Annotated in this window: 56 protein-coding genes and 1 pseudogene (2 of these 57 cut by a window edge); 42 read left to right on the forward strand and 15 right to left on the reverse strand. The window is 67.6% G+C overall.

Annotated features, from left to right (window positions below; genetic code table 11):
- From G3I17_RS00490 to G3I17_RS00530, 9 genes are all read left to right on the forward strand, one after another.
- On the forward strand, positions 1 to 669 hold the end of the coding sequence (locus G3I17_RS00490) for an FtsK/SpoIIIE domain-containing protein (RefSeq protein ID WP_164592778.1). The gene continues 2,097 nt to the left of window position 1, outside the view; only the last 669 of its 2,766 coding nucleotides appear in the window; the start codon falls outside the window, past its left edge; it ends in the stop codon at positions 667 to 669.
- Positions 666 to 1,346 (forward strand): hypothetical protein, encoded by a 681-nt coding sequence (locus G3I17_RS00495; RefSeq protein WP_164592780.1) that lies wholly within the window; start codon positions 666 to 668, stop codon positions 1,344 to 1,346. The genes G3I17_RS00490 and G3I17_RS00495 overlap by 4 nt, the downstream gene beginning before the upstream one ends.
- A gap of 16 nt (positions 1,347 to 1,362) precedes the next feature.
- Positions 1,363 to 1,623: a hypothetical protein gene (locus G3I17_RS00500; RefSeq protein ID WP_164592782.1), complete on the forward strand. Its 261-nt coding sequence runs from the start codon at positions 1,363 to 1,365 to the stop codon at positions 1,621 to 1,623.
- A 5-nt stretch (positions 1,624 to 1,628) separates the two neighbouring features.
- Positions 1,629 to 2,933 carry a hypothetical protein gene (locus G3I17_RS00505; protein ID WP_164592784.1) on the forward strand — a complete coding sequence of 435 codons (1,305 nt, stop codon included), beginning with the start codon at positions 1,629 to 1,631 and terminating at the stop codon, positions 2,931 to 2,933.
- Positions 2,933 to 3,391 carry a hypothetical protein gene (locus G3I17_RS00510; protein ID WP_164592786.1) on the forward strand — a complete coding sequence of 153 codons (459 nt, stop codon included), beginning with the start codon at positions 2,933 to 2,935 and terminating at the stop codon, positions 3,389 to 3,391. The genes G3I17_RS00505 and G3I17_RS00510 overlap by 1 nt, the downstream gene beginning before the upstream one ends.
- A 34-nt stretch (positions 3,392 to 3,425) precedes the next feature.
- On the forward strand, positions 3,426 to 3,914 hold the full coding sequence (locus G3I17_RS00515) for a hypothetical protein (RefSeq protein ID WP_164592788.1): 489 nt from the start codon (positions 3,426 to 3,428) through the stop codon (positions 3,912 to 3,914).
- Between the two features lie 167 nt (positions 3,915 to 4,081).
- Positions 4,082 to 4,378, forward strand: a complete 297-nt coding sequence (locus G3I17_RS00520) for a hypothetical protein (protein WP_164592790.1) — start codon at positions 4,082 to 4,084, stop codon at positions 4,376 to 4,378.
- A 371-nt stretch (positions 4,379 to 4,749) separates the two neighbouring features.
- Positions 4,750 to 4,974 (forward strand): hypothetical protein, encoded by a 225-nt coding sequence (locus tag G3I17_RS00525; RefSeq protein ID WP_164592792.1) that lies wholly within the window; start codon positions 4,750 to 4,752, stop codon positions 4,972 to 4,974.
- A complete protein-coding gene (locus G3I17_RS00530; protein ID WP_164592794.1) occupies positions 4,971 to 5,333 on the forward strand; it encodes a hypothetical protein in 363 nt (120 codons plus the stop codon). Before G3I17_RS00525 ends, G3I17_RS00530 begins: the two co-directional genes overlap by 4 nt.
- Positions 5,334 to 5,385: 52 nt before the next feature.
- On the opposite strand, the gene G3I17_RS00535 is transcribed toward G3I17_RS00530, so the two are convergent.
- On the reverse strand, positions 5,386 to 5,697 hold the full coding sequence (locus G3I17_RS00535) for a hypothetical protein (protein WP_164592796.1): 312 nt from the start codon (positions 5,695 to 5,697) through the stop codon (positions 5,386 to 5,388).
- 174 nt (positions 5,698 to 5,871) lie between these two features.
- Between G3I17_RS00535 and G3I17_RS00540 the strand changes: the two genes are divergently transcribed.
- On the forward strand, positions 5,872 to 6,855 hold the full coding sequence (locus G3I17_RS00540; protein WP_164592798.1) for an NAD-dependent epimerase/dehydratase family protein: 984 nt from the start codon (positions 5,872 to 5,874) through the stop codon (positions 6,853 to 6,855).
- Positions 6,856 to 6,859: 4 nt separating this feature from the next.
- Positions 6,860 to 7,351 carry a metallophosphoesterase gene (locus G3I17_RS00545; RefSeq protein ID WP_164592800.1) on the forward strand — a complete coding sequence of 164 codons (492 nt, stop codon included), beginning with the start codon at positions 6,860 to 6,862 and terminating at the stop codon, positions 7,349 to 7,351.
- Here G3I17_RS00545 and G3I17_RS39600 read toward each other — a convergent pair.
- Entirely contained in the window at positions 7,348 to 7,503 is a 156-nt protein-coding gene (locus G3I17_RS39600; RefSeq protein ID WP_203589565.1) for a hypothetical protein, read from the reverse strand. The genes G3I17_RS00545 and G3I17_RS39600 overlap by 4 nt on opposite strands.
- A 17-nt stretch (positions 7,504 to 7,520) precedes the next feature.
- On the opposite strand from G3I17_RS39600, the gene G3I17_RS00550 reads away from it, so the two are divergent.
- Positions 7,521 to 8,156 carry a hypothetical protein gene (locus tag G3I17_RS00550; protein ID WP_164592802.1) on the forward strand — a complete coding sequence of 212 codons (636 nt, stop codon included), beginning with the start codon at positions 7,521 to 7,523 and terminating at the stop codon, positions 8,154 to 8,156.
- 6 nt (positions 8,157 to 8,162) lie between these two features.
- Here G3I17_RS00550 and G3I17_RS00555 read toward each other — a convergent pair whose 3' ends face one another.
- On the reverse strand, positions 8,163 to 8,825 hold the full coding sequence (locus G3I17_RS00555) for a DUF6308 family protein (RefSeq protein WP_164592804.1): 663 nt from the start codon (positions 8,823 to 8,825) through the stop codon (positions 8,163 to 8,165).
- Positions 8,826 to 9,002: 177 nt separating this feature from the next.
- On the opposite strand from G3I17_RS00555, the gene G3I17_RS00560 reads away from it, so the two are divergent.
- The 3 genes from G3I17_RS00560 (at position 9,003) to G3I17_RS00570 (ending at position 11,670) form a co-directional block, all read left to right on the forward strand.
- On the forward strand, positions 9,003 to 10,235 hold the full coding sequence (locus tag G3I17_RS00560) for an exonuclease domain-containing protein (RefSeq protein WP_164592806.1): 1,233 nt from the start codon (positions 9,003 to 9,005) through the stop codon (positions 10,233 to 10,235).
- Positions 10,236 to 10,263: 28 nt separating this feature from the next.
- Positions 10,264 to 10,782 carry an orotate phosphoribosyltransferase gene (gene pyrE / locus G3I17_RS00565; protein ID WP_164592808.1) on the forward strand — a complete coding sequence of 173 codons (519 nt, stop codon included), beginning with the start codon at positions 10,264 to 10,266 and terminating at the stop codon, positions 10,780 to 10,782.
- A 132-nt stretch (positions 10,783 to 10,914) separates the two neighbouring features.
- Complete coding sequence (locus G3I17_RS00570; protein ID WP_164592810.1) at positions 10,915 to 11,670, forward strand: thaumatin family protein; 756 nt, start codon at positions 10,915 to 10,917, stop codon at positions 11,668 to 11,670.
- A 345-nt stretch (positions 11,671 to 12,015) separates the two neighbouring features.
- On the opposite strand, the gene G3I17_RS00575 is transcribed toward G3I17_RS00570, so the two are convergent.
- Both G3I17_RS00575 and G3I17_RS00580 read right to left on the reverse strand, forming a co-directional pair.
- Entirely contained in the window at positions 12,016 to 12,279 is a 264-nt protein-coding gene (locus tag G3I17_RS00575; protein WP_164592812.1) for a hypothetical protein, read from the reverse strand.
- A 175-nt stretch (positions 12,280 to 12,454) separates the two neighbouring features.
- The gene (locus G3I17_RS00580; RefSeq protein WP_164592814.1) at positions 12,455 to 12,856 is read right to left on the reverse strand and encodes a hypothetical protein; all 402 of its coding nucleotides are present in this window, start codon (positions 12,854 to 12,856) and stop codon (positions 12,455 to 12,457) included.
- Positions 12,857 to 13,083: 227 nt separating this feature from the next.
- On the opposite strand from G3I17_RS00580, the gene G3I17_RS00585 reads away from it, so the two are divergent.
- Positions 13,084 to 13,638, forward strand: coding sequence for a YceI family protein (locus G3I17_RS00585; protein ID WP_164592816.1), 555 nt, complete (start codon positions 13,084 to 13,086; stop codon positions 13,636 to 13,638).
- Between the two features lie 211 nt (positions 13,639 to 13,849).
- Positions 13,850 to 14,353 (forward strand): hypothetical protein, encoded by a 504-nt coding sequence (locus G3I17_RS00590; protein WP_203589566.1) that lies wholly within the window; start codon positions 13,850 to 13,852, stop codon positions 14,351 to 14,353.
- Between the two features lie 455 nt (positions 14,354 to 14,808).
- Here G3I17_RS00590 and G3I17_RS00595 read toward each other — a convergent pair whose 3' ends face one another.
- On the reverse strand, positions 14,809 to 15,378 hold the full coding sequence (locus G3I17_RS00595; RefSeq protein WP_164592818.1) for a hypothetical protein: 570 nt from the start codon (positions 15,376 to 15,378) through the stop codon (positions 14,809 to 14,811).
- A 314-nt stretch (positions 15,379 to 15,692) separates the two neighbouring features.
- Here G3I17_RS00595 and G3I17_RS00600 point away from each other — a divergent pair.
- Together G3I17_RS00600 and G3I17_RS00605 are read left to right on the forward strand one after the other, a co-directional pair.
- Positions 15,693 to 15,866 (forward strand): annotated as a pseudogene (locus tag G3I17_RS00600) (LuxR C-terminal-related transcriptional regulator); the annotation flags it as partial.
- A gap of 53 nt (positions 15,867 to 15,919) precedes the next feature.
- Positions 15,920 to 16,285: an MmcQ/YjbR family DNA-binding protein gene (locus tag G3I17_RS00605; protein ID WP_164592820.1), complete on the forward strand. Its 366-nt coding sequence runs from the start codon at positions 15,920 to 15,922 to the stop codon at positions 16,283 to 16,285.
- Here G3I17_RS00605 and G3I17_RS00610 read toward each other — a convergent pair.
- Positions 16,250 to 17,257, reverse strand: coding sequence for a hypothetical protein (locus G3I17_RS00610; protein WP_164592822.1), 1,008 nt, complete (start codon positions 17,255 to 17,257; stop codon positions 16,250 to 16,252). The two genes, G3I17_RS00605 and G3I17_RS00610, sit on opposite strands and share 36 nt — an antisense overlap.
- Before the next feature lie 216 nt (positions 17,258 to 17,473).
- Between G3I17_RS00610 and G3I17_RS00615 the strand changes: the two genes are divergently transcribed.
- Positions 17,474 to 19,006, forward strand: coding sequence for a fused MFS/spermidine synthase (locus tag G3I17_RS00615; protein ID WP_343238175.1), 1,533 nt, complete (start codon positions 17,474 to 17,476; stop codon positions 19,004 to 19,006).
- A gap of 75 nt (positions 19,007 to 19,081) precedes the next feature.
- A complete protein-coding gene (pgm, locus tag G3I17_RS00620) occupies positions 19,082 to 20,704 on the forward strand; it encodes a phosphoglucomutase (alpha-D-glucose-1,6-bisphosphate-dependent) (RefSeq protein WP_164592824.1) in 1,623 nt (540 codons plus the stop codon).
- A gap of 10 nt (positions 20,705 to 20,714) precedes the next feature.
- Here the strand turns inward: pgm and G3I17_RS00625 are convergent, their stop codons facing one another.
- Complete coding sequence (locus G3I17_RS00625; protein WP_164592826.1) at positions 20,715 to 21,095, reverse strand: DUF3037 domain-containing protein; 381 nt, start codon at positions 21,093 to 21,095, stop codon at positions 20,715 to 20,717.
- Positions 21,092 to 21,829, reverse strand: a complete 738-nt coding sequence (locus G3I17_RS00630) for a HipA family kinase (protein WP_164592828.1) — start codon at positions 21,827 to 21,829, stop codon at positions 21,092 to 21,094. Before G3I17_RS00630 ends, G3I17_RS00625 begins: the two co-directional genes overlap by 4 nt.
- A gap of 79 nt (positions 21,830 to 21,908) precedes the next feature.
- Between G3I17_RS00630 and G3I17_RS00635 the strand changes: the two genes are divergently transcribed.
- Complete coding sequence (locus tag G3I17_RS00635) at positions 21,909 to 22,964, forward strand: glutamate--cysteine ligase (protein WP_203589567.1); 1,056 nt, start codon at positions 21,909 to 21,911, stop codon at positions 22,962 to 22,964.
- Positions 22,965 to 22,967: 3 nt separating this feature from the next.
- Here G3I17_RS00635 and G3I17_RS41945 read toward each other — a convergent pair whose 3' ends face one another.
- The 5 genes from G3I17_RS41945 to G3I17_RS00660 form a co-directional block, all read right to left on the reverse strand.
- On the reverse strand, positions 22,968 to 24,755 hold the full coding sequence (locus tag G3I17_RS41945; protein WP_164592830.1) for a glycerophosphodiester phosphodiesterase family protein: 1,788 nt from the start codon (positions 24,753 to 24,755) through the stop codon (positions 22,968 to 22,970).
- A gap of 137 nt (positions 24,756 to 24,892) precedes the next feature.
- Positions 24,893 to 27,673, reverse strand: coding sequence for an ABC transporter permease (locus G3I17_RS00645; protein WP_164592832.1), 2,781 nt, complete (start codon positions 27,671 to 27,673; stop codon positions 24,893 to 24,895).
- A complete protein-coding gene (locus G3I17_RS00650) occupies positions 27,670 to 28,407 on the reverse strand; it encodes an ABC transporter ATP-binding protein (protein ID WP_164592834.1) in 738 nt (245 codons plus the stop codon). The genes G3I17_RS00645 and G3I17_RS00650 overlap by 4 nt, the downstream gene beginning before the upstream one ends.
- 134 nt (positions 28,408 to 28,541) lie before the next feature.
- Positions 28,542 to 29,630, reverse strand: a complete 1,089-nt coding sequence (locus tag G3I17_RS00655; RefSeq protein ID WP_164592837.1) for a glycoside hydrolase family 5 protein — start codon at positions 29,628 to 29,630, stop codon at positions 28,542 to 28,544.
- A 460-nt stretch (positions 29,631 to 30,090) separates the two neighbouring features.
- Positions 30,091 to 30,696, reverse strand: a complete 606-nt coding sequence (locus G3I17_RS00660) for a hypothetical protein (protein WP_164592839.1) — start codon at positions 30,694 to 30,696, stop codon at positions 30,091 to 30,093.
- A gap of 66 nt (positions 30,697 to 30,762) precedes the next feature.
- Here G3I17_RS00660 and G3I17_RS00665 point away from each other — a divergent pair, with 66 nt between their 5' ends.
- The 3 genes from G3I17_RS00665 (at position 30,763) to G3I17_RS00675 (ending at position 33,306) form a co-directional block, all read left to right on the forward strand.
- Positions 30,763 to 31,155: a hypothetical protein gene (locus G3I17_RS00665; protein ID WP_203589568.1), complete on the forward strand. Its 393-nt coding sequence runs from the start codon at positions 30,763 to 30,765 to the stop codon at positions 31,153 to 31,155.
- 116 nt (positions 31,156 to 31,271) lie between these two features.
- A complete protein-coding gene (locus G3I17_RS00670; RefSeq protein WP_164592841.1) occupies positions 31,272 to 32,258 on the forward strand; it encodes a GNAT family N-acetyltransferase in 987 nt (328 codons plus the stop codon).
- Complete coding sequence (locus G3I17_RS00675; RefSeq protein ID WP_164592843.1) at positions 32,236 to 33,306, forward strand: potassium channel family protein; 1,071 nt, start codon at positions 32,236 to 32,238, stop codon at positions 33,304 to 33,306. The genes G3I17_RS00670 and G3I17_RS00675 overlap by 23 nt, the downstream gene beginning before the upstream one ends.
- Before the next feature lie 18 nt (positions 33,307 to 33,324).
- Here G3I17_RS00675 and G3I17_RS00680 read toward each other — a convergent pair whose 3' ends face one another.
- The gene (locus G3I17_RS00680) at positions 33,325 to 34,464 is read right to left on the reverse strand and encodes an LLM class flavin-dependent oxidoreductase (RefSeq protein ID WP_164592845.1); all 1,140 of its coding nucleotides are present in this window, start codon (positions 34,462 to 34,464) and stop codon (positions 33,325 to 33,327) included.
- A gap of 217 nt (positions 34,465 to 34,681) precedes the next feature.
- Here G3I17_RS00680 and G3I17_RS00685 point away from each other — a divergent pair, with 217 nt between their 5' ends.
- The 17 genes from G3I17_RS00685 to G3I17_RS00765 all read left to right on the forward strand — a co-directional run.
- Positions 34,682 to 35,713 carry a LacI family DNA-binding transcriptional regulator gene (locus G3I17_RS00685; protein WP_164592847.1) on the forward strand — a complete coding sequence of 344 codons (1,032 nt, stop codon included), beginning with the start codon at positions 34,682 to 34,684 and terminating at the stop codon, positions 35,711 to 35,713.
- Entirely contained in the window at positions 35,710 to 36,615 is a 906-nt protein-coding gene (locus G3I17_RS00690; protein ID WP_164592849.1) for a sugar ABC transporter permease, read from the forward strand. Before G3I17_RS00685 ends, G3I17_RS00690 begins: the two co-directional genes overlap by 4 nt.
- On the forward strand, positions 36,612 to 37,445 hold the full coding sequence (locus G3I17_RS00695; protein WP_164592851.1) for a carbohydrate ABC transporter permease: 834 nt from the start codon (positions 36,612 to 36,614) through the stop codon (positions 37,443 to 37,445). Before G3I17_RS00690 ends, G3I17_RS00695 begins: the two co-directional genes overlap by 4 nt.
- Positions 37,446 to 37,506: 61 nt before the next feature.
- On the forward strand, positions 37,507 to 38,790 hold the full coding sequence (locus G3I17_RS00700; RefSeq protein ID WP_164592853.1) for an extracellular solute-binding protein: 1,284 nt from the start codon (positions 37,507 to 37,509) through the stop codon (positions 38,788 to 38,790).
- Complete coding sequence (locus G3I17_RS00705; RefSeq protein ID WP_164592855.1) at positions 38,790 to 39,932, forward strand: ADP-ribosylglycohydrolase family protein; 1,143 nt, start codon at positions 38,790 to 38,792, stop codon at positions 39,930 to 39,932. Before G3I17_RS00700 ends, G3I17_RS00705 begins: the two co-directional genes overlap by 1 nt.
- Positions 39,929 to 41,233 carry an ADP-ribosylglycohydrolase family protein gene (locus G3I17_RS00710; RefSeq protein ID WP_164592857.1) on the forward strand — a complete coding sequence of 435 codons (1,305 nt, stop codon included), beginning with the start codon at positions 39,929 to 39,931 and terminating at the stop codon, positions 41,231 to 41,233. Before G3I17_RS00705 ends, G3I17_RS00710 begins: the two co-directional genes overlap by 4 nt.
- Positions 41,226 to 42,110: a ribokinase gene (locus G3I17_RS00715; protein WP_164592858.1), complete on the forward strand. Its 885-nt coding sequence runs from the start codon at positions 41,226 to 41,228 to the stop codon at positions 42,108 to 42,110. The genes G3I17_RS00710 and G3I17_RS00715 overlap by 8 nt, the downstream gene beginning before the upstream one ends.
- Complete coding sequence (locus G3I17_RS41950; protein WP_164592861.1) at positions 42,107 to 44,098, forward strand: SUMF1/EgtB/PvdO family nonheme iron enzyme; 1,992 nt, start codon at positions 42,107 to 42,109, stop codon at positions 44,096 to 44,098. Before G3I17_RS00715 ends, G3I17_RS41950 begins: the two co-directional genes overlap by 4 nt.
- A 4-nt stretch (positions 44,099 to 44,102) precedes the next feature.
- Positions 44,103 to 45,290, forward strand: coding sequence for a CoA transferase (locus G3I17_RS00725; protein ID WP_164592863.1), 1,188 nt, complete (start codon positions 44,103 to 44,105; stop codon positions 45,288 to 45,290).
- On the forward strand, positions 45,291 to 46,112 hold the full coding sequence (locus G3I17_RS00730) for a CoA ester lyase (protein WP_164592865.1): 822 nt from the start codon (positions 45,291 to 45,293) through the stop codon (positions 46,110 to 46,112). It begins immediately after the preceding gene.
- Between the two features lie 37 nt (positions 46,113 to 46,149).
- Positions 46,150 to 46,998, forward strand: coding sequence for an MBL fold metallo-hydrolase (locus tag G3I17_RS00735; protein ID WP_164592867.1), 849 nt, complete (start codon positions 46,150 to 46,152; stop codon positions 46,996 to 46,998).
- Entirely contained in the window at positions 46,995 to 47,549 is a 555-nt protein-coding gene (locus G3I17_RS00740; protein WP_164592869.1) for a CGNR zinc finger domain-containing protein, read from the forward strand. Before G3I17_RS00735 ends, G3I17_RS00740 begins: the two co-directional genes overlap by 4 nt.
- 10 nt (positions 47,550 to 47,559) lie before the next feature.
- On the forward strand, positions 47,560 to 49,152 hold the full coding sequence (locus G3I17_RS00745; protein ID WP_164592871.1) for an NAD(P)/FAD-dependent oxidoreductase: 1,593 nt from the start codon (positions 47,560 to 47,562) through the stop codon (positions 49,150 to 49,152).
- A 38-nt stretch (positions 49,153 to 49,190) separates the two neighbouring features.
- Entirely contained in the window at positions 49,191 to 50,438 is a 1,248-nt protein-coding gene (locus G3I17_RS00750; RefSeq protein WP_343238193.1) for a DUF6596 domain-containing protein, read from the forward strand.
- Between the two features lie 138 nt (positions 50,439 to 50,576).
- Positions 50,577 to 51,902 carry an acyl-CoA dehydrogenase family protein gene (locus G3I17_RS00755; protein WP_203589571.1) on the forward strand — a complete coding sequence of 442 codons (1,326 nt, stop codon included), beginning with the start codon at positions 50,577 to 50,579 and terminating at the stop codon, positions 51,900 to 51,902.
- Positions 51,902 to 53,122: an acyl-CoA dehydrogenase family protein gene (locus G3I17_RS00760; protein WP_164592875.1), complete on the forward strand. Its 1,221-nt coding sequence runs from the start codon at positions 51,902 to 51,904 to the stop codon at positions 53,120 to 53,122. Before G3I17_RS00755 ends, G3I17_RS00760 begins: the two co-directional genes overlap by 1 nt.
- Positions 53,123 to 53,745: 623 nt before the next feature.
- Positions 53,746 to 56,098: the 5' portion of an AAA family ATPase gene (locus G3I17_RS00765; RefSeq protein ID WP_164592877.1), read on the forward strand. Its footprint extends 221 nt past the window's final position; 2,353 of the gene's 2,574 nt are visible here — the first part of the coding sequence; it begins with the start codon at positions 53,746 to 53,748; its stop codon lies off the right edge, out of view.

The raw sequence follows: 56,098 nt of genomic DNA on the forward strand, positions 1-56,098 counted from the left end.
GAGCCTGGCGCCGGAGTACTGGTGCTGGGCGATGGGCCGGGGGACGCGCTCGGGGTGCTGACCGGGCTCGCGACGTCGGCGGCCGCGGCAGCCGCAGTACCGCCTCGCTTCATCTTCCTGGATGGCACGGATTCGGCGCCTGTGGTTGCTGAGGGCAAGGATTCGCTGATCCAGACGTTGCGGCAGCTCGGCTGCGAGGTCGAGACGGTGGACAAGCACGGCGATGTCGTACCGCGGCTGTTCTCGTTGCGGGACTCGGTGCGCGACGGGCACGTGGGCGGTACGACGTACCTGCTGGGGTTCGGGTTTCACGGCGTACCGAAGATGCAGACGCATGCCGAGGGGTTCTTCGAGAGCCCGGCCAATGCGCTGCAGGACATCGTGCGAGACGGGCCGGCCCAAGGGCTGGTCACGTTCGGGTGGTGGAACCGGCTGCACGTCTGCACCGAGCAACTCGGGTACGGGCGGGCCAATGTGGCGACACACGTCTTCCTACGGCACCCGCAGGACGGCGTACGGGCTGTCGCTGGGCCGTTGGTGCGGTGGGCGTCGGAGCCGCATCGCGCGTTGCTGTGGGACGGGCTGCACCCGGAGGCACAGGTCGTCGTACCGTTTGCGCCGCTGCGCGCGGATGAGGTCGATCGGTACTTGGAGCTGGTGCGCCGATGAAGACAGAGCAGCAGCAGTGGACGGAGTACGCGCGGGCGCTCCGGCAAGTCGCGGGGGCTCGGGCGGACGCGCAGCAGACGCAGGACCGGGTGACAGCTCACCGGTCCAAGGCCGAAGCCACGGCGATGGCCGAGGCGGACGCCATGGCCGAGCGGGGGCGCAAGCTGGAGATCCGGCTCAACACGCTCGCGGAGAAGGCGGCCGGGAGTCTGCAGCGGGCGGGCCTGCCGCTGGAGGGTAAGCGCGCCTCCATCCCGCTGCCGGAGATGCGCGGTATGACTGACATGGAAGCGGCCGCCACGAAGCTCACCAAGCAACTCGCGGAGACCGTTGACAAGCTGGAAGACGTTCGCAAGACGGCCCGGGCGGAGCAGGAGCGTCGCAAGCGCCGTACGATCAGCGCCGTCGAGGTACTGGTCGGCTTCGTCCTGGTCTGGGTAGCGAGGGGATCCCTCCTGGCCGGCCTGGAGGCCGCAGCGATTGCGGCGGTCACCCTGCTGGCTGCGTCGCGCGTACTGGGTCTGCCGCGGCTGCCCGGTGCTCGCTGGTGGGGCTGGGGCGGGGCGGCTCTGGTCGTCGTCCTGATGGCAGCAGGACTGCCGTGGTGGCTGGCGATCCTGGTGCCGGCCGCAGTGGCCGGTACGGCGATCGTGCTGCCGAAGAAGCGCAACCCCTAGGAAGAAGAGGCAGTAAGTGTCCGACGTACAGCGGCTCAAGGAACAGCTGCACCAGGTCTCCGCCGAGGCCAAGCAGGCAGCTGGCGGCTTGGCCGGGTTCAAGCTCCGCTTCATCCAGCACAGCGCCCAGGTGGAGAGTCTGATCGCCGGTACGGCGACCGGGGTGGATCGCGACATCTCCGAGATCCTCGACGCCGCGGGCAAGGCGGTCGAACAGGCAGCCGAGGCACTGGAGATCGCCTCGGCCGGCTGCAAGAGCTACGCCGACCAGATCTGAGATCGATGCCCTCCGACCTGCAGCGGGTGGCGCGCGGACTGGTCGAGTGTCTGAACGAGGTACCTGCTGTGGTGGCGCACCTGCAGCGCACGGCTGAGCGGTGTCGCGAGAACGCGGCGCTGGCGATCGCGGCGTCGCAGGGGCAGGCAACTGTTGCCGCGCAGCAGTTGGATGCGGCTGCGCGCGCGTGTGAGCAGGCCGCGCACTACTTGTCGATGGCGCCGCCCAAGGCGAAGACCTGGGCCGAGCGTCTCGTCGGCGCGCCCCGATCGGGCGATCGGCCGGATGCACAATCGGCGGATCGCAACCGCGCGACCGGCGGCTCGTCGGACATCGCCGAGCGAGACCTGTTCGGCCGGGTCACCCGTACGTCGCTGCCCTTCAAGCCCTTGGAAGATGCCGAGGGCAAGGAGCCACCGCTGATCACGGTCGCCCGCAAAGCCTTCGAGAAGCTCCGCAAACAGCAGGAGAAGGCCGAAGAGGAGCGAGAGCAGCCGGAGGAACTCGAGGTCGAGATCGTCGTCGCGGAGACCGGCGAGATCGAGGTGGTCGACCAGAAACCCCCCGAAGACCGCGACTACGAAATCAAGGTAGAACTCGACACGGCCGCCACCGACCTCCTGAAGTCAATGCAAGAACACGGCCAGCAAACCTGGACGGCCGCCACCATCCTCATCGCCCCCACCCGGGTAACCGCCACCTTCACCTACCCCGACGAGCCCCCACCCACGCCGGCCCCGGTGATCATCGACGTAGAGCTGCCCGAACCATCTGCCCCCGCGGCCGATAGTCAGCCTCCGCCACAACCCGAGGTACCGGAAATCGACGTCGCCCTCGACGACCTTCCGGACTTCGAGCCAGCGTTCCACCGACGCGCACTGGGCGATGACTTCGCTCCGAGCGTCCACGATCCCCACCGCGGTTTCTCGGCAAAAGAGCTGAGAATCGCGGAGCGTCTTGTCGGAGAAGGCTGGAGAATCGATGCGAGGCTTGTCGACAATGGGTCGGATGATCCGAATCCGGACGGGATGACACGCAAGGACCGTTCTGACCGAGGTTCCGTGATCGAGTTCAAGACCTTGGAGACCGCCAGGGTCGAGACGGTCAAACGCAACATACTCAAAGCCGGCAGGCAGGTCCGATCGGTTGACGGTGAAGTGGTTGTCGACGGCCGGAACGTCAAGCTCGGTGAGGCTGACGCCCGGGAGGCGTACCGCGCCGCGGCGAGGCAGCCGGGAGCGACCGTTGCCAGGGTTGTGCACTTGATTCTCGGCGATGGACGGATGATCACGTATGCGAAGGAGAACTGATGGCCACCGATGAGAGCATCTTTCTGCAGCTCGACGATGACCCGGAGCAGGTGGCCGAGTGGTTGGTGGCCGTGTTGCCATTCGAGCGGTTGTCGGGGGGGCAGGACGAGGTTGTACTGCGTGGTGCTGCGGCTACCGTTGATGGGTGGCTGCGAGTGGCGGTCAGCCGGAATATCTATGTCTCGCCGGACGCCGGGCCCGACGAGCTTCAGGCGATCGACGCTTATCCGATCGAGATCGGGATCAGGTACAAGCCGGATGAGGTTCTGCGGCGCGAGGCACGGCTGGCCTTCGACAAACTGGTTGAGGCACGGCCAGAGATACCGATGCTCCTGGTGCACGAGGTGACGATCTTGGATGCGGCTCACCTGCCGGGAACCGGTACGCAGTACTTCGAGGAGTCGGTCACCGTCGATGCTCCGGATCAGGACAAATGGCGGGAGTGGGTGCGTAGCTGAGTAGCCAATCGGCTGCCAGTCCGAAGGAGCAATGATGTCGACTGTCGAGAACGTCTTTCTGCAGACGGATCTGGCGGGTCAGCAGGTACTCGACGATTGGCTGGTGCCCCTGTTCGGGCTTGAGAGCGTCCCGGGCGAGCCGTCTGAGGGTGGGGAGTACTACGCACGAGGCCCCGCGATCGGCGTCGATGGCTGGCTGGGGTTCGTGGTTCGTCCCAACAGCTTTCAGGGAGTCGACCCGGAGCCCGACGACGTCCAGGCCTTCGACGCCTATCCGCCGGAGACAGCCATCCGCTACGGAACCCGAGTGGAGGGCGTGCAGGAGCAGCAGGCGAGGCTCATCTTCGAGAAGTTGGTCGAGACGCGACCAGACGTGCCGATGCTTCTGGCGCACGACTTGGACCTCCTGGTTGGCGCCCATCTACCCGGCGGCGGCACGCAGTACTGGCCAGACCCCCCGACCGTGGATGCGCCAGACCAGGACGACTGGCGCCCCTGGGTCACTGAGACACGCGGTCGATGACGGAGTACCTCGAAGATGGGCTGGAGACGCTGATTCCGGATGGCGGATAGTGACGAGATCTTTCTGGCGGTCGTGTCGACACCTGGAGACCATGGGTTCTGCGACGGGGGAGTAGCGGCGACGATGGGGACGGGTGGCTCGGGTTCTTGGTGCATCGGAATTGGCATGTGCTGGTTGATGCTGAGCCGGGGGAGGCGCAGGCGATTGATCCGTACTCGGTTCAGGTTGACGTCTCGTACGGCGGTGGTGACGATGCGGTGCAGGAGCGGGAGGCTCGACTGGTTTTCGAGCGGCTGGCTGAAGCGGGGCTGGGGATCCCCATGCTGCTGGTTCATGACGTGACTTATCTGGTGGCAGCGCATCTGCCGGATGCCGGCACGCATTACTTCGCGGCCGGTGTCAGCATGGACGAGCCGGATCTGGCCCAGTGGCGAGACTGGGTTTCCGAGGTACGCGGGCTCTGAAGGACAGCTACTTGTGGGCGGTGATCCGGGGTTACGGAGGCCCAGGGGGCGGGTCAGCTTCAACCCCTGGTCGATGTCGGCTGACGAGTACGACGCGCTGGCCGGATTCGCGACCGCGGTGGCGGAGCGAATGCGGCTCTGACCAGGCTCAGCGGCGGTCGCCGACGGGGATACGGAAACTGCTTTGAGGTACTTCCAGAAAAGTTCTGTGGGATCGGCGTCATGAAGGCGTCACCGGGCCGTCACTACGAGTGAACCCATCCCCACAGGGAAGTGGAAGTGATCGAAGTGAACGACAGCTATTCGATGCCGCTGATGGGAACACCGACAGGCGGCCGCCGCACGCCTTCGACCGGACGCCGGGTGCACTGATGCCTGATGATCCGGCAGGAGCTCAACGTCGCCGCGTACGAGTGTGGTTCGGGGACCACGTCGTCGCGGACTACTGGGCGGAGGCCGACGTGGCCGACCGCTATGCAGCCGCCATGTCACGCCGGTTCGCCGGCCTGAAGGTGACCAGCGAACCGATCTCCGTCGCGGATCCCGGCGGGCAGGCCCTGCCGGGGGAGAGGTTGTGGGAGGTCGCGCCGAAATGACTGCCCGTCGTTTCCGGATGATCCGCCATCATGACGTGTCCGGCGTGAGCGGTACCGGGCCCGTCGCCGAGGGCGTCCAGTTCACCGACGAAGCCGTCGCGCTGCGTTGGTACGGCGACTACCCGACCACCACCGTCTGGGACAGCATCGACTCGGTGATCGCGATCCACGGTCACCAGGGTGCCACCGAGATCGAGTGGCTCGACCCCGACCCGGGGCCGGATCCGGAGCTGCCACGACGCGCCGATCTGCCGCCCCAGCCCTGGCCGGCCCTGCACCCGGCCCCTGAACCCCCGCTGGACGAGTTCGAGTCCGGCCGGCAGACCACGACCGGATCCGGCGCCGCGGACCTGGTCTGACCCGAACGGGCCGGCGCCAGACTCCCTCCGGCGTCGGCCCCGTTCAAACCCCTCAACCCATCTCGGTGGTCTCCAGCAGGTCCAGGTTGTAGAACGTCGCCGGCCCGTCGCACAACTCCATCAGCTGGGCGGCGAAGACGCCGGTGTCCTCGCGTTCGGAGTTGGCCATCGCGTCCTCGTACGAGGCGAACTCGACGATGTGGAAGTAGCGGCCCGGGTTGTCCCGGTCGGCGCAGGCCGTCATCCGGGTCGGCGCGGGTCCTTCGTCGCCGGCCTCGCGGCCCTTGCGGAACTGCTCGCCGATCGCGCGGACCTCCTCCGGTCGCGACGTCCGGTACTCGATGATCTGAACGAAACCAGCCATTTCTCCCCCTTGGTGTGTTTGTCCTCCTACTGCCGACAGTGCGCGCCGTCGTGAAGCCCCGCAAGGGGTGACGGGCAGGTATGACGCGGTGCGGACGGTGGGCCACGAAGAGTTGCTGTCTGCTCTCGGCAGAGGGGATGGGTTTTGTCCGTGCGGGCTGCTTGGCTGGGGTTCGTGGACATTCTGATTCTTGGCGGTACGGCGTTCCTCGGGCGTGAGCTCGCGAGGCAAGCGCTCGCGCGTGGGCATGCGGTGACCTGTCTGGCGCGAGGTGAGAGTGGCGCGGTCGCGGAGGGGGCGACGCTGGTCGCAGCGGATCGCGCGCGGCCGGACGCGTACGACGCGGTACGGGGGCAGGAGTGGGGCGCGGTCTTCGAGCTGTCGTGGCAGCCCGGGTTCGTGCGGGAGGCGCTGACAGCCCTGGAGGCCAAGCACTGGACGTATGTCTCGTCCATCAATGCCTATGCGGCGTTCGACGTACCGGGGGCGGATGAGTCGGCGGAGCTGCGGGCCGCGACTGATCAGGATGTCGCGGATCGGGAGCTGTACGGCGAGGCCAAGGTGGCTGGTGAGCTGGCGTCCTCGGCGGCGGTGGGGGATCGCTTGGTGATCGCGCGGCCGGGGCTGATCGGCGGGCCGGGGGACTCGAGCGATCGGGGTGGTGCGTGGGTTGCTCGCGCGGCGCGGGCGCCGGAGGAGCCGCTGCTGGTGCCCGATACGCCTGAGCTCGCGACAGCGGTGATCGACGTACGGGATCTGGCGTCTTGGCTGCTGGACTGTGCTGAGCGAGGCACGACCGGGACCTTCGACACGTTCGGCCCGGTGGTGCCGTTCGGCGAGTGGATCGACCTGGTGCGCGAGGTCGGCGGGCACACCGGGCCAGTGGTGCTCGCGTCGCGGGAATGGCTGGAGGCGCAGGAGGTACCGCAGTACATGGGCCCGGAGTCGATCGCCATGTGGATGACCGAGCCCGGCTACGAGGGCTGGTCGAACCGCAGTGGCGCCGCGGCAGCCCAAGCGGGGTTGAAGCATCGATCGCGGAAGGAGTTCCTGGTCGACGCCCTGGCCTGGGAACGTGAGCTCGGTCTGGACCGCGAACGCAAGGCGGGCTTGAGCCCTGCTCGCGAGCAAGAGCTGATCAAGGCCGTGCGAGAGTAACCCCATGCGGTTACTGCTGATCTCGGACACTCATCTGCCGGTACGCGCGAAGAAGCTGCCCGGCGTTGTCTGGGCCGCGGTCGACGAGGCGGACGTGGTGATCCACGCGGGCGACTGGGTCAATGTCGACCTGCTCGACGAGCTGACCGAGCGCTCCAACCAGCTGGTCGGGTGCTGGGGCAACAACGACGGGCCGTTGCTCAGGGCAAGGTTGCCTGAGGTTGCCCGGGTGACGCTGGACGGCGTCGCGATCGCGGTCGTCCACGAGACCGGTACGGCGAAAGGTCGCGAGGAGCGCTGTGAACGCGCCTACCCCGACGTGGACCTGCTCGTCTTCGGGCACAGCCACATCCCGTGGGACACCACGTCGCCACGGGGCCTGCGGTTGCTCAACCCGGGATCGCCGACGGATCGCCGGCGACAGCCGTACTGCACCTATCAGACGGCCGTGATCGAATCAGGCCGCCTGAAAGAGGTTGCGCTACACAACCTTTAGGCGCTTGCGGCTTCCTTGACGCGGGTCTTGATGCGGTCGCGCACCTCTTCCGGGGTGTAGGCGCGACGCTTGCGCTCGCCTCGCGCGATCACGGCGCCCGTCGCGGCAACCCCGACGAGACCAGCCAGTCCTACGACCTTCCATGCCTTCATGTCACTAACCTAGCGACGTGGAAACACGGATAGCACTGGATGACGCTACGGAACTGACACGAACGGGTGACATTTGGCTGTTTCGGGGTGAGAGCGCGGCCGATCGCGCGATCCAGCTGACCACCAACAGCCCGGTCAACCACGTCGGGATGGCGATCGTCCTCGAGGACCTGCCGCCGCTGATGTGGCACGCGGAGCTCGGCCGCTCCCTGCCCGACGTGTGGACCGGCCAGCACCAGCGCGGCGTACAACTGCACGATCTGCGCGACGCGGTGCTCACCTGGTCGCGCCGATACGGTCAGCGGGCCTGGCTGCGGCAGCTCGAGTACCCGGTCACCAGGGAGACAGAGGACGCAGTACTCCGTACTGTGGCGCGCCTCGACGGGACGCCGTTCCCGTCCACGGCCCGGCTGGCGTCGCGATGGGTGCGCGGGCGCATCCCGCAGTTCCGTCATGGCGAGCGTGAGTTGAACCTGGAGAGCGCGTACTGCGCCGAGGTGGTCGCCGTGACGTACGAGGAGATGGGCCTGTTGCCGAGCGGGCGCCGGCCGAACTGGTACGACCCGGGCCGCTTCTGGAGTGGCGACGACCTGGATCTCACCAGTGGCGCGACGCTGGGCGAGGAGATCGCCGTGGACATCCCCGCCGCGTAGTACGGCTCAGCCTGGGTGGCGGGCGCGCATCCAGAGGATCACGTCGAGGGTGCGCAGGGGCGTGATCTGCGGCCCGAGCTCGGCGGCTTTGTGGGCGTGGCCGAGATGATCGCACAGCTCGGCCGTCAGCGCCTCGTGCAACGAGATCCACCAGTTCGCGCCCTTGCCGAGGTCGACCAGCTGGCTGACCTGGTGGTCGTAGATCGGGATCAGCCGCGGCCGCTTGCGGGCCAGCAGCTTGCTCGCGGTGACGCCGGAGGTGCCGTGCTCACCGCCGTTCCACGCCATCGCGCGGAACTTCGTGAACAACCGGTACGCCGCAGACTTCGGGCTCAGGTCCGATCGCGCGACGTCCCACAGATCGGCGTCGGCGGGGATCTCGGTGAGCAGGTCGGTGATCTCGGCGGCGTCCTCGCCGAGAAGCCGTGCCGAGACCGTGATCGGCAGCCGGATGCTGAGTGCGGACAGGGCAACGATGTCGTCGGCGGTGAGCCGGTTGCGGTTGTTCTCCTGGTCGGCCGGCGAGCCGATCAGCTCGAACCAGCGGCCGGGGTAGCCGGTGTTCGGCGGCCCGTCCTGGTAGTAGGTGCGCAGGTCGTCGATCGCCTGCGGATCGGTGACGAAGTCCAGCAGTCTGGTGGACAAACTGGTGTCGATGCTGAGTTGCATGGTCCCCCCGTGCGGTTTGGCGGCACGCGGCGCCTTCCAGCTTCCCCCCGCGCTTCCATAGGGCCTATCGACTGGAATCGATGCCGCGTTACATCTGGTTTCGCCGGTCGCCGGAAACTGTCGGTGGCCTGTGATTGGCTTGTTGCAGTTGGCAGCGACGCTGGAGGAGGCGCTGGGATGTATGCCGTCATCGACACCGAGACCACCGGCCTGTCGCCCGGTCATCGGCACCGGGTGATCGAGATCGCCGTCGTGCTGCTCGACGCACAAGGGCGGTTCGAGTACGAGTGGGTGACGTTGCTGAATCCGCAACGGGACCTGGGGCCGCAACACATCCACGGGATTCTGACCGCCGACGTGCTGGCCGCGCCGGACTTCGCGGATATCGCCGGCCGGCTGGCGCAGTTGCTGGCCGGGCGGATGGTGGTCGGGCACAACGTCGACTTCGACCTCGGGTTCCTGCGGGCGGAGTTCGCCCGGATCGGGTTCGCGGTGCCACTGGTCACCGAGCGCTCGATGTGCACGATGGCACTGGCCGGCTATCTGTACCCCGGAGCCAAGCGGACGCTGGGCGCTTGTTGCTCGGCGGCCGGGATCTCGATCGAGGGCTGGCATTCGGCGCTCGCTGATACCCGGGCGACCGCGCAGCTCTTCAGCCAGTATCTCCGGGCTTTCCCGTCGCCTCCGCCCTGGCAGTGGGCCTATGAGGAGGTCAGCCGGCTGAGGTGGCCCGTACTACCCGGTGCGGACGGCACGGCCACTGTCCGCCCGGTGCATGCGGGCGGGCGCCACGGCTGGATGAGCAGGCTGGTCGACCAGTTGCCACGAGTGCCCGATCCGCCACAGGCCGACTCGTATCTGGCCGTCCTCGACACGATCCTGGCCGATCGGGAGATCAACCAGGCCAAGGCCGACCAGCTCGTCCACGTTGCGACGGATCTCGGCCTCAGTCGCTCGGAGGTCGACGAGCTGCATCGGGTCTATGTCACCGACCTCGCCGACGCGTTGTGGAGCGGGGGCGTGGTCGCTCCGGATGAGCGCAACGACCTCGATCGGGTCGCGGTGATGCTCGGGCAACGGGCGGCGGACGTCGATGACGCCTTGCTACGAGCCAGCGGCGGGCAATACGTCGTGCCGGCTCGTCCCGGGGCGCAGGGGTTTCCGGCGGGCAGCAGCCTGGTGTTCACCGGTGACATGGTCGAGCCGCGTGAGGTTTGGTGGGATCGCGCGGTGGCGGCCGGGTTCCTGCCGCAGGAAGCTGTCCGGCCGGACACCATCTTCGTCGTCGCGGCCGATGTGGACAGCCTCTCGGTGAAGGCCCGGGCGGCGCGCGACCTCGGCGTACCGATCATCGCGGTCGAGGACTTCGTGCGGATGCTGCCGGAGACCGGCGAGCGCAAGGCCGGGTGAGGATCAGTGCCTGGATAGGGTTCGGATCGTGGAGATTGCGGAGCTGGGGCAGCGGATCTATCGGGCATCGCACCTGACCGGGGAGTTCACCCTGCGGTCGGGGATCACGGCGACCGAGTATTTCGACAAGTACCGGTTCGAGGCCGACCCAGTGCTGCTGGACGCGATCGCCGAGGCGATGGCGCCGCTCGTGCCGGCGGGGACCGAGGTGCTCGCCGGGCTCGAGATGGGTGGGATCCCGGTCGTGACGGCACTCGGGCGGCACACGGGGTTGCCCTGCGCCTTCGTCCGCAAGGAAGCCAAGACCTACGGGACGTGCCGGCTCGCGGAGGGCGCCGAGCTCGCCGGCCGCCGGGTGCTGGTCGTAGAGGACGTCGTGAGCAAGGGCGGCCAGATCGTCTTGTCCACGAAGGACCTGCGCGCGCTGGGCGCTGACATCTCACAGGCCTTGTGTGTGATCGACCGCCAACTCGGTGGGGCCGAGACGCTCGCCGCCGAGGGCATCGAGTTGATTTCGCTGATGACCGCGGCGGATTTCATTTCTTAACTCCGGAAATCCGTGATCGCGCGATCACGGAGTGTGCAGTGAGGTGTTGACATCGTTGTATCGGGGCGGCGATGGTGGTGACGGGAATTCCCGATGTCTTACCGCGCCCGCCCCCACTGTTGCGGAGAAGATATGCCCAAGATTCTCGCTGTATTGCTGACCCTTGCCCTTTTCGTGGCACTACCTGCGCCCGTTTCGGCGACGCCGATCAATGCGGCCGCTGTCACCGTCCATACCGTGACGTTCGTGAACCAGTCCGGGCAGACCCTGTGGGTCGGCTCGTCGGTCAACGCGGACAACTCGGTCAACTTCACCGGACTGCCCAGGCTGAACAACGGGCAGTCCGCGACCGTCACCATCCCCGAAGGCTCCTGGCCCAACCACTGGCGCGGCAAGTTCTTCGGCCGGCAGGGCTGTACGGGCCAGTCCGGATCCACCTTCAAGTGCGCGGTCGGCGACTGCGGTCCGTTCGCCGATCGGTGCAGCCTCGGCGAACAGCCGACCAGCCTTGCCGAGTTCAATTTCGACCAGAACGACGGGCTCGCGCCCTGGTACAACGTCAGTTACGTCAACGCCTTCGCGCTACCGATCACCATCCGGGCGAACAACCCGCAGGCGCCTCCGGGCTCGCGCGAGTGCGAGACGATGGGCTGCCCGGAGAACCTGCTGCCGTACTGCCCGCAGGCCAACAAGCGCGTCGGTACGAACGGGGTCACGCCGTACTGCCTGAATCTCAACCGCGACGCCCGGACCCCGTACAGCGACGCGCTGAGCTCGCACTGCCCCAAGGCCTACGCCTGGTCGAAACAGGACGCCGAGCAGGGCAACCAGACCGTGCGGCAGTGCCGCAATTGCACTGGCTTCACTGTGACTTTCCACGCCGTGTGAATCAGTTCGCCTGACTCGAGAAGATGACAGGAGCTGTTCATGAGATTACCCATGAAACTGGCCGTGCTGGCCACTGCCGTTGTACTGCCGCTGACTTTTGCGCAAACCGCCTACGCGATTCCTTTCGACCAGCCGATCCAAGGTAATGCGACCTACTACAACGATGCCGGGTACGGCGCCTGCGGGACGCAGATCAATGCCGCGACCGAAATGCTGGTGGCGGTCTCGTATACCTATCGACCTGAGCCAGCCCGCCTTCAGCCAGCTGGCCGATCCGAACCTCGGCAACATCCCGCTGACCTGGAAGTTCGTCAGGTCCTAGATCGCCCGGTGTCCTACAGGGCACTAGTGCCTTGCGTCGCCGCCGTCCTCGCGTTCGATCTCGAAGCGCAGCGTCTTGCCCGAGCGGATGCGTTCGACGGCGGCGAGGCAGGCTTCCTCGCTCATATTGACGCCGATCTCACCGAGCCGGTTGCGCAGTACGAGCGCGGCGTCCTCGGCCGAGCGGGAGCTGGACTCGTTGATCGCCTCGATGGTGGTCTCGGTCAGCTTCTCGCGGATGTCCGGGTGGACCTCGTGGATCTCGTGGGTGATTCTGAACTCCGACATCGCGACCTCTCCCTGTGACGGCCTGCCCATGACCTGGCACCCAGCCTAGTGCTCCGCACTCTTAGTACGCCGCCCTGCCGGTGCCCCGATTCGCCCGGGCGTGAACGTCCGCCGCCCAACTGTTCCCGCCTACCCGCGACTCGCGCCGTCCCGGCACCGGGCAAACTGGTTGCCTCTAGCAACCGTCGAGGTAGTTTCCGGTGCGGGTCGGGTCATGGTTGCGCAGATCTGCGCCGAAGTCGACGTGGGCCTTGAGGCGGAGCAGGAGGGACACCCAAGTGGTGGGATCGGTCTCGCCTTCGTGGACGAAGGTGAGATCGGTGCCGCGGTCCTCGTCCTGCGCCAGGGCGAAGCTGATCCGCTCGCCGAACAGGCGGATGACGTACAGGTGGTCCTTGACGGCTCGCTCGATCGGGGCGTCGGCGGTCCGGTCGCCGGGTAGGACGAAGTGGATCACCCCATCGGCCTCCTTGGCCGACTCCGCCCAGAATCGCGACCGGCCCAGCGGAGTACTGATGGCGCGGTAGACCTCGCTCGGGGCCGACTTGAAGTGGACCTTCCACTGCGTCGAACTCACTGGACCTCCTCGACGGCCGACGGGCTCGGCTGCACCCCCGATTCTCCGGTACGGACCGGTTCAACCGGCGCTGGGCGTCCATGCGTCAGAGCACCAGTGGGTGCCATGACAGCGACTTCTTGTCGCAATCGTGTGAAGAGCTGATGAAGGGGGGTGGACGAATCAACCTGGGCCTGCCAGGGTTGACAATGCAAACTTAAACTATTCCTCTTTGGGAGGCGGACTGCATGTCCACTGACTATTCCGAGCTCACCGGCGACTACACCATCGACACCTCGCACAGCCGGATGGGATTCGTCGCCCGGCACGCGATGGTCGCGAAGGTCCGCGGCAACTTCGACGAGTTCGCCGGCTCGGTCCACGTCGACGGCGCCAAGCCGGAGAACTCGACGGCTCAGGTCTCCATCCAGGCCAAGAGCATCGACACCCGCAACTCGCAGCGCGACGACCACCTGCGCAGCAACGACTTCCTCGACATGGACAACCACCCGGAGATCACCTTCGCCTCCACCGCGGTCGCGCCGGCCGGCGACGACCACTTCACGGTGACTGGTGACCTGACGATCCGCGGCGCGACGAAGTCGGTGGACATCGACTTCGAGTACGCCGGTCGCGCGGTCGACCCGTACGGCAACGTGCGGCTGGGCTTCGAGGGCAAGGTGGTGCTGAACCGCAAGGACTTCGGCGTCAGCTGGAACGCGGTGCTCGAAGGCGGCGGCGTGATGGTCAGCGAGAAGGTGACGCTCGAGATCGAGGTCTCGGCGATCAAGAACCCCGCCTGACTCCCGCCTGATCCCTGGCTGGTGTTTTTGCTCTGCCTGCACCACCGGACGGCTGGACGCCCTCACTCCGGCCAGGCCCGGTATTGCAGTCGACGGTTCGTTCGTCGCAATGCTGTCACAATCGTCGGTGGACTCCGCTCGGATCTGGTTCGTCACATTCGGCACTGAGAGAATTGCTCTCAGTGTCGCGCCAGGTCCAGGGAGTCCGCCGATGATCGACACGAGGTTCTATCGCTGGCTCCGGCCCCTGCTCGGGCGCCGGCGTCGAGGTCTGCGTGCGCCGGAGGAGTATCGGCCGCGGGGGACCAGTTCGAAGGTCAGCCGGCTCGCCGCCCGGTACGACGCTGAAGTGGATGCCGCGCTCGAACGGCTGTGGCCGAAGGCGCGGGTCTATCACGATCGCGAGTTCACCCGGGATCGCGCGGACTTCCTGTTGGTGGTCCGCGGTCGCGGGGTGATGGTCGAGACGAAGGTGAAGAGCGATCCGGGACTGTTCCGCGGCTCGACCCTGCCGCCGCTGCTCGACCGCTTGCAACGCGACGGCCGCAGGCTCGTCGTCCTGCTGAACCAGGGCGATCCGACCCCCGCGCGAGAACTCGTCGCCGCCAAACTCGGCGACAAGGCCCGCGTCATCGTCTGGTCAGGCCCAGCCGACGACGCCGCCCTCCACGAAGCAGTCGAATCCCTCCTGAAACAAGCCACCCGCCACGCCTGAACCCGCCGCAGATCGCCAGTCCGAGTAGGGGAACTGGCGATCTGCCGCAACTCGGTACCGGAATCGCAGCGCAGGAGTTCAGCAGTCCCGGAACATGAGACGCCGGAGAACAGCAGTGCCCGAGGGCGCCAGGCGCCTGATCGGCAGTGCCGGAGAGCGGTGGGTGCCGGAGAACAGACAGCGCGGAGGGCAGGTGGCTGCTCTCCGCGCTGTGAGTTGGCTCCGGACCGCGAGGTGTGCCCTAGGCAGGCGGCGGGACGGAGTCGTCTATGGGGTACTTCGGGTGCTGCCTCGCCTGCTGCGACGTGCGTCGAGCAAGCCGATGGCGCCAACCTGCGCATGGTGCCAACTACGGGTGGTACTAGCTCGCGGGCGATGCCGAACTGCGGTGGTGCTGGCTCGCTGGTAGTGCCGAACTGCGGGTTGTGCTGGCTTAGGGGTGCTGCCGTGTGGGGTCAGCAGGCTTGTGGGGTGGTGCTGCCGCCGCCTACGACCCAGCGACCCTGGACCAGTTCGACGCGCATCTGGTCGAGCCAGCGGGTCGGAGTGCCGGCGGGCAGTGCGCTCTTGCCTCTGCTGTCGACGGTGCGTGCCTTCACAGTGTCATAGCAGGCGCGGACGATCACGCCGTCCGAGAGCAGGACGCGCTTGGCCCAGAGCACCTTGGTGACACCGGTGTTGTGCAGGCGCTTGGTCCGGTAGTACTTCGCCTGCTGGCTGATCGCCGTGAACATCGCCGGCGTCATCACCGGTACGAGCTGCTGGGTCGACCGGCCACCGCTACGCATCATCACGTCGAACGCGACGCGGTAGTCGTAGTACGCGTTGAGCACCGGGTCGTCCGAGACCGGTGAACCGGCTGCCGCGCCGGACCCGTTGGCCACTGCGTCGGCGACGCCGGGCTTGGCTGCCTTGTGGGCGGCAGGCGACGACGCGGCCACGTCGGCGGACTTGTCGTTGCCGCAGCCCGCGAGCATCAGGACCGGGATCAGCGTGGCGGTCACCGCCAGGTTCCGAATGCGCATGTTGTTCGAACCTCCTGTCGGCGCGGCACTGCCGCTCGCACCTTCCGGCACTGACCGTGTAACGCTGTGACACGGACCGTGGTCACTGTGACCTAGATCACATCACACCCGCTACCGGGGTAGGCAGTGCGGTTTGGCTCCCTGGCCGGATGTTTCCGCGCCCGCTGATTTCTAGGCTCGATCTCAGTAACTGAGACTGAGGAGCCGACCATGACGGACACCGTACGAACCTCCACACCGACCACCGATGGACCGCTATCCGGTCGCCGCCCCTTGACAGCCCGCCTCCTCCGCTCCCTCGGGTACGAATCGGCCTGGTCGAGCGTGGGCAGTCCAATCGGGAGATCGCGGCCACCCTGGTCCTCGCCGAGCAGACCGTGAAGACTCACGTCAGCCGCATCCTCACCAAGCTGAACCTGCGGGACCGTGCCCAGGCCGTCGTCTACGCGTACGAAGCCGGCGTGGTCGCGCCGGGCCCCCGCCGATGAACGCAACGGGACCAGGACAGAGATCAGCACAGGGATCAGCAGAGGAGACAGAGATGGACGCGCTGGAGCGGTTGCGAGGCCTGTGTCTGGCGCTGCCCGAGACCACCGAACGGCTGAGTCACGGTGAACCGACCTGGTTCGTCCGGGACAAGAAGACGTTCGTGATGTTCGCCGATCAGCACCACGACGACCGAACGGGCTTGTGGTGCGCAGCTCCCGAAGGCAGCCAGCAAGCGCTGATCGCCAGCGACCCGGAGCATTTCTTCCGGCCGCCATACGTCGGACATCGCGGCTGGCTCGGTGTCTACCTCGACGTGCCCGCCGTCGACTGGACTCACCTCGCCGGGCTCGTCGAGGACGCCTATCGCCAAGTCGCCCCCAAGTCATTGGTAGCTCGACTCGACGAGGCCGGCGCCTGATCCCCGGTCAGCAGCCAGTCCACGGTCGGTCGTGGGAGGCGAGAGCCAGGCTGATTCAGCGTCGTGGCGGCACGGCAGGGCGGTTCGGTAGGTCGCGGCGGACAGCAGCAAGGTGGTCAGCTCGCCGAGGCTGACGCCGAGGTTGCGGGCGTCGCGCCGCAGTACCGAGATCAACGCCCTGGGCAGGTCCTCCAGCACCACCGGTTGCCCGCCGCGAACCTCGTTGACCGACCCGACCGACCCGACCGACCCGACCGACCCGACGGACTCGACCGACTCGACGGACCAGTCCCGTCCCCATCGCTCGGTGCCCAGTTGCAGCACCTCGTCCAGCGGTGGCAGCAGCTCATCGACCAGCAAGTCGGGGATCTCGGTCAGCGCCCGGATCATCAGCACGCCCAATGTGTGCTGGCTCTCCCACTCGCTCAACCCGTCGCTGGATCTCAGCTGGCGCCTCAGCACCACCCGAAGCCGCTCGACCCCGGGGCTCGAAGGGGAGGGCTCGTCGAGCACCGTCTCGACCGACAGTCGGCCGTTCCGAAGCCGGAAGGCGAGTAGCGAGTCGGCTTGGACGTCAGGAAGCCAGTCGGGTGGACCACACCAGCCGCCGAACTCGCCCGTGGACGAAGTGACCGCGCCACCCATCGACAGGGCCAATGAACCTTCATGCACCAGCAGTTGGTCGAGCATCGCCAGCTCCGGTCCGGCGAAGAGAACTTGCCGGCCCTTCGTGGCATACCGGACCCGATGGGTGAGGGCCGCGCCGTCGAGCATCCGGCGGGCGCTGTCGAACCGCCCGTCGGCCAGCTGCACCATCACGGGCGACTGGCGCAGCGCAGTACGGACGACGACTGCTGGGTTGCCGGATTTGGTCAGGCCCGCGGCCAGCACGGATGGCCCGAGCTCGTCCGGGGTCAGCGGTCCGGAGGAGTTGATCAGGTCGGCGCAGTGGTTGACGATTCGTTTGCTCATGCCAGAGAAGGTACGAGCCTCGAAGCCGCGATTTGCCTTTATCCACAAGGCAATCCGGACGAATCAGTCGATCAGGTCGACCTTGGTCTGCGGTAGCTTCTTCAGGGCCGGCGCGGTCGTCGCCCACTCGTCCAGCACGTCGCTGATCGGCAGTGACCGGCGGGGCATCCACCTGTACTGCGGTCCAGTGCCGCTCGACGCCGATAGGGTGGCGCGGTGGATGAGACCGCCGGCAATGCGCCCGTCAAGACGATCGACGACGGCAAGACGATGAGCGACGGCAAGACGATCAACGACAAGGTCGCGATCGCCTTGTCGTTCGGCAGCTCTGCCGCCGTGATGGTGCTCGAACTGGTGGCACTGCGCCTGGTCGCGCCGTACCTGGGGCTGACGCTGGAGACCAACACCGCGGTCATCGGTGTCGCCCTGGCGGCCATCGCCACGGGTGCCGCGATGGGTGGCCGGATTGCCGACAGCGTGCCGCCCACCCGATCGCTCGGGCCGATGGTCCTGGTCGCCGGTGCGCTGGTGCTGCTGATCCTGCCGGTGGTGCGCTGGACGGGCGAGGCGTTGCGTGGTGGCGGCAGCGAGGTTGTCTTCCTGGCCGTCGCCGTCGCGCTGTTCTTGCCGGCCTCGCTGCTGGCCGGGGTGACGCCGATGGTGACCAAGCTCAGGCTGTCGACGCTGACCCAGACGGGCACGGTCGTCGGCCGGTTGTCCGCGTACGCGACCGTCGGTGCGATCGCGGGCACGGTGCTGACCGGGTTCGTGTTCGTGGCCAAGGTTCCGACGAGCACGATCGTGTTGTGCCTGGGTGGGCTGCTGGTCCTCGCGGGCGCGGCCCTGACGATCTTCTTCCGGGGTCTGAAGGCTGCGGCCAAGCCGCTCGCGCTGGCCCTGGTCGGCACCGGCCTGACCCTGGTCGCGCCGCGGCCGTGTGAGGTCGAGACGGCCTATCACTGCGCGCGGATCGAGAAGGACCCGGCGCGGGCGAGCGGTCGCACCCTCTACCTGGACCAGCTCCGCCATTCCTACGTCGACCTCGACGACCCGACCTACCTCGAGTTCGGGTACGCGAAGAACTTCGCGACGGTGATCGGAACCCGCTGGCCGGACAAGTCTCCCCTGGAGGCGCTGCACATCGGTGGCGGCGGGCTCACGATCCCGCACTACCTGGCCGCGACCAAGCCAGGGACCAAGAACAAGGTCTACGAGATCGACCCCGGCGTGATCGAGCTCGACAAAGCCCAGCTGGGCGCCCGGCCGGGGCCCGACCTCGACCTGCAGATCCGCGACGGGCGGCTCGGCGTACGGTCCGAGCCGGCCGACAGCCGGGATCTGGTCGTGATGGATGCCTTCGGCGGAGTCGCCGTGCCGTGGCACCTGACGACGCGGGAGATCGTCGCCGATCTGCGCCGGGTGCTCAAGCCGGACGGCCTGTATCTCGTGAACGTCATCGACTTCGGTCCGCAAGCGTTCCTCAAGGCCGAACTCCGCACGATCGCGGCGGAATTCCCGTACGTCGGACTGATCGCGAAGCCGTCCGCGCTGGCCGGCCGAGAGGGTGGCAACTTCGTCCTGGTCGGCGCTGACCAGCCACTACCCGGTACTTCGATCCGCCAGCGCCTGGGCGCGACGGCCGGGCTCATCGACGACCCGACCGCGCTGAAGCAGCTCATCGGTGACGCCCCGTTGCTCACCGATGACTACGCGCCGGTAGATCAGCTCCTGACGCCCTTCCCGAGCTAGCGGCGGCCGAACCGAGACACGAGACGCGCCACGGGTGGAGTTGTGATCCGCGCCGAAGGCTTGTTGCATGTGCACATGCACCCACGCGCAGGCCAGCCCGCTCAGCCCGAGGATCTCGTCGACGTCGACGCGCTGCTCGCGGCGTACGAGGGGATCACGCCGGACGTCGAGAACCCCGCCCAGAAGGTCGTCTTCGGTACGTCAGGCCACCGTGGCTCGTCCCTTGACGGCGCCTTCAACGAGGCACACATCCTGGCCATCACCCAAGCCATCTGTGAGTACCGCGCCGGGGAGGGGACGTCTGGGCCGCTCCTGGTCGGCAGGGACAGCCACGGCCTCTCGGAGCCCGCGTGGCGGACCGTACTAGAGGTGCTGGCCGGCAACGGCGTGCAGACCCTGGTGGACAGCGCTGACGGGCTGACGCCGACCCCGGCTGTCTCGCACGCGATCCTGCGGCTCAATCGCGGTGCGGGCGCGGGTGCCGACGGCATCGTCATCACGCCGAGCCACAACCCGCCGCGCGACGGCGGGATCAAGTACAACCCGCCGCACGGTGGCCCAGCCGACTCGGACGCGACCGGCTGGATCGCTGCCCGGGCCAACGAGCTGATCGCCAGCGGCAACCGCGAAGTACGCCGGACCCAGTTCGAGGCGGCGCGGGCGCAGGCGGGCGAGTACGACTTCCTCGGTCACTACGTCGACGACCTGCCGTCGGTGCTCAACCTGGACGCGATCCGGTCGGCCGGTGTCCGGATCGGCGCCGACCCGCTCGGTGGCGCGAGCGTGGACTACTGGGCCGCGATCGCCGAGCGGCACCGGCTCGACCTGACCGTGGTGAACCCGCGGATCGACCCGGCCTGGTCGTTCATGACGCTGGACCACGACGGCAAGATCCGGATGGACTGCTCGTCGCCGTACGCGATGGCCTCGCTGGTCGCCCAGAAGGACCGGTACGACGTCGCGACGGGCAACGACGCCGACTCCGACCGGCACGGCATCGTCACGCCCGACGCCGGCCTGATGAACCCGAACCACTACCTCGCCGCGGCGATCTCCTACCTGTTCGCGAACCGGCAGTGGGGTCCCGAGGTCGCGGTCGGCAAGACGCTGGTCTCGTCGACGCTGATCGATCGCGTGGTCGGTGACCTCGGCCGCCGGCTCTGGGAGGTGCCGGTCGGCTTCAAGTGGTTCGTGCCCGGTCTGATCGACGGCTCGGTCGGCTTCGGCGGTGAGGAGTCCGCGGGCGCGAGCTTCCTGCGCTTCGACGGCACGGTCTGGACGACGGACAAGGACGGCATCCTGCTCGCGCTGCTGGCCAGCGAGATCACCGCGGTGACGGGGGAGACCCCCTCGCAGGCGCACGCCAAGCTGGTGTCGAAGTTCGGCGCCTCGGCATACAGCAGGGTGGACGCGCCGGCCAGTCGCGAGCAGAAGGCCAAGCTGGCCGCGCTCTCGGCCGACGCGGTGACCGCGACCGAACTGGCGGGTGAGCCGATCCTCGACCGGCTGACGAGCGCGCCCGGCAACGGTGCCGCGATCGGTGGGCTGAAGGTCACGACCGAGTCTGCATGGTTCGCCGCACGGCCGTCCGGCACTGAGGACCTCTACAAGATCTACGGAGAGTCCTTCAAGGGCGAAGAGCACCTCGCCGAGGTCTTCGCCGAGGCCCGCGATGTGGTGTCGGCAGCACTCGGCTAAGAACTGAACATCAGCGGACGAAGGCGTCGACCAGTCGGTCCAGGTCCGCAGTGGGGTCGTTGGTGAGTCCACTGTGGATCGGGCTGGGGTGGACGACCGTACTGCGGGGTGCGGCGAGCCAGCGGAAGCGCTCGCTGATCCTGGTGGCTGCTGCCGGCCCGCCCTCCGGGTCGCCCGCGCAGATCGCGCGGATGTGCTCCAGCGATGCGCAGACGACGTCCACGTCGACCGCTGGGTCGAGGGCACGCAACCGGAGCGGGTCGACGTCCCAGGAGGCGCCCAGGAAGTCCAGTGACCGGCAGTAGAGCACCGCGCCGACGTTGACGAACTCGCCGCGGTGGATGCGGGGTGCCGCGCGCAGGATGACGTAGTCGAAGGGCACCAGGTTCACCGCGCACCACCCGGCAGCCACGCGGACCGGTCGGCGAGTCTGGCGGTCAGATGGCCCAGGTACCGCTCGCGGTCACCAGGGGCGATCCACTCGTCGGGCACCAGCGCGATCACCTCGGTCAGCAGTTCAGGGGTGATCGCCGCCGCAAGCTCGGCATCCACGGCCGGTACTGCGGGCGCAACGTCGCGGAACACGTGATCCTGGGCGTCGTACGCGAGCCCGGTGAACTTCTCGGCGGACATCCAGGAGTGGTGGAAGTACAACGCTGCTCCGTGGTCGATCAGCCAGAGTTGCTTGTGCCAGACGAGCAGGTTCGTGTTGCGCCAGGAGCGGTCCACGTTGGTGACGTACGCGTCGAGCCAGAGGATCTTGGCCTGGGTGGCCTCGTCGGGCTTGCCGCTGGACCCGTCATAGCCGAAGGAGCCGGGCAGGAAGTCGACGGCGAGGTTCAGGCCGGCGCTGCGCATGATGAGGTCCTGGATCTCCTCATCGGGCTCGGACTTGCCGATCACCGGGTCGAGCTCGATCAGCTTCAGCTCGGGCACCCGCAGGCCGAGCCGGCGGAACAGCTCGCCGACGATGATCTCGGCGACCAGCGCCTTCGGACCCTGGCCGGCGCCGTGGAACTTGATCACGTAGGTCCCGAGATCGTTGCCCTCGACAACACCAGGCAGCGAGCCACCCTCGCGCAACGGCAACACGTACCTGGTGGCAGTGACGATCGGCAGACTCACCCGGCAGAGCTTAGGGCACTGAGCGTTTCCGCAATTCCGTGGCCGGGTACGTCGAAGACAAAGCGATAGAGGAGAAGCCTTGAGCCACCCGTCCATGGGCGTCGAGGAGGAGTTGCTGCTGGTCTCGGCCAGCGGCGCGCCTGTGCCCCGCAGTAAGGCCGTCGCCGCGGGGACCGACGGCATAGACGTCGAGTTGGAGCTCACCCAGGCGCAGGTCGAGATCAACTCGCCTGTGTGTCAAACGGCTGATGAACTGCGAGTGCAACTGACCTGGGCGCGGTCCAAGCTGGCAGAGGCCGCAGCGGAGGAGGGCGCGCAGTTGCTGGCGATTGCCGCGCCCCCTGGTGGCGTGGCGGCTCAGCTGATCACCAGGAAGCCGCGGTACGAGGAGATGGAGGCCCGCTACGGGCTGCTGGCCCGTGAGCAGGCCGTATGTGGGTGCCACGTGCACATCGACGTACCGGACAAGGAAGCTGCTGTCAGGGTCAGTAACCACCTGCGGCCGTGGCTGCCGGCGCTGCTGGCCCTGACGGCCAACAGCGCGGTCTATCTGGGCAAGGACACCGGGTTCGCCAGTTGGCGCTCGATCATGTTGGCGCGCTGGCCGTGCTCGGGTCCACCGCCGTACTTCGAGTCGGCCGAGCACTACGACGCGCTGGTCGCCATGCAGATCGCGACGGACAGCATCATGGATGAGCGGATGGTCTATTGGGACGTCCGCCCGTCCAGCCACCTGCCGACCGTCGAGGTCCGCGTCAGCGACGTGCCGCTGACCGTCGACGAGACGGTGCTGTACGCCACGCTCGTCCGCGCGCTGGTGATGACCGCGCTGGCGGACGGCGGCCCAGGTCCAAAGCTCGAGCCCGAGGTACTACGAGCGGCGTACTGGCTCGCAGCACGCGACGGCATCACCGGCAAGGGCCTGGAGGTCCTGAAGGCACGGCCGGTCCCCATGAGCGAGCTACTCGGCTTGCTGCAAAGGCATGTCTCACCGGCTCTCCAGGAGCTGGACGATGCCGACATGGTGGCCGAGACCGTCCAGCGAGTCCTCCGTGAAGGCAACGGCTCCGTAAAGCAACGTCAAGCCCTCAGAGACGGCTTCGACATCGTCACCCTGACCGCAGTGGTCGACTGAGCTCTAGCGGAGAAAATCCTCCAGACCGTGCAGGTCGTCGGTGTTGAGGTGGTCGACACCGGCGGCGGTCAGTTCTGACCAGACGGCTTCGCGGGCGGCGCCGGGAGTGTCAGGCGTCTCCCAGAAGCGGACCCGGTAGCCGGCGTGGTGGGCGGTGGTGACGATCTCGTGCAGCTTGGCGCGCTCGCTCACCGGGAACGGGCCGATACCGCGCCAGGTGAAGTTGTTCGACCAGTTGTCGCTCACCAGCGGCATCAGCGACGCGGGCAGCTTCGAGTTGAGGTCGGCGAGCCGCCCGTCGTACCCGGCGTACCGGACCTTCTGTGCCTTCAGTACGTCGAGCGGGCGGTTGCCGCTGATCACCGAGGTGAGGGCGCCGCGGTACGTGCGGCCGTTCGCGAAGACGGTGCTGATGCCCCGGTACTTCCGCAAGGCCTTGTCGATCGCCGCGTACGTCGACGGCCCGTCGCTCTTGATGTCGATCAGCAACTGGAATTCGCGACCGTGCCGATAGACCTCGCCACGGTTCTCCCGGACCCGCTGCGCCAGCGGCTCGAGGTACAGGCTCTCGAGGTTGCGACCCGGTACTGCGTCCGCCAGGTCATGTGCGACGCGGAGCTCACCGTCGATCAGCCAGACGTCCGCCTCGACGCTGTTGAAGCCACGGTCGAGAGCGTCCTGCAGTGGCCGCCGGTGCTCGTAGTCGTTGTGCGCGTGCGCCGACGGCAGTGCACGGATCGCCGGGGCGTCGTACGCGATCGGCAGCCGGAAGCCGTTCGAGCGCGCGACCGAACGTACCCGGTCGGGGTAGTCCGAGATGATCCCGTCGACACCCTTGTCGATCAGCGACTGCATGGTGGCCGGGTCGTCGATCGTCCACGGCACCACCTTGATACCGACCTGATGCGCCGAGCGGACCATGTCGGTGGTCACATACGGCTTGTACGCCGGATCGCTCACCTTGCCGTCCTGCGGGAACCCGTGCACCGGCGAGATCGCGTCGGCACCGAACGAGTCGGCCGCCCGCACCAGGTCGCCACCGAAGTCGTCGATGTCGAGACCGCCGAGCCAGGGCGACTTGCCGGGCTGGCCGGTCTGCAGGAAGTCGTAGTTCGTCAACGCGACGATCGGCAACTCAGGCGCGACCTGGCGCATCCGCATCAGCGAACCCCAGTCGAAGCTCTGGATCGTCACCTGCCGGCCGATCCGCGCCTTGCGGATCTCCTGCGCGACCACCTGGACGAACTGCTCGCGCGGCGCCGTCTCGGCCGGTGCGCCCGCCTCGACCTTGGTCTCGATGTTCAGCTTCACCTTGTTCGCCTGGAACCGGTGGACCAGGCCGAAGACCTCGCGCAGCTCGGGCATCCGGGCACCCGGGTCGGGCGTCTGGCCGGGGAACCCGGACTGCGGCAGCGAGCCACAGTCGAGCTGCTTGACCTGCTTCAGCGTCAAGGTGTTGATGTACTTGCCGACGTACGGGTACTCCGCGTCGCCGGGCGTGTAGGGCGCGGTGTCCTTGCACTTCGACCCGGTGACTTTGCGGTCGTGGGTGACGACCGCGTAGCCGTCCTCGGTGATCTGGACGTCGAGCTCGAGTGTGCTGACGCCGATCTCGAGGCCGTGCGCGAAGGACGCGATCGTGCTTTCCACGGTCAGCCCGAGACCGCCGCGGTGGGCCTGGATGTCGAACTCACGGCCACGACCGGCACCAGCCGGAAGAGCGACCAGCGTCTGGCCGAGCAGACCGGCGGCGAGGGCAAGCGGAAGTAGCGCGCGGGGGAGGCGGCGCATGAGGGGTGAGCCTTTCGTAGGGGCGGATGGCGCCAAGGTTTCCCCGCTCAGGGATACCCCGGCCCTCGCGAAGGTAGCCGACAAGAGGCCGACTGATGACCCCTCGCCGTCGCCACCCGCTCACCTACGGTGGTGAACTACTCGTATTGCAGCGCCTCCAGGGGGTTCAGGCGGGCCGCTCGGCGGGCCGGCCAGATGGCGGCGAAGATACCGACGACGACCGAGACGATGGCGAAGATGACCAGCTGGCCGGTCGGTACGGCGAAGCTCACCTCGTCCAGCCGGGCGGCCAGGAGGGAGGCCAGGCCGAGGCCGAGCAGGATGCCGATCACCGCGCCGATCAGAGCGGTGATCACGCTCTCGTGGCGGATCATCCGTTTCACCTGTCGCCGGGTCAGGCCGATCGCGCGGAGCATGCCGAGCTCGCGGGTCCGCTCGAACACGGTCAGCACCAGCGTGTTGACGATGCCGAACAGGCTGACCAGCACCGACAGCGCGAGCAGCACGTAGAGCACGTTCAGCAGGCTCTTGATGCCGTCCGACTGGGCCGCCTTGAACTGCTCCCGGGTCTGCGCCTTGGCGTTCGGGAAGCTGGACAGCGCGGAATCGAGCGCCGCCGTGTTCGCGGCCGTGACGCCGCCGTCCAGCTTGAGGAAGGTGAAGATGTTCAACGGCTGCGGGTTCGCCGCGTCGAAGGTCGCCGTCGAGATCGTCACCTGGCCGAACGGCGAACCACCGGCCGGCGGCGTGAAGATGCCCCGCACGGTCAGCTGCAGGGTGCGGCCCGTGACAGAGGTCATCGCGAACTGCGAGCCGACCTGCAGGTTGTGCTTGGTGGCGTACTCGTCGTCGACGATCGCTCCGTCGGTGCCCAACGTGCCCAACGTTTCCTGCGAGCCGCTCTTCCAGTCGAAGCTGAGCACGGTCGGCGCCTGACTGTCGACCGCCGTGATCGGGATCGTCTCGTCGAACGCCTTGCCCTGCCCGGCGCGCACACTCGACGCCGCCTCGACCCCGGGCACCTTCGCGACCGCGGCCGCGACAGTCGGCGGCAGCGGGCTGAAGTTGTTCTGGGCCGCGACCGCGTAGTCACCGCTGAAGATCTTGTCGACGGCGTCCTCGAACGGCTTGATGATGCCCGCGCCCAGCGTCGCCACCAGCGTGACCAGTGCCAGACCGATCATCAGCGCGGCAGCCGTCGAGGCGGTCCGGTGCGGATCGCGCCGGCTGTTCTGCCCGCCGATACCAGTGGCCGGGCGATCAGTCAGTACGCCGGGGAACTCCGCCGGCCACTCGGGTTGCCACGAGCTCACGCGTCGTCTCAAGGCCATCGCACTGACGACCACGAGCAGCACCGGATTCAGTACTGCGCCCAGTACGAACCCGCCGACCCGCTTGACGCCGGAGCCCGGACCCCAGTACCCGCGCCGCAGAAGCCAATAGGGCAAGGAGAAAAGCGGCCAGGCAAGGATGGTCAGAACGAGTACCGACCCCCGCGCAACGGGATCGGAAGCAGCTGCCAGCGGACGGACCAATCGCGCGGCGAACAAGGCGATTCCGACGAAGATCAGCAGTACTCCGACCGCCAGCAAGGTCAGCAGAGTTCCCGTGCTCAGCCCGTCGACGAACAACCCGGCCAGCACGAGCGCGACCCCGACCAGCGTCAGCAACGCGGCACCGAGTGCGCGGTACCGCTGGAAGCGTCCTGGCGGCAGCTTCGCCCCCTCGCGAACGGCCGCGATCGGCGGCACCCGAGTGGCTCGCCACGCCGGACGTAGGCTGGCCAGCAAGGTCACCAGAATGCCGACGGCCAGCGCGACGATGACGGTACGGCTGCGGAACACCAAGCCGTTGTTGGGCAGCGTCAGCCCTGCCGCATCGAAGATCTTGAACAATCCGGTCGCGATCCCGAGGCCGAGGAACAGCCCGGCCACCGCGGCCACCACGCCGGTCAGGAGCGCTTCGAGCACCACGGTGTTCAGCACCTGACGCCGGGAGGCGCCGAGCGTGCGCAGGGTGGCGAACTCGCGGGTCCGCTGCGCGATCGTGATCGACAGCGAGTTCGCGATCACGAACGATCCGACGAACAGTGCGATCCCGCCGAACACGAGCAGGAAGGTCCGGAAGAAGGTGAGGAAGCCGCTCGTCCCGGCCGCGTCCTGCGCGGCCTGATCCTCGGCGGAACGCACTTGAGTGCCTGCCGGCAAAACCTTCTGGACGGCATCGATGAGCTGCTGAGGCGACGTACCGCTCTTGGCCTTCAACAGGATCTGGTCCAGCTTGCCCGGCTTGTCGAACAGCCGCTGCGCGGTCGGCAACTGGAAGCCGGCCAGCGTCGCGCCACCGATCGACGACACCGCGCCGAACTCGACCAGCCCGGAGATCCGCATCGGCTGCACCTCGCCACGCGCCTGGACACCGATCGTGTCGCCGGGGGAGAAGCCCTTCTTCGAGGCGGTCTGGGTGTCGATCACGACCTGGTCCGCGGCCGGCCACTCGCCCTTCACCAGCGCGAGCGTGTTGAACTCCGGCCGGTCCGGATCGATGCTGAAGCCGAGGTTTGGCGCACCGCCGAAGACGGCCGCCTTGCCGTCCTTGCCGATCAGCTGCGCCTCGCCCGCGACCGCACCGCCGGCCACGCCGACCTCAGGGAGTACAGAGATCTTCGCCAGCAGCGACTCGTCGAACGGCGGGGCCGGCGCGGTCCCGTCATCCGGTACGTCGAACGCCGGCTTGCCCGTGATCGCCGCGTCGGTGTTCTTGTAGTTCTCGGAGAAGATCGAGTCGAAGGCGGAGGAGATCGAGTCGGTCAGCACGAAAGTGCCTGAAACCAGCGCCACCCCGAGGACGACGCCGATCGCGGTCAGCGCCGTGCGCAGCTTGCGGCTGAGCAGGCCGCGCAGCGCGAAGCCGATCACTGCAGATCCAGTGAGTCGATGATCTGCAGGATCTCGTGCTGGTCGGTCCGGCCGGTCTCCTTCACGATCTCGCCGTCGGCCAGGTAGAGCACCCGGTCGGCCATCGCGGCCGCCTTGGCGTCATGGGTCACCATCACCGTCGTCTGCCCGTACTCGTCGACCGAACCACGCATCAGCTGCAGGATCTCGTTGCTCGTCCGCGAGTCGAGGTTGCCGGTCGGCTCGTCGGCGAAGATCACCGTCGGCCGGGAGACGAGGGCACGGGCGATCGCGACGCGCTGCTGCTGACCGCCGGACAGCTCGGCCGGGCGGTGCGTGAGCCGGTCGGTCAGTCCGACCCGGGCGACCAGCTCGTCGAAGTACGCCGGATCCGGTTTCTGGCCGGCGATCGTCAACGGGAGCACGATGTTGTCGCGCGCGGTCAGCATCGGCAGCAGGTTGAAGAACTGGAAGATGAAGCCGATGTGCTTGCGGCGCAGCTTGGTCAGGTCGTCGTCGCCGAGGGTGGTGATCTCGGTGCCGCCGATCTGCACCGACCCCGAGGTCGGCTTGTCCAGCCCCGCCAGGATGTGCATCAGCGTCGACTTGCCGGAGCCGGACGGTCCCATCACGGCCGTCAGCTGCCCGGCCGTGATCTCCACCCCGACCCCGCGCAACGCGTTGACGGCGGTGTCCCCCTCGCCGTATGTGCGAACCAAGTCGTCCGCACGCACGACAGTCGTCTGTCCCTCCATGCCGATCGGTCTCCCTAGCTGATCAGCGGCCCCCCAGAGCCGTCCGGTAATGCAACGAGTCTGCTCTCGAGAAGGCTGGAGCGACAGGGGGATTCCCCCGACCGGACCCCGAGATCCGGTCGAGGGAGCGGGGGTCAGCGCTTCTTCTGCAGGCCTGCCTTGATGCCCACGCCGAAGCCTGACGGCGTGCCCTTGTAGTCCTTCAGGAGGGAGGGCTCGTCGGCACAGTCGCTGACCACCCAGCCCCAGGCGAGGTACGAGATGCCGCGGGTGTCGGCCCACTTGGTGAGCTTGTCGCTGAACTTGTGGCTGCAGTCGCTGTCACCCATCTCGCCGATCACGACCGGTACCTTCGCGGCCACCTTGTCGATCTCGGGCCAGCGTTTCGGATCGTCGTACGGTGAGCCGAGCGGCTGCCCGTAGATGTGCACCGACGCGACCAGTTGGTTGGCCGGGTCGACCGGCTTGAACTCCAGCCAGCGAGTCAGCGAACCGGCGTACTCCGGGCCGGGCACCAGGATGACGTTCTTGGCGCCGCTGGACCGCACGGCGAGCACGAGTTCCTGCATGCCGGCCGTGACGAACCCGGTACCGCCGCAGGCGCCGCCGTCGCGGACACACTTCCAGGCGGCCGTGGTGTCCTGGTTGTCGTCCGGGTACGGCTCGTTGAACAGGTCGAACATGACCGCGGGGTTGTTCTTGAACGTGGCGGCCACCGAGCGCCAGTACAGCGGCGCGAATGCCCTCGTGGGCATGATGCGCTGGTTGGTCGCCTTCTTCGTGTCGACCTGGGTCCAGTGCGCGTCCACGATCACCGGCAGGCCGGCGGTGGTCAGCTTGTTGACCCAGGCGGCGATCGCGTGCCGGTACGTCGAGCCGCGCATGCCGGGCCTGATCTGGGTACTGCCCAGCCAGCAGGTCTCGTTCAGGGGCACACGTACCGCGGTGACGCCCCAGGCCTTCATGGCCGCGATGGTCGCGTCGGTGGCGGGGGCGTCGAACAGCCCCGTGCCTTCGGCGCAGGCGTACTGCGCGCCGGAGTGGTTGACGCCGCGCAACTGCACTTTGGCGCCGGTCTGGTCGACGAGCTGGTTCCCGGCCACCCGTACGGACAGCGGGACCTTTGCGTCGGCGGGCGGCAGCGTCACGCCCGAGGGTCGGAGTACTACGGTGAGTGTTGCGATTACGGCGACGAACGCCAAGGCGGCTAGGGCTTTCCGCACTGGGAATTTCTCCTTGTTTCGGTCCCCAGGATTAACAGCTTCGGACACGGCCCCACCTCCGCAACAACCTCCCTATCAGTGGCGATCGCCGGGAGGCAAGCTGATGTCGTTTGCTTAAAACCATCGCTTGGATGGACCTTGCGAAGTCACCCGGCCTGTCAGGCGTAAACCGGCGCGAAAAGTTAACGCTCGAGGTCACGGAAAGATAACAACGCAAAAAAACCGGACAGCGCAGAATGCTGACCGGGTAACAAGGATTGTTGGTGCCGGACCGGGAAGCGCCTCACGGCGCGAGGCCGCTCGAAGCGGCTATATTTGGGACCCGGGGCTACCGCGGCCCGACACCTTCATCAGTGTAACCGGTGGGCAAACCCCTTGTCCTGTTGACTTCTCACGCATCGGTTGCCTGATACCACCTTGCTAGTTCGGGCGCAAGTACCGCAACGTAAATCGCGGCGAACTACCAGAGTTGGCCGACGCGTTCGGCCCGCGCGGCGGTCTGCAGCTGGTCGGCCATCTCGACCAGCCGGGAGGCCGACCGGACCAGGTCGTGGGTGTCGTCGGCCAGGTGCGCCCGGCCGGTCGCGACGATCCGCGCGAAGGCGGCTGCGCGATCCAGGGTGGTCGCGAAATCGCCGGTGGCGACACCCCGTAGTACGGCGTCGACCATGTCCCGCACCTCGGTCGGGCCGGGCGGGTCGGCGACGCCGGCCACCACAGCGTGTACCTCGGCGTACTCGCGGCCGGTCGCGTACTCGCGGGAGACCTCTTCGGCGTTGCCGTGCACCCAGGAGCGGAGCAGATAGAGCCGCCAAAGGGTGCCGGGCAGCGAGTCCGCCGGCGAGTCGGACCACAGATCCGCCAGCTCGTCGAGACCGTAGTCGTCGGCCAGTTTGACCACCCGCGCGATCACCTCGGCGTCCTCGCTGGACCGTGCGCCACGCACGAGCAGCTCCGCCGTCCGGTGCGCCACCTCGGCCACCGCGGCCGGATCGTGCGCGCCAGGCAGCGACTCGAACAACTTGGCACCCGGCAGGATCGGCCGGCGCGGGGTAGGAACGGTCACCCGCCCATCGTGCCTGACCGCCCCCAACTCCGCATTCCGACCCGGCGCAGTCAGTACAGTCGAGATATGGCGGGTGGAAAAGGCCGGTTGGCCAAGAACGTGGTGAAGTACGGCGTGCGGTACGGGCCGATGGCGTTCGAGGCCGTCAAGCACGGCCGAGAACCGGCGCAGCAGGCGCTCCAGGCGGCGCTGGCGAAGCGGAACGCGCGGAAGAAGGCGATCGAGCACGCGCTGACCGTGCGGGACGGCTCACTGCTCAAGGTGATCAAGGACGGGCAGTCGGTCTTCTTCGTTTTCAGCGGGGATGCGATCGTCACCACCTATCCGACGGTGCCGCAGTCGGCGTACCCGGAATTGCTGCGGCACGCCGACCTGGATCGCCGGGAGAACGCTCTCGCGCTCGCCGCGAGCAAGCCGAAGCTGACCGACCGGCTGCCCAAGGTGCGGCGCCGCAAGTAAGGGCCGAAAGTGATGGACGCAACTAAGGGTTGACGTCGGTGTAACACGGCGGACCCGGGGTGGCAACACCTCCCGCGCACAGTGGAAGAACGTTTCCACGAGGGAGGGCGTCACCCATGCTCTGGAAGATCAGGACTGAACTCGCTGACCGGCCCGGTGCGCTGGCAGAGCTCGCCGCACGCTGTGGTGCGGACGAGATCAACATTCTGAGCCTGGAGGTCTTCACCGCCGAGTCCGGCGCTGTCGACGAGCTCGTCGTCTCCACCGGCGTCGGCTGGACCGCGGAGAACCTCACCGCCCTGGTCACCGAAGCCGGCTGCACCAGTACTACGGTGCGCCCGTGCCAGGCCGATGTCCTCCACGACGGCCCGACCCGGTACCTGCGCGCGATACTGCGACTCATCGACGACCCGCTGTCGGTGGATGAGGAGCTGGAGAGCCTGCAGGGGTTCGACGAGTACACCCCGGCCGAGTGGGCGCGTGCGGACGTACTGGTCGAGATCGCCGGCCGACTGGCTGAGCGGGAGGTCGGCCCGGTCCAGGAGCCGCCTCGGCCAGGCAGCGCAGTACCGGAGTTGCGCAAGGCCAGTGTCGAGGATGCTGACGCAGTAGTCGCCATGCATGACCGGTGCTCGTACGAGAGCCGCACCAGGCGGTACCACGTCCCCATGCCGAAGCTGACTGCCCGTACTGCGCGCCACCTGTCCGCGCCCGCCGGTGGTGTCTCCATCGTCGCCGCAGCCGGTGAGGCCGTCGTCGGGATGGCCACGGCCGCCCCCTGGGACGAGCTGGGCGGCACGGCGATGGAGATCGCAGTACTGGTCGAGGATGGCTGGCAGCGGCACGGCCTGGGCTCGCAGCTGCTGCGCAGGGTGATCCAGGAGGCGCGGGACCTCGGTGCTGACCGCGTGGTCTGCATGGTGCAGCCGGAGAACGACGCGATGCTGCGGACCGTCGAGGGCCTGCGGATGCGGACCAGGGTGGTGCAGGATAGCGGCCATCTGATGGTGACCGTCGCGCTGTCCGACCAGAGCCTGTCGCATGCGGTGGAACGGCCGTCGGTGCCCTATCGTCAGACGCGTGCCATCCCTGCCCGGTCGTAACCCGCACGGCCTTCTCGTCAACCTGCCCGCGAGCACCCGCTCGCCGGCAGTGGAGTTGTCTCGGCGGCTGCTGATCGCACTCGGCCTACTGGTGCTGATGGTGCTCATCGTGCTGGTGGACCGTGACGGCTACAGGGACACCTATGACGGCCAGGTCGGTTTCATCGACAGCATCTACTACGCGACCGTCACGCTCACCACGACCGGGTACGGCGACATCACACCCGTGACGCCGACCGCCCGGCTGGTGAACGCCTTCATCGTCACGCCGCTGCGGATCGCGTTCCTGGTGGTGCTGGTCGGCACGACTCTGGAAGTCCTGGCGAACGAAGGTCGCCGCATCATGCGCGACTCGCGATGGAGGAAGCGCATGAAGGACCATGTTGTTGTCGTCGGCTACGGCACCAAAGGCCGCTCGGCGGTGCAGACCCTGATCAGCAACGGCGTCAAGCGCACCGACATCGTCGTGATCGATCCACGCGCGACGGCGATCGGTGACGCGGGCAACGATCAGATGGCCGCCTTCCACGGCGACGCGACGAACCGCACGGTACTGCGCCGCGCGGAGGTGATGACCGCCCGCGAGGTGATCGTCACCACCGATCGCGACGACTCCGCCGTGCTCGTCACCCTCGCCGTCCGCCAGCTCAACCCGAACGCGCACATCGTCGTCGCGGTCCGCGAGGAGGACAACGTCCCCCTGCTGCGGCAGAGCGGCGCGGACGCCGTCGTCACCTCGTCCGAGGCAGTCGGCCGGCTGCTCGGCCTGTCCGCTGTCAGCCCAAACCTGGGCGAGGTGATGGAGGACCTGCTGACCTACGGCGAGGGCCTCGAGGTCGCCGAACGCCCGGTCCTCGGCCGCGAGGTCGGCAAGGCGCCGTCGTCGGTCCCTGACCGCGTGGTCTCCGTAGTCCGCGACGGCAAGGTCCACCGGTACTACGACTCGTCCGTCTCGGTCCTCGCCGCCGGCGACAAACTCATCGTCGTCCGCCCAGCCAAGGAAACCCCCTGGGCCGAGCGCCCGGGCGCCGACGACCAGGAAGAGTAACCTCGCCCGCCACGGGGGTCAGATGGCGAACGGGACTGCGGGGTCGGGGGTGGGGAGGGTTCCGCCGGGGCGGGTCCAGAGGCCGTCGCGTTCGAGGCGGGGGAGCACTGACTCGCCGAACCAGTAGGCCTCTTCCAGGTGGGGGTAGCCGGAGAAGATGAACTCTTCGATGCCTACGGCGGCGTATTCCTTGATGCGGTCGGCGACCTCGTCGTGGCTGCCGACCAGGGCGGTGCCGGCACCACCTCGAGCGAGGCCGACGCCGGCCCAGAGGTTCGGGTAGATCTCCAGGTCCTGGGCGCTGCCTCCGTGCAGGGAGAGCATCCGCTTCTGTCCCTCCGACTCACTCCTGTGCAGGCCTTCCTGGACCTTGGCGATCGTCTCGGGTGGGAGGGCTGCGAGGAGCCGGCGGGCCTCGCGCCACGCGTCCTCGGAGGTGTCGCGGGTGATCACGTGCAGCCGGATGCCGAAGCGGACGGTCCGGCCCGCCTCGGCGGCCAGCTTGCGGATCCAGGTGAGCTTCTCCGCGACGGCAGCAGGCGGCTCGCCCCAGGTCAGGTAGACGTCGCTGCGGGCCGCGGCAACTGGTCCGGCGGCCGCAGACGAGCCGCCGAAGTAGATCGGCGGCACTGGGTCGGGCACCGTCACCAGTCGCGCCTGCTCGACCCGCAAGTGCTGGCCCTGGAAGTCGAACGGGTCACCGTGGTCCCACAACTTGCGCACGATCGCCAGGAACTCGTCGGTCCGCTGGTACCGCTCGTCCTTGCTCAGGAAGTCCCCGAATGCCTTCTGCTCGGCGGGTTCGCCACCGGTCACCACGTTGAGCAGCAGCCGGCCGCCCGACTGGTTCTGGAAGGTCGTCGCCATCTGCGCGGCCAGCGTCGGCGACAGCAGACCGGGCCGGAACGCGACCAGGAACTTCAGCCGATCCGTTGAATCGAGCAACGAAGCCGTCGAGAGCCAGGCATCGTCGCACCACAGCCCGGTCGGTGTCAGCGCACCCTCGAAGCCGAGCTCCTCGGCGGCCGTGACGATCTGCCGCAGGTATCTCGTCGTCACCCGCCGGTCGCGATGCACCACCTCGGCACCGTGCCCGCCGCCGGTGATGTTGCGGGAGTCGCCGGAGGTCGGCAGGAACCAGTGGAAGGTCAGAGTCATCGGGGCTCCTGGCGGGTGAGTACGGGTTCTCCATGGGCTACTAAGTCGATGAGACTAGTTGACTTAACAGGGGTCGCCGGCCGTGTCCCACATGGCGGGCGGCGGTGGTTGCCCGGAGTGCGGACCAGGTGACAGCGTGGTCCGGTGTTGACGGTGTTTGCGCGGCGTCCTACAGTCTGTTCTGTAAACGATTACAAGAACGATTACAGGAGGCTGCGTGAGCCGGCCGACGATCGCGGGAGTGGCACGAACCGCCGGAGTTTCGGTGGCCTCGGTGTCGCGTGTGCTGAACGGGCTGCCCGCGACCGAGGAGATGGTCGAGCGGGTCCAGCGCGCGGTGGAGGAGCTCGGCTATGTGCCCGACTCCAGAGCACGATCACTCAAGGTCGGGCGGACCTTCCAGCTGACCCTGGCCGTGGCCGACGTCGGTAACCCCGTGTACGTGACGATGATGCGCGCGGTCGAGGAGGTCGTCTCCGCCGCGGGGTACCGGCTGGTGGTGACCACGACCGGGCCCGATGTCGTCGACGAGGTCGCGCTGGTCCGGGGGATGGCTCGCGGGTACGCCGACGGCCTGGTGATCAGCCCGCTGCGGGTGGACGACGACCTGATCAAGTCGATCCGTGAGTGCGACGTACCGGTGGTCGTCGCCGGCAACGTGCCGGCCTCCGCCGGCGTCGACACCGTCCGCGCGAACTCGCCCAAGGGCATGTTGCTCGCGGTCGAACACCTGCTGGCCAAGGGACGCAAGCGGATCGCCTTCGTCAACGGCCCGGTCGACACGGTTCCCGGCACGGCCCGGGCGAAGGGCTTCGCCGACGCGATGAAGGCGAACGGTCTGCGTCCGGTGGCCGAGGTCGAGGCGGTCGACTTCACCTTCGCAGCGGGACGTGAGGCCGGGCGCGAGCTGCTGTCGTCTGTTGCCGGCAGCAATGGCGCGTCGACCGCGAAGGCGCGGGCTGCTGCTCCCGACGCGGTGATCGCGGCGAATGACCTGCTGGCGGTCGGGCTGATGCACGAGCTTGCCGCCGTCGACCTCGTAGTACCGGATGACGTCGCGGTGATCGGGATGGATGACAGTGAGCTGGCCGAGCAGTCGTTCCCGCCGCTGACGAGTGTCAACCTCGGGTCGGCCGAGCGGGGCCGCCGGGCCGCCGAGTTGCTGTTGGCAAGGATCGAGGATGCCACCCGGACGCCGCGGCGGATCGTGGTCCAGCCGACGCTGAGTATCCGGAGGTCGACGCCATGAGCGCGGCGACGCTGGCGACGACGCCGAAGAAGCCGCGGCAGAACCGGGAGGCGATCTTCCTGTTCCTGCCGGCGCTGCTACCCGTCCTGCTGCTGAGCGTCTATCCGCTGGTGCGCGGGATCGCGCTCGGCTTCACCGACGCACGCGCCGGGCTCAACGTCGACACGAGCTTCATCGGCTTCGGCAACTTCGGCAAGCTGCTGCACAACGGGCTGTTCTGGGACTCGTTCAAGATCGGCCTGATCTGGACTCTCTCGGTGACGATCCTGCAGTTCGTCGCCGCTCTCGGTCTGGCGCTGCTGCTGAACACCGATCTCCGCTTTCGCGGCGTCGCGAGAACGCTCGCGCTGATCCCGTGGGCGATGCCGCCGGTGGTCGTCGCGATCATGTGGCGGCTGCTGCTGCACCCCACCAACGGCCCGGTCAACGAGATCCTGCAGAACCTGCACCTGACCGACCACCCGATCAACTTCCTCGGCGACTTCAGTACCGCGCTGCCGGCGGTCATCGTGGTCGGGATCTGGGTCGGCATGCCGATGACGACCGTGACTCTGCTGGCCGGCCTTCAGAGCATCGACAGATCGCTGTACGAGGCTGCCGCGGTCGACGGTGCCGGAGCGTGGTCGCAGTTCTGGAACATCACGCTGCCGCAGCTCAGGACGGTGATCGTCGCGATCACGAGTCTGGACATGATCTGGAACTTCAACTCGTTCGGCCTGGTCTACGTGCTCACCGCGGGCGGTCCGGGTGGCAAGACGATGCTGCCGATGCTGTTCGCCTACAACGAGGCCTTCCGCTACGGCAACTTCGGGATGGCGGCCGCGATGGGTGACGTGATGGTCGTGATCATCATCGTGTTCCTCGCGTTCTACCTCCGGAACCGGCTGAGGAGCGAAGCATGAGAACGCGACCGGCGGCCCGCGCGGCGCAGTACGTCGCGGTGATCTGCTACCTGATCTTCCTCGGTTTCCCGTTGCTCTGGCTGATCTCGAGTTCGCTGAAGTCGCCGCGGGAGTTCGCGAGCATCACCCCGTCGATCCTGCCCAAGCACCCGGACCTGTCGAACTACACCGATGCGCTGAGAGAACAGGGCCTGGTCCACTCGATGTGGAACAGCCTGCAGATCTCGGTCGCGTCCACGGTGCTGGTGCTGATCGTTTCTCTCCCGGTCGCCTACGCTCTCGCGCGGTTCCGCAGCCGGCTCCGGCCGATCACGAACGGCTGGATCCTGGTGAGCCAGGTGTTCCCGGTGATCTTGATCGTGATCCCGCTGTTCATGATCCTGCGGCCGCTGCACCTGACCAACACGATCCCCGGCGTGGTGATCGTCTATATGGTCTGGTCGATGCCGTTCGCGCTCTGGATGCTGCAGGGGTACGTCGCCGCGGTGCCGCGTGAACTGGAGGAGGCGGCGTCCGTCGACGGCGCGAGCCGGGTCCGCACGATCGTGTCGATCGTGATGCCGTTGCTGCGGCCGGGGCTGATCGCGACCGCCATGTTCACCTTCATCTCGGCGTGGAACGAGTTCTTCTTCGCCCTGGTCCTGTTGCAGGACCCGCAACTGAAGACGCTACCGCTGGTACTCGCCCGCTTCGTCGGCGCCGAGGGCCAGGTCCAGTTCGGGCCACTCGCGGCCGCGTCCGTCCTGGCCACCGTGCCGAGCCTGGTTTTCTTCGCTTTCCTGCAGCGCCGGCTGACCTCCGGTCTGTTGAGCGGCGCTGTCAAGGGCTGAAAGAACTGAGAACTAAGAACCAAGAAACAGAGAAAACGGAGTAGAGGGCTAGGAGAGAAACATGTTCAGAAAACCCCTGATCGCCCTGCTGGCGGCGAGTGCTCTGGTGACGCTCGCGGCCTGTGGTGGCAACGACGACAGCGGATCCGGTGATGGTGGTTCCACCGAGAAGGTGACGCTGAAGTTCCAGAGCCTCGCCTTCCAGAAGACCACCGTCGCCGCGACCAAGAAGATCGTCGCGGACTGGAACGCGGCCAACCCGAACATCCAGGTCGAGTACGTCCAGGGCAGCTGGGACTCCGTGCACGACCAGCTCGTCACCCAGTTCCAGGGCAGCACGGCGCCCGACGTGATCCAGGACGAGTCCGCCGACATCACCGGCTTCGCGAACCAGGGGTACCTCGCCGACCTGTCGCAGTACCTGAGTCAGGAGACGAAGGACGCCGTCTCGCAGGGCGTCTGGGACACGGTCTCCAGCGACGGCAAGGTGTTCGCCGCGCCGACCTTGCTGCAGTCGTACGTCGTGTTCGGCAACACCGCATTGCTCAAGCAGGCCGGCATCGCGACCACGGGCGACTCGCTCAGCTGGGACGACCTGCAGGCGAACGCCAAGAAGCTCACCACCGGTGGCAAGTACGGCCTCGGCTGGGGGCTGAAGAGCCCGACCGCGACCGTGCTGAACCTGGGGATGAACTTCGACGGCGCCTTCTTCGAGGGCACCGGCCGGGACGCGAAGGCGAAGATCGGCGACGCTGAGCTCGAGGTGCCGAAGCGGATCCACGCGATGGCCTACACCGACAAGTCGATCGACCCGACGTCGCTGACGCAGAGCGGATCCGACGTCTTGCCGGGCTTCTTCGGTGGCAAGTACGCGATGATTGTCGGCGGCAACTATGCCGCGCAGCAGATCGTCGAGCAGGCGCCGAAGGGCTTCCAGTGGGAGGTACTGCCGCCGCTGAAGGGCACGTCGGAGAAGCAGGCCGCGAACCCGCAGACGCTGTCGGTGCCGGCCGAGGGCAAACACATCAAGCAGGCCGCGCAGTTCATCGACTACTTCATGAAGGCCGACAACCTGGCCGCGGTCGGGCAGGGTGACTGGCTGATCCCGACCACGCAGGCGGCCCGGGACGCGATCGAGAAGGCGACCGGCGGCAAGAACGGCTGGACCCAGACGCTGGCCAGCGGTGAGCAGCTGACCAAGGCGCCGTTCCAGAGCGTCGAGAACTACCCGAAGTGGAAGGACCAGATCGCGACTCCGGCGTTGCAGGAGTTCCTCGCGAACAAGATCGATCTGGCGGGCTTGGGCAAGAAGTTGAACGATGGTTGGGGGCAGGTCAACAGCTGATGTCAGCACTCGAAGACAAGTCGGTAGGAGTCCTCGTCGGCTCGGCGGTCGGTGACGCGATCGGCGGGGCCGTCGAGGGCTGGACCCCGGAGGCGATCCGGGAACGGCACGGCGGCTGGGTGACCGGCATCGTCGGCCCGTGGTACGACGACTGGCGCAACGCGCGCCCGATCGCGCCGTACCACAAGGGCGATGGGCACATCACCGACGACACGTTGATGACGCACGCGCTGGTCGAGGTGTACGACGAGCTCCGCGAGCACCTGGACGCGTACGCGATCGCCGAGTCGCTGGTACCGAAGCTGCTGACCGAGAAGCGCTGGATCCCGGAGCTGGAGACCGAGGCGTTGCTGCTGCAGCGCGTCTTCCTCGCCGAGAAGTGGCTGGTGGCCCGGTTGCACTACGGCCACATCGATCCGCGTGAGGCCGGCGTCGGGAACATCGTGAACTGTGGCGCGGCGATGTATGTGGCACCGGTCGGAATCGCCAATGCCGGCGATCCCGCCGGGGCCTACGCGGAGGCGATCGATCTCGCTGGTGCGCATCAGTCGAGCTATGGGCGCGAGGCTGCCGGCGTGCTCGCGGCGGCGGTGGCGGCCGCGATGATGCCTGAGGCAACGGCTTCGTCGGCGGTCGCGGCTGCCCTCGCGCTGGCCAAGGACGGCACGCGTTCGGCGGTCGAGGCGGTGGCTGAGGCGGCCGACGGGCTGACGGATTGGGAGTCGGCGATCCCGGTACTGCGGAGGGCGGTGGAGCCGTTCGACACCGTCGGGCCGGAGTACCGGAATCAATCGCTCGATGCGCGCCGGCCGAGCCGGACGAAGGCGATCGAGGAATTGCCGGTCGCGCTGGGTTTCGTCCTGGTCTCCGGCGGGAATGTTCGGGAAGCCGTGCTGGGCGGCACGAACTACGGGCGCGACGCCGACTCGATCGCGTCGATGGCGGGGGCGATCACGGGTGCCCTGAACGGCACGGGCGCGGGCGGCGTACCGGCCGAGTGGGCGGCGACGATCGCCGAGGCGAGCAAGACGGACCTGGAAGAGCCGGGACGGGTGATGGCATCGGTGGCGACGGACTTGCACGAGGCCGACACACGTCGCTTCACCCATCGGAGTGAAACGTTGGAGAGACTGACCCGATGAGACTGACCTGGGTGCAACCGGAGGACCTCCTCCCGCACCAATTGGTCCAATCCGCAGCCGAGGGCGTCGACGTCACCGACGTCGCCGACCGCTGGCAATCAGCAGGCGGTACTACGACCGCGCCCGTCTCGGGTGCGTCCGACAAACCGGCTCCACCGGAGCTGCGAGCGCTGGCCCGCGAGCTCCTGGAGGAACTGGACACCCACTTCGCCGGATGGGTGCCACCGGAGATCCCGCAGCTCCCGTTGCTGGGTGCCGCCAAGGACGGGCGAGTGCTGAACGCCTGGCTCGGCCGGGCGGCCGGCAACCTCTTGGGGAAGCCCGTCGAGAAGATTCCCCGGGAGGGGATTCGGGAGATTCTGCAGAGCTCCGGGCAGTGGCCGTTGGCGCAGTATGTGACTGCGGCCGGGGTGCCGGAGGAGGTGCTCGGGCGGTGGCCGTGGAACCGGCGATCGAAGCCGACGAGCCTTCGTGAGGTCATCGACGGGATGCCCGAAGACGACGACCTGAACTTTGCGATCCTGGCCTTGCAACTGGTGGAGCGGCACGGCGGTGAGCTGACCACCGAGGACGTGGCGGCGGCTTGGCTCAGCGATCTGCCCGCGGGGCGGGTGTTCACGGCTGAGCGGGTGGCCTACCGGAACCTGCTCGACGGGGTGGATCCGTTGCGAGCCGCACTTGTGCGGAATCCGTTCCGGGAGTGGATCGGGGCGCAGATCCGGACCGATGTGTATGGCTGGGTGAACCCGGGGGACCGGAGCGCCGCCGCGCGGCTGGCGCTGGCTGACGCGCGGTTGAGTCATACGGGTGCGGGTATGGACGGCGCGATCTGGGTGGCCGCGATGTCGGCTGCGGCGATGGTGCTGGACGACCCGATCGCGGTTGCGGAGGCTGGGCTGGAGGCGATCTCCGTCGACAGCGAGATCGCGCGTGCCGTGTGCTTCGGGCTGGACCTGGCCGAGGCGCCTCTGGATGATGCGCTGGACGCGTTGCACGCGCGGTACGGGCACCTCCATTGGGTGCACTCGGTGAACAACTCCGCACTCACCGCGTATGCGCTCACGGCACCCGACTTTGCGACCGGGATCGGCCGCGCGGTGATGGGCGGCTGGGACACCGATTCGGCCGGCGCCACGGTCGGTGCAGTGCTTGGCGCGGTGCTCGGTGTTCCGGCAGAGTGGGCCGGACCGCTCGACGACCGGCTGGCGACCAGCCTTCCTGGGATGGGCCAGGTAGCGATCAGCGAGCTGGCGGCACGGACGGTGGCAGCACAACGGAAGGTGGAGGCTCGGCGTGGCTGAGGTCGTAGTCGTGGGCAGCGCGAACGTGGACCTGGTGCTAACGGTCCAGCGGATCCCACGACCCGGCGAGACGCTCCTGGCGAGTGGGCTGACCCGCGGCCCCGGCGGCAAGGGCGCCAACCAGGCGGTCGCCGCGGCCCGCGCAGGCGCCTCGACGGCCTTCGTCGCCTCGCTCGGCGCGGACGACGGTGGCGCCCTCCTGCGCCACGCCCTCGAAGGCTCCGGAGTAGACCTCTCGCTCGTCTCGACCTCCGACAATCCGACCGGTACTGCGATCATCACGGTCGCCGCCGATGGCGAGAACTCGATCGTGGTGGCGCCGTCGGCCAACGCCGACCTGTTGCTCTCGGCGGCGGCGCTGGCCGTGATCGGCCAGGCGAAAATCGTCCTTTCCCAACTGGAGATCCCGTTCGCCACGGTCCAGGCGGCAGCCGAGGAGAGCGCGTACTTCATCCTCAACGCAGCCCCGGCGGCCGAGCTGTCCGATGAGCTGCTCGCGCACGTCGATCTGCTCGTCGTGAACGAGACAGAAGCCGAGGCAGTGGCCGGTACGAAGCTCTCCGCGCTGCTCGACCGGGTGCCCGCCGCCGTGGTCACGCTCGGCGCCGAGGGGGCGGTGATCTTGTCCCGGGATGCCGAGGAAATTCGTATCCCGGGCGTGTCGGTCGAGGTCGTCGACACCACCGCCGCGGGGGACACCTTCTGCGGAGTGCTCGCGGCGACCTTGGCTGCCGGATCAACTACAGCCCGCGACCTGACGAATGCGGTCCGACGCGCTAACGTTGCTGCTTCACTGAGCGTTCAAACCGCGGGGGCGATCCCGTCGGTGCCTCACGGGGAAGTAATCGACGCGCGCCTTGCGGAGGTATACCTGTGAACCCCCTCGAGCCCAGGCCGATCGATCAGCCCGCGAAGGTCGATCTCGGCCTGCGGGTGGATCTGGCCTTCCTCGACGACGCCAAGATCCTCGGCGCCCCCGAAGACCCGACCGATCTGCCGCGCTGGCGGGGCAAGCTCGCTGAGTGGTTGATGGGTGCGTACGACCGGACGGCGTACGACGGTGGGCTGCACTACGAGGTGCCCGGGCGCGAGTGGACCCAGACGGCGTACTCGGTGGCGCTCGTCTGGCTCTGGGACGACCAGTTGTACGACGTCGACGCGGGCGTCTTCACGTCGGAGAAGTTCGTCCAGCACGGGATCGACGACTTCGGTGGGTACGACGCTGTGGTGCTGTGGCACGCGTACCCGGTGATCGGGATCGATTCACGCAACCAGTTCGACTTCTACCGCGACGTACCGGGCCTGAAGGAACTGGTCGCCAAGTTGCACGAGCTCGGGCTGAAGGTGTTCTTCGACTACAACCCGTGGGATGTCGGCACTCGGCGCGCGGCGCGGCCCGACGGGGACGAATTCGCTGCCCTGGTTGGCGAATTCGGGGCCGATGGCGCCTTTCTCGACACGTTGAAGGAAGCCGATCCGTCGTTCACCCGGCCGTTGAAGCGGGCCAATCCCGCGATCGCCTTCGAAGGTGAGTCACGGTTGCCGTTGGCAAGGATCAGTGACCACGCACTGTCCTGGGCGCAGTGGTTCGGCGACACCCGGGCGCCCGGTGTCCTGCGCGCGCACCTGTTCGAGCGCCGGCACATGATGCATCACACCCGTCGCTGGAACCGCGACCACAGCGATGAGCTGCAGTCGGCCTGGGTGAACGGCGTCGGCATCCTGGTCTGGGAGTCGGTGTTCTCGGCCTGGGTCGGCTGGAACGCGCGCGACCGGGCGACGCTGCGGCGGATGGTCGCGGCCCAGAGAGCGTTCTCGCCCGTACTGATCGGCGGCGACTGGATCCCGCTGACGCCCGAGATCCCGGACAAGGCGCGTGAGCACGGCGTCTTCGGGTCGCGCTTCGAGCTGGCCGACATCACCTTCTGGACGCTGATCAACCGCGACGACGAGGACTTCGAGGGCGTCGCCCTGCGTTCCGAGGATCAGGTCGGCGACTGGTACGACGTGACGTCGGGCGTGCCGATCACCGCCGACGACGACGGTGTGCATCTGGTCGTACCAGGTCGCGGAGTGGCCGGGATCGTCCGGGTCGGTGCGACGGCCGGGCAGGGCTGCCGGGTGACCGCGCGCCGGCTCGGCACGATGTCGCGGCCGCACGTGAAGGACTCGGCGTTCCCGATGTCGCCGGCTGTCCGGGTTGTGGTGCCTGAGGTCTCCGGTCCGGCGATGATCGGGGAGACGGTCGAGGTACCGGCTGGGGAGCGCTCTCTGATGGTTCGGCACCGGCGGCGCGAGACGGGGCTGTACGACCAAGCGCCGTACGTGGAGGAGTGGAAGCCGTTGCCGCCACGCCTGCACGACATCCAGACCGTGACGCGTGAGGTCGCGCTCTCTGGGGTGTCCGTGGCTGTTCGTGAGGTCACCAACGCGGAGTACGCGGAATTCCTGAAAGCGACTGGCTACAAGCCGAAGGTGGCAAACCGGTTCCTCGCACACTGGATCGGTGGGGCTCCTGTGGCCGGCACCGAGGACCAGCCGGTGACGTATGTCGATCTGCCGGATGCCCGGGCTTATGCCGTGTGGCGTGGTGGTCGATTGCCCACTGAGGACGAGTGGCAAGCCGCGGCCGGACTGGACCGGTTCACCCGCGCCGAGCCGCTGGTCTGGAACCTGACCGAGAGCGAGCACCGCGACGGCCGCAGCCGGTTCTGCATCCTCAAGGGCGGCTCGTACTTCGTTGCCGAGGGCTCCGACTGGTACGCCGACGGCGGACCGCAGGACCCGGAGGTCAGCTTCAAGCTGGTCCTCACCGGTGGCGGACTGGATCGCTCCGAGACCATCGGTTTCCGGTGTGCGGGATGACGCTGTGAGGGCGGCGCCGCTCGAAGGCGTGAGGGTGCTGGAGGCGGCGACGCTGTTCGCGGGGCCGCTGGCGGCGACGTTCCTCGGCGATTTCGGCGCGGACGTGACGAAGATCGAGCACCCCTCGCGACCCGACGCGGCGCGGGGGCACGGGACGAGCAAGAACGGCGTCGGGCTGTGGTTCAAGACGCTCGGCCGGAACAAGCGGCTCGCGACGCTCGACCTGTCCCAGGGGCGCGAGGTGTTCCTCGACCTGGTCCGCGCGAACGACGTCCTGGTGGAGAACTTCCGGCCAGGCACGTTGGAGCGTTGGGGGTTGGGGCCCGATGTCTTGCTGGCGGCGAACCCGCGACTGGTGATTGCCCGGGTGACCGCGTTCGGTCAGGTCGGGCCGTGGTCGAGCCGGCCTGGCTTCGGGTCGTTGGCTGAGGCAATGAGTGGATTCGCGGCCGTGACGGGGGAGCCGGAGGGACCGCCGACGCTGCCGCCGTTCGGGCTGGCCGACGGGATCACTGCGCTGGCGACGGCGTACGCGGTGCTGGTCGCGTTGAGAGAGCGCGATCAGTCGGGGGCCGGGCAGGTGATCGACATGGCGATCATCGAGCCGATCCTGATGATGCTCGGCGGTGGGATCACGGCGTACCAGCAGACCGGGTATGTCCAGCCGAGGCTCGGCAACCGCTCGTCGAACAACGCGCCGCGCAACGTCTACCGGACCGCCGATGGTCGCTGGGTGGCCGTTTCGACCAGCTCGCAGAGCATCGCCGAACGCGTTGTCACGTTGGTGGGTCGGCCTGATCTCGTCGCGCAGCCGTGGTTCGGGACTGGTCGTGAGCGCGCTGAGCATTCGGACGAGCTGGACGATGCCGTCGGCAGCTGGATCGGAGAGCGCCCCCTGGACGACGTCATGCTCGCGTTCGAGAAGGCCGAGGCCGCGGTCGGACCGGTGCACGACATCCGCGGGATCATGACGGATCCGCAGTACGCCGCGCTGAACACGATCGTCGAGGTCGACGACGAGGAGCTCGGCGGGCCGGTACAGATGCAGAACGTGCTCTTCCGGCTGTCCGAATCACCAGGCTCGATCCGCTGGGCCGGCCGCCCGCACGGCGCCGACACCGACGCAGTACTGGCCGAGATCGGGGTCTCACCCGAGCAACTAGCCGCATTACGCGAGGCCGGAGTCGTCTAGATGTTGACCGCCCTTTATGTCCCGGCCAATCGTCCGGACCGGTTCGCGAAGGCCGTTGCCGCTGGCCCCGATCTGGTGGTGTTCGATCTCGAGGACGCGGTGCCGGTCGACGACAAGGCCGACGCGCGGGGTTGGGCGGTCGCGTGGATCGCGGCGTTCACCGGCCGGACGCCGATCGAGGTACGGGTGAACGCGCCGGGGAGCCCGTGGATCGAGGATGACCTGGCGGCGCTGGCCGCAGTACCGGCTGTGCGGGTGCGGGTGCCGAAGGTGGAGAGCGCGGCCGATGTCCGGCACGTGCTGGAGCAGGTGCCTTCGGCAAGGATCACGGCGTTGATCGAGTCGCCGCTGGGGTTGGAGCGGGCGTTCGAGATCGCGACGGCTGATCCGCGGGTGGTGGCGGTCGCGTTGGGGGAGGCCGATCTGGCGAGTTCCCTGGGTGTCGACGGCCCGGAGGGGCTGGGGTGGGCTCGGGGGCGGTTGGTATCGGCCTCGCGTGCGGCCGGGCTCGGGGCGCCGATGATGTCGGTCTATCCGCACGTGAACGATGGGGACGGGTTGCGGCGGACGTCTCTGGAGGGGCGCGCGCTGGGGTTCGTCGGGCGGACGGCGATTCATCCACGGCAACTGGCCACGATCGTCGAGTGCTTCACGCCGTCGGCGATCCAGGTGGCCGACGCCGCCGCGCTGCTGGCCGCGGTGGAGAAGGCCGGCTTCACGGAGGGTGGCGTGATCGTCCTCCCCGACGGCCGGATGGTCGACCCCGCGATGCTCGGCCGAGCCCGCGAGATCACCGAGCTGATGAGCCAGATCGACCCCTGAGCTTCCCTGAAAGAAGTAAAATGGCTACGGTTATTGCATGGCGACCAATGAGCTGTCCTTCGAGGTGCACGTCAGTCCAAGCGCGCTGCGCTCAGGTGAGCAGCGGATGCCGAACGGCGACCGGCTCTACTGGAACCCGCTCTCCACGACGCTGATCTACGGCGCGGAGGACGCGGTACTGGTGGACCCGCCGTTCCTGACCGAGCACATCCAGCAGGTGGGCGACTGGATCGAGCGATCCGGGAAGCGGCTGATCGCGATCTACGCGACGCACGGCCACGGGGATCACTGGTTCGGTACGGGGGAGTTGGTGAAGCGCTTCCCGGGGGCCGTCGCCTACGCCACGCCGGGCACGATCGAGATGATGCATCAGCAGGCCGGGGTGGGGCGGGAGCAGTTGTGGGACAAGCTCTTCCCCGGGCAGATCCCGCTGACGCCGGTGCTCGCCGAGCCGATGCCGGCTGAGGGCATCCTGCTCGAAGGTCAGGTACTGAGGTCGATCGAGGTCGGGCACACCGACACCGACGAGACCTCTGTGCTGCACGTGCCGTCGATCGGGCTGGTGGTCGCGGGTGACGTTGCCTACAACGGCATCCATCAGTACATCCTCGAAGGCGCCAATGGTGGTTTCGAGGCGTGGATCGCGGCGCTCGACGAGGTGATGAAGCTGGCGCCGACCAGGGTCGTGGCCGGGCACAAGAACCGCGACCTGCCGGACGACCCGATCATCCTCGAGCGGACCAAGCAGTACCTTCAGGACGTGACCAAACTGCTCGCCGAGGAGCCGACCGCACAGGAGTTCTACGACCAGATGACCGAGCGCCATCCGGACCGCCTCAACCGGAGCCCGCTCTGGTACGGCGCCCTGTCCCTCCTCGCCAAATGACCTGGCCCGCCACCACCCGCTATGCCCTGGACCCGGCCCCAGCCGGTCTGGCCCTGGCGCAAGACCTCCTCAACACCAAAGGAGTCGGCGCCCAGCCGGATCTATTGGCCGACCCAGTCATGGCGGCGGACTGGCTCAACCAGGTCATCCCCGGCGAAACCGGGCTGAGCCCAACGGACTTGGACCAGCTCCGCGCCTTTCGCGCCGATCTTCAACGCCTCGTTGCCCGCGACGATGAAGCGGCTTCGGCTTCGTTCGCCGTCGCGCGGAGTGCGGCGGCGGAGCTGGTGTTGGGGGTGGATGGGGTGGTGGAGTTGCGGGGCGGCGGCAGCGGGGCGGAGTACGTCGTCTCCCGGGTGCTGGCGGAGGTACTGGGTGCTCAGCAGGTTGACGCGTGGCGGCGGTTGAAGAGTTGTCGCAATGAGCGGTGCCGGGTGGCGTTCTACGATCGGTCGCGGAACAACAGCGGGGTGTGGCACTCGCTGAAGACTTGCGGGAATCCGGCCAACCTGCGCGCGCATCGCGCCCGCAACAAGGAACTGAACGGCTAAGGTCGAAACCATGTTGCCGCGGGTGGTTGATGCTGTGGTGATCGGGTCCGGGCCGAACGGGCTGGTCAGCGCGATCGAGCTGGCCGACGCCGGCTGGGACGTGCTCGTGCTCGAGGCCGCCGACGAGCCGGGCGGCGCGGTGCGCTCGACCACCGACGACGGCTGGGTGAGCGACCGGTTCAGCTCCAGCTATCCGCTCGGGGTCGCTTCGCCGGTACTGCGTGCTCTGGAGCTCGAGAAGTTCGGATTGCGCTGGGCCTACGCCCCGCTCGCGGTGGCGCACCTGCTCGATCCCGACGCCGACGATGCGCCCGCGATCCACCCCGACCCCGCCGACACCGCCGCGTCGATCGGTCGCGATCACCCGAAGGACGGCGACACCTGGCTGCGCCTCCACCGGGACTACGTCAAGATCCGCGAACCCTTCCTCCAGTCGCTGCTCACCTCCTGGCCGCCGGTCGCCCCAGGCCTGCGACTCGCGCGCAAGCTCGGATCGGCGGGTGAGCTGGCCAGGTTCGCGCGCTTCATGGCGATGCCGATGCACCGGATGGGTCAGGAGCTCTTCGAAGGCCAACGCGGCCGCGCGATCCTCGCCGGCAACGCCTTCCACGCCGACGCGCCACTCAGCGGAAGCGTCAGCGGAACCATGGGCTGGCTGCTGGCGATGCTCGCCCAGGATGTCGGTTTCCCTGTTGCAGAAGGCGGTTCGAGCTCCCTTTCGTCAGCCCTCGTACGCCGCGCCGAGCGCGCCGGCGCCCTCCTCGTCACCGGCGCACCGGTTACCTCGATCGACGTGTCGGCGGGCAAGGCAACCGCAGTACGGACCGCAAGCGGCGAGGTGGTCTCCGTACGCCGCGCTGTCATCGCCGACGTCTCCGCCCAGACCCTGTACGGCGAACTGTTGCCGTCAGCAAGCATCCCGGCTGGGTTGCGTCGCGATCTCGAGAAGTTCGAATGGGACTACCCGACGGTCAAGCTCAACTATCGGCTGAGCGGCCCGATCCCGTGGCGCGCCGCCGAGGCGCGAGAAGCCGGCGTCATCCACCTGGGCGGTACTGCGGACGACCTCGTCCACCTGAGCGCCGACCTCGACACCGGCCGGTTGCCCACAGCACCTTTCTTGCTGATCGGCCAGACCACCAAGGCGGACCCATCGCGCTCGCCGGAAGGTACTGAGGCCGTCTGGGCGTACTCGCATCTACCGCGCGGAGTCACCGACGACGCTGAAGCGGAGAAGCTGGCCGGCCGGATGGACCGCGCCATCGAACGCCACGCTCCCGGCTTCCTCGACCTGGTCATCGCCCGCGATCTGCAACGCCCGAGCGACTTCATCCAGGCGAACGCCTCTCTCGGCCTCGGCGCACTCGGCGGTGGTACAGCCCAACTCCACCAGCAACTGATCTTCCGCCCAACCGTCGGCCTCGGCAGCCCCCGTACGGTCGTCACCGGCCTCTACCTGGGCAGCTCCGCAATCCACCCCGGCCCCGGCGTCCACGGCGCCTGCGGCCACCTCGCCGCCCGCACCGCCCTCCGCGACGCCTCCCTCCTCGGCCCACTCACCCGAATCCCCACCACAGCCGCCCTCCGCCACCTCCAGCGATAGCCTCAACCCGGATCGCTGGAGAGGAGTTTTTGGTGAGTGTGGGGGAGCGGGTTGAGGGGCTGTTGCGGGAGTTGGCGCCGCAGGTGCTGGGGTTTTTGGTTCGGCGGCATGGGCAGTTCGATCTGTGCGAGGACGCGGTGCAGGAGGCTTTGCTCGCGGCGGCGACGCAGTGGCCCGCGGACGGCGTACCGGGGAATCCTCGGGGCTGGTTGATCACTGTTGCCACCCGCAAGCTCACTGATCAGTTCCGGAGTGAGAGTGCGCGGCGCCGGCGGGAGGACTCGGTGGCGGCGATGGCTGGGACCGACGAGCTGGTTGCGCCCGGTGCCGACCAGGATCAGCCGCCGGAGTCCGATGACACTTTGACGCTGCTCTTCCTGTGCTGCCATCCGGCGGTCACGCCTGCCTCACAGGTGGCGTTGACGCTGCGGGCGGTCGGCGGTCTGACGACGGCCGAGATCGCCCGGGCGTTCATGGTGCCGGAGGCAACGATGGCGCCGCGGATCAGCCGGGCGAAGAAGAGCATCAAGACGGCCGGCAGCCGGTTCGTACTGCCGCCCGAGGACGAGCGCGCGGATCGGCTGCGCGTCGTCCTGCAAGTCCTCTACCTGATCTTCAACGAGGGCTACACGGCAAGCTCCGGGCCTGATCTGCAGCGCGTCGAGCTGACCGCCGAGGCGATCCGGCTGGCGCGTCTTCTGTACCAGTTGCTGCCGGACGAGGGCGAGGTCGCCGGCCTGCTGGCGCTCATGCTGCTCACCGATGCGCGGCGGGCGGCGCGGTCCAAGCCCGACGGCAGTTTGATCCCGATCGACGAGCAGGATCGCAGCCTGTGGTTGCGCGAGCCGATCGAGGAGGGCGCCGCGCTGGTACTACACACGCTCGCGCATGGCGAGGTCGGTTCGTACCAATTGCAGGCGGCGATCGCAGCTATCCACTCGGAGGCGCCGAGCGCCGATGAGACCGACTGGAAGCAGATCCTCGCGCTCTACCTGTTGCTGGAGAAGATCGCGCCCAATCCGATGGTGACGCTCAACCGTGCGATCGCGCTGGCCCAGGTCGACGGGCCGCAAGCCGGGCTGGACCTGCTCGCCACGCTCGACGGCGACCACCGATTGGCAGACAACCACCGACTGGACGCCGTACGTGCGCATCTTCTGGAGCGCCTCGGCGACTTCCCCGCGGCTCGCGAGCACTACCTCGCCGCTGCCCGGCGGACGACCTCATTGCCTGAGCAGAGGTACCTCACGGCGAAAGCGGACGGCGTGCGGACCGACAGGACATAGTGCCGGGGCTGACGGGGTGCACAGCCTGATTCGAGCGCTCGTGTACGGCGTACGGAGGTGCACTACCTGTCGGTCGGGACGGCCTCTGGTGAGTTGGGGTGCGTGACTTCAGTTGTAACTTCGGTTTACAGTTGCGGCATGGCGATCCAGCAGAGTGCTAAGCCCAGCCGTCGGCGGGACCCGATCGGCGTCGGTGTCGCGCTGCTGAACCGGCTGGCGAAGTCGCGGGCGATCGACCGGCTGGGATTGCGCAAGCAGACCGAGCGGGTCGTCTTCGAGGCGACCAAGACCGGATTCCGGACGGCCGGCGCGCTGACCAGGAGCTTCACCGCGGCCTCGAAGCTGGCCAAGCCGTCCCGGCTGCCGGCGGCCAAGGGCAGCGGACGATTCGACCTCACCCCGACCGAGGACCAGCAGATGGTCGTCGGCGTCGTCACGGAGTACGCCGCCGAAGTGCTGCGACCAGCGGCCGCCGAGGCGGACATCACCGGTACTACGGACGCGAAGGTGCTCGCGCAGTCGGCCGAGCTCGGGTTGAGCCTGATCGAAGTACCGGAAGAGCTGGGCGGGATCGTCAGCGAGCGGTCGGCGTTGACCGGAGTGCTGGTGGCCGAGGCGATGGCGCATGGCGACATGGGCCAGGCGGTCGCGTGTCTCGCCCCGGCCGCGGTCAGTACGGCGATCTCGCTGTGGGGCGATGAGACGCAACAGGCGACGTACCTGCCCGCCTTCACGGGTGAGTCGGTACCGGCCGCCGCGCTGGCGATCGTCGAGCCGCGCGCATTGTTCGACCCGTTCGCCTTGAAGACCAGGGCGACGAGGCAACGAAACGGTCATCTGCTCAACGGGGTCAAGTCGTTGGTCCCGCGCGGCGCCGAGGCCGAGGTGTTCGTGATCGCCGCCCAGCTCGAGGATCAGGGGCCGGCGTTGTTCCTGGTCGAGTCCGGGCATCCGGGCGTGACGATTGAGGCCGAGCCGTCGATGGGTCTGCGGGCGGCCTCGCTCAGCCGGGTGCTGCTGGACGACGTACCGGCTGTGCAGTTGGGAACGCTCGAGGACTATGCCGAGTGTGTCCGGCTGTCGCGGCTGGGGTGGTGTGCGCTGTCGCTCGGTACCGCGAAGGCGGTGCTCGACTACGTCACGCCGTACGTGAACGAGCGGACCGCGTTCGGTGAGCCGATCAGTCATCGGCAGTCGGTGGCCTTCATGGTTGCCAACATCGCGATCGAGCTGGAGGGGATGCGACTCGTGACGTACCGGGCCGGATCGCGTGCTGAGCAAGGGCTTTCGTTCGCCCGGGAGGTCGCGTTGGCGCGCCGGTTGTGCACCGAGAAGGGGATGCAGATCGGGACGGACGGGGTGCAGTTGCTCGGCGGGCACGGCTTCGTGAAGGAGCATCCGGTGGAGCGGTGGTATCGCGACTTGCGAGCCGTCGGCGTGATGGAAGGCGCGGTGCTGGTCTGATGATCAACCTCGAGACTCCGCGGAAGTTCCGCGCGTTCATCCACCAGGCGCACCAGGTCGCTGCGGAGATGCTGCGGCCGAATTCGCGCCAGTACGACCTTGCCGAGCACGCGTATCCGAAAGAGCTCGACATGCTCGCGGCGATGGTCGACGGGCTGGGCGCGTCGGGGACCGGGTCGGGTGCGGGAGCGAGCGGCGTACGGCGTACCTCGGCCTCTGAGGAGGATGGCGACGGCAAGGTGAAGAACGGGTCCAACCTGTCGTCGGTGCTGTCGGTCATGGAGATGTGCTGGGGTGACGTCGGGCTGCTGCTGTCGATGCCGCGGCAAGGGCTGGGCAACTCGGCGATCGCGTCGGTGGCGTCGGACGAGCAACTCGCGCGGTTCGACGGCGTGTGGGCGGGGATGGCGATCACCGAGCCGGGGTGCGGTTCGGACTCGGCGAACATCCAGACAACGGCGCGGCTCGATGGCGACGGCTACGTGATCAACGGCGAGAAGATCTTCGTCACCGCCGGCGGCCGCTGCGACGCGGTGGTCGTCTGGGCGACACTGGACAAAGCGGTCGGCCGGGCCGCGATCAAGTCCTTCGTCGTCTTCAAGGACACCCCGGGGATGACGGTCGAGCGGCTCGAGCACAAGCTCGGCATCCGCTCGTCCGACACCGCAACGATCCGCTTCGAGAACTGCCGCGTCCCCGCCGAGAACCTGCTGGGCGCCCCGGAAGTCGATGCGGAGAAGGGTTTCGCAGGCGTCATGCAAACCTTCGACAACACGCGCCCGCTGGTCGCCGCGATGGCAGTCGGCTGCGCCCGCGCCTCCCTGGAGGTCACCCGCGAACTGCTGTCGGAGGCCGGTGTCGAGATCGACTACGACCGCCCGGTCCACCTACAGCCGGCCGCCGCGGCGTCGTACCTGCAAATGGAAGCCGACTGGGAAGCCGCCTACCTCCTCACCCTCCAGGCCGCCTGGATGGCCGACAACTCCCAGCCCAACTCCCTCCAAGCCTCCATGGCCAAAGCCAAAGCCGGCCGAGTAGGCAACGACATCACCCTCCGCTGCGTAGAACTGACCGGCAGCCTCGGCTATTCCGAACACCACCTCCTGGAAAAATGGGCCCGAGACTCCAAAATCCTCGACATCTTCGAAGGCACCCAACAAATCCAGCAACTGATCGTCGCCCGCCGCCTCCTCGGCAAAACCTCCGCCGAACTCAAGTAGCCAAAGGGAACTCCCCACGCTGCCTCGCCGCTCGCTCCTCCGTCGCTCACCACTCGGCGCTCCCACCCACCCTGGGTGTGCGCTCCTCCGTCGCGCGAGAACGGGAGCAGGCACTCGAGTCGCTGGGGCCGGCCGTCTCGCGTGTACCCGCGTGGGCATCCCGGGTCTGGTCTTCTAGCTGATCCACCCGCGTCCCGCTACGACTCGTGGTACTCCGTCTCTGCTCCGTCAGTGCGCAGCAAGTCGATCAAGCCACCGGTCGCTTGCCTGTCAGGCGCGATCGTCGGACGACTGAAGCTCGCGCGGGCATCAGGCATCGAATTTCCCATGCGCTCTTTACGGATGATCGGACAGGCTCTTGGGTCTTGGTGATCCTCCAGGGGATACACCGAAGGATTCTCGGCGTGCGCATATCTGGAGTGTCTTAGTCACAATCTGTCGTCGAGGCCTTGGCAACGGAGCGTGATCGCGGCATAGTCCTGGGCGGGGGAGAGTTTGCTCCGCCGGTCAGCTGACCGAGACGGTCGACCCTCGAATTCATTCGATCGTGGGGGGACCATGGTCTGCTTCAGCATGAGGTTTTCGAGGTTCTCGCGGCTTCGCTCAGTGGGGCGGAAGCCGCGATGACGCTTGAGGAGGAGTTGGCTGCTTGGCTGCTTAAACGTCCTGCCTGGCAACAAGATGTCGTCGGCCGGATGTGCCGGAACGAGGTCTTGGGCGAGGTCGATATCAAGAAGATCGTCGACGATCTGATCGCGTCGGCGCAGGCCGTGGTGACGCCGGTGACGGCAGCCGACATTCCGGGGAGTCCGGTCGCGCCGGCGGGCGTACGGCTTGCCTGGGTGACGAACGTGCGCGGAGTCAACGATCTCGCGGAAGGCCAGACCTTGACGTTCGGTGAGCACGGGTTAACGGTCGTCTACGGATTCAACGGCAGTGGCAAGTCTGGTTACGCGCGCCTCCTGCGCCGTGGCGTGAGCGCACGCGTCGGCATCGAAGTGTTGGGCAATGTGTTCGGCACTGGTACACAGCCTCCGCAGGAAGCGTCCATCGACTACGCGGACCTGAACGGCAAGTCAGGTACCTGGACCTGGGGCTCGACGGCGAGCGGTTCGCTGGCGCAGGTTCGCTTCTACGACCGGGACTGCGGTCAGGCGTATGTGACTGTAGCGTCAGAGATCAGCTACCGCCCGTCTGCGTTGGTCCTGCTCGAATGGCTCGTTGCGATCTGCGACAAGGTGGCGGCTGAGCTCGACGCGAGGTTGATCGCGAACAACAACGAGCGAGCGAGTCTGCCGCCGATGCCCGCGGGCACGAGTGCCGCGGCCTTCTTGGGGTCGCTCAGTGCGCAGACGGCGGATGCTGAGATCGTTGCAGCCACCACTGTGCCAACCGGCTTCAGCGAACGGGTAGCACTTCTGGTTCGAGAGTTTGCTCGCCTCGAGGCCAGCGATCTGCGGGCGGAGAAGGAGCGGCTACGGACGATCGCCAAGTCGTACGAGACGGTGTCCGGCAAGTGTCGGGAACTCGGCGACCTCATCGGAGCGGCTGGCCTGGAAGGGTTCGCCAATGCTTCGGGCAGAGCCCGCAGCCTGCGGGAGGCAGCGGTGGCCGCCTCATTGCGTGGCTTCGAGACCGAGCCCTTGGCCGGTGTCGGATCGGCGGCGTGGCGTGAGTTGTGGCAGGCGGCCAGGAGGTATTCCGAGACTGACGCCTATCCGGATCGACGATTCCCAGTGGCGGATGCGGAGGAGAACTGCGTCCTCTGTCAGCAGACACTGCTGACGGACGGCGCGGACCGGCTGCGACGATTCTATGAGTTCATGGTCGATACCACCGAGCAGCAGGCTTCGGCCGCCGAGGCTGAGCTGGAAGAACTGAGGAAGCGGTTGCTTTCAGCAAGGGAAATGTCGGCAGAGGTTCATGCTGCGCTTGAGCGGATCCAACCTGCGGGCCTTGAGCTGGCCGAAGGCGTCCGCCAATGGCTGGCAGCTGCCGCTGGCCGGGGCGATCGGTTACTGGCCTGGATGGGTGATCCCGACTGGGGTCTGTTCGAGGCTGTTCAGGCTCCGCCTACGGCGAAACTGGACAAAGCCGCTGCGGCAGCCGTGGAGCAAGCAGAGTCGATCGATCAGGTCAGCTACACAGCCGAACTGGATCGCCTGCGAGCTGAGATCACCGAGGCGCGTTCCACCAGAGCACTGGTGGATTCTGTCGCAGCAATGCGGACCGAGGTGAGCAGGCTGAAGGTGAGGACGGAGATGCAGTCTGCCCGGGACGGCATCGAGACGTCGTCGATCACCCGTGAGGCGACTGAACTCACGAAGAAGCACGTCACGCAGCTGGTGTCGGATCAGTTCGTCACGGAGGCTAAGCGCCTCGGCCTTCGACGGGTGACGTTTGCTCCGGCAGGTGGACGCAAGGGGGTGTTGACCCACAAGCCCGGCTTCGTCGGAGCGACGAGACAGGCCCCGGTGCAGAAGGTCCTCAGCGAGGGAGAGCTGACCGCCTTGGGGCTCGCGGGCTTCCTGACCGAGGTCAAGTTCGAGGGGACGAAGTCAGCCGTCGTGTTCGATGATCCGGTCACCTCACTCGATCACCATATCCGGGAGGAGGTCGCCCTGAGACTGGTGGAGCTGGCCGCTGAGCGGCAGGTGATCGTCTTCACGCACGACATCACCTTCGTGATCGCTCTGGAAAGGATCGCCGAGACACACGGGCTTCCGACCACCGACAGAACGATTTCGCGGCGCGGAGATCAACCCGGCATCTGCACCGAGATACACCACTGGACTGTGCAGGACGTGAAGACAAGGATCCAGACCCTGGACGCCGAACTCCTTGCGATCAAACGGGACCGGCCGGGACTCACCGAACCTGAGTACGAGGAGCGGGTGGCGGCCTTTGCCGGGAAGCTCTCGGAGACCTGGGAGCGCATGGTCAATCTTGAGGTCATCTCAAGGGTGCTTGATGCGG

This window comes from Streptomyces sp. SID13031 (assembly GCF_010548305.1).
Lineage (GTDB): Bacteria > Actinomycetota > Actinomycetes > Propionibacteriales > Kribbellaceae > Kribbella.

What these genes read in the sequence shown, in the direction of transcription:
- G3I17_RS00695 (WP_164592851.1), top strand. Translation starts at nt 36,612, where the DNA reads ATGAGAACGCGACCGGCGGCCCGCGCGGCGCAGTACGTCGCGGTGATC.
- G3I17_RS00505 (WP_164592784.1), top strand. Translation starts at nt 1,629, where the DNA reads ATGCCCTCCGACCTGCAGCGGGTGGCGCGCGGACTGGTCGAGTGTCTG.
- G3I17_RS00650 (WP_164592834.1), bottom strand. Translation starts at nt 28,407, where the DNA reads ATGGAGGGACAGACGACTGTCGTGCGTGCGGACGACTTGGTTCGCACA.
- G3I17_RS00735 (WP_164592867.1), top strand. Translation starts at nt 46,150, where the DNA reads ATGGCGACCAATGAGCTGTCCTTCGAGGTGCACGTCAGTCCAAGCGCG.
- G3I17_RS00495 (WP_164592780.1), top strand. Translation starts at nt 666, where the DNA reads ATGAAGACAGAGCAGCAGCAGTGGACGGAGTACGCGCGGGCGCTCCGG.
- G3I17_RS00590 (WP_203589566.1), top strand. Translation starts at nt 13,850, where the DNA reads ATGATCGACACGAGGTTCTATCGCTGGCTCCGGCCCCTGCTCGGGCGC.
- G3I17_RS00705 (WP_164592855.1), top strand. Translation starts at nt 38,790, where the DNA reads ATGTCAGCACTCGAAGACAAGTCGGTAGGAGTCCTCGTCGGCTCGGCG.
- G3I17_RS00525 (WP_164592792.1), top strand. Translation starts at nt 4,750, where the DNA reads ATGCCTGATGATCCGGCAGGAGCTCAACGTCGCCGCGTACGAGTGTGG.
- G3I17_RS00595 (WP_164592818.1), bottom strand. Translation starts at nt 15,378, where the DNA reads ATGCGCATTCGGAACCTGGCGGTGACCGCCACGCTGATCCCGGTCCTG.
- G3I17_RS00605 (WP_164592820.1), top strand. Translation starts at nt 15,920, where the DNA reads ATGGACGCGCTGGAGCGGTTGCGAGGCCTGTGTCTGGCGCTGCCCGAG.
- G3I17_RS00555 (WP_164592804.1), bottom strand. Translation starts at nt 8,825, where the DNA reads ATGCAACTCAGCATCGACACCAGTTTGTCCACCAGACTGCTGGACTTC.
- G3I17_RS00610 (WP_164592822.1), bottom strand. Translation starts at nt 17,257, where the DNA reads ATGAGCAAACGAATCGTCAACCACTGCGCCGACCTGATCAACTCCTCC.
- G3I17_RS00745 (WP_164592871.1), top strand. Translation starts at nt 47,560, where the DNA reads ATGTTGCCGCGGGTGGTTGATGCTGTGGTGATCGGGTCCGGGCCGAAC.
- G3I17_RS00545 (WP_164592800.1), top strand. Translation starts at nt 6,860, where the DNA reads ATGCGGTTACTGCTGATCTCGGACACTCATCTGCCGGTACGCGCGAAG.
- G3I17_RS00680 (WP_164592845.1), bottom strand. Translation starts at nt 34,464, where the DNA reads ATGACTCTGACCTTCCACTGGTTCCTGCCGACCTCCGGCGACTCCCGC.
- G3I17_RS00575 (WP_164592812.1), bottom strand. Translation starts at nt 12,279, where the DNA reads ATGTCGGAGTTCAGAATCACCCACGAGATCCACGAGGTCCACCCGGAC.
- G3I17_RS00740 (WP_164592869.1), top strand. Translation starts at nt 46,995, where the DNA reads ATGACCTGGCCCGCCACCACCCGCTATGCCCTGGACCCGGCCCCAGCC.
- G3I17_RS00560 (WP_164592806.1), top strand. Translation starts at nt 9,003, where the DNA reads ATGTATGCCGTCATCGACACCGAGACCACCGGCCTGTCGCCCGGTCAT.
- G3I17_RS00670 (WP_164592841.1), top strand. Translation starts at nt 31,272, where the DNA reads ATGCTCTGGAAGATCAGGACTGAACTCGCTGACCGGCCCGGTGCGCTG.
- G3I17_RS41945 (WP_164592830.1), bottom strand. Translation starts at nt 24,755, where the DNA reads ATGCGCCGCCTCCCCCGCGCGCTACTTCCGCTTGCCCTCGCCGCCGGT.
- pgm (WP_164592824.1), top strand. Translation starts at nt 19,082, where the DNA reads ATGCACCCACGCGCAGGCCAGCCCGCTCAGCCCGAGGATCTCGTCGAC.
- G3I17_RS00760 (WP_164592875.1), top strand. Translation starts at nt 51,902, where the DNA reads ATGATCAACCTCGAGACTCCGCGGAAGTTCCGCGCGTTCATCCACCAG.
- G3I17_RS00585 (WP_164592816.1), top strand. Translation starts at nt 13,084, where the DNA reads ATGTCCACTGACTATTCCGAGCTCACCGGCGACTACACCATCGACACC.
- G3I17_RS00710 (WP_164592857.1), top strand. Translation starts at nt 39,929, where the DNA reads ATGAGACTGACCTGGGTGCAACCGGAGGACCTCCTCCCGCACCAATTG.
- G3I17_RS00690 (WP_164592849.1), top strand. Translation starts at nt 35,710, where the DNA reads ATGAGCGCGGCGACGCTGGCGACGACGCCGAAGAAGCCGCGGCAGAAC.
- G3I17_RS00535 (WP_164592796.1), bottom strand. Translation starts at nt 5,697, where the DNA reads ATGGCTGGTTTCGTTCAGATCATCGAGTACCGGACGTCGCGACCGGAG.
- G3I17_RS00530 (WP_164592794.1), top strand. Translation starts at nt 4,971, where the DNA reads ATGACTGCCCGTCGTTTCCGGATGATCCGCCATCATGACGTGTCCGGC.
- G3I17_RS00515 (WP_164592788.1), top strand. Translation starts at nt 3,426, where the DNA reads ATGTCGACTGTCGAGAACGTCTTTCTGCAGACGGATCTGGCGGGTCAG.
- G3I17_RS00570 (WP_164592810.1), top strand. Translation starts at nt 10,915, where the DNA reads ATGCCCAAGATTCTCGCTGTATTGCTGACCCTTGCCCTTTTCGTGGCA.
- G3I17_RS00510 (WP_164592786.1), top strand. Translation starts at nt 2,933, where the DNA reads ATGGCCACCGATGAGAGCATCTTTCTGCAGCTCGACGATGACCCGGAG.
- G3I17_RS00700 (WP_164592853.1), top strand. Translation starts at nt 37,507, where the DNA reads ATGTTCAGAAAACCCCTGATCGCCCTGCTGGCGGCGAGTGCTCTGGTG.
- G3I17_RS39600 (WP_203589565.1), bottom strand. Translation starts at nt 7,503, where the DNA reads ATGAAGGCATGGAAGGTCGTAGGACTGGCTGGTCTCGTCGGGGTTGCC.
- G3I17_RS00665 (WP_203589568.1), top strand. Translation starts at nt 30,763, where the DNA reads ATGGCGGGTGGAAAAGGCCGGTTGGCCAAGAACGTGGTGAAGTACGGC.
- G3I17_RS00730 (WP_164592865.1), top strand. Translation starts at nt 45,291, where the DNA reads ATGTTGACCGCCCTTTATGTCCCGGCCAATCGTCCGGACCGGTTCGCG.
- G3I17_RS00755 (WP_203589571.1), top strand. Translation starts at nt 50,577, where the DNA reads ATGGCGATCCAGCAGAGTGCTAAGCCCAGCCGTCGGCGGGACCCGATC.